Raw genomic sequence first — 56,659 nt, 5'->3', positions numbered from 1 at the left:
CGTTCCAGCGGCGGTGGTGCCCGGGCTCCCGGTCCGACGGGCCGATGCCGTAGCGGCGCTCCCAGGAGCGGACCGTCGTCGGCGACACGCCCAGGCGCCGCGCCACGCTCCCGGTGGGCATCCCCGCGTCGGGCACGGGCGGTTCGGCCATCAGGTCCTCCGGGTACGGGGTGTCCGAAGCCCCCGGAGCGTCACCGGAGGCGCACCCATTGTCGTCCGGCACGGCCTGCGGGCCGACGCTCATCCGAGGCCGGCCGCAGGACGGGCGGCGAACGACGCCCGCAGCCGGATGAGCCCGTCCCGCATGCGCGTCTTGACCGTGCCCAGCGGCACGCGGAGGATCTGCGCGATCTCACGCTGCGAGTACCCGCCGTAGTACGCCAGGACCAGCGACTCGCGCTGCACCCGGCTCAGTCCCGCGAGCGCCGTCCGTACCCGCTCCACGTCCAGCCCGCGTTCCACCAGGTCGGCGACCGACTCGCCGACGGGCGGTTCGAGCGAGGCGGCGCGCGTTTCCCGGTCCGACGCGGCCTGCACCGACCTGACCCGGTCCACGGCGCGGCGGCGGGCGATCGTGAGCACCCACGCCATCACCGTCCCCCGCTCGGCCCGGTACCCGCCGGCCCCGCGCCACACCTCCAGCAGCACCTCCTGCGCCACCTCCTCGGCGTGCGCCGGATTGCGCAGCGTCCGGAGGGCGGTGCCGTAGACCGGGCCCGCGACGGCGTCGTACAGCCGGGCGAAGGCCTCCTCGCTCCCGCCCGCCACGGCCACGACGAGCCGGCGCAACTCCTCGGGCGCCACGTCGCCGATCGGGGCGAGGGGCTGCACATCGGGTCGCTGCTGCGTGCAGAGGGTCACATGGCAACGGTGCGGCCAGGCGGGTGACCACGGCGACTCGCAGCGTCTGTGCAGCGTTTCCGGCGCGCGGCCGCGCCGCCTCCAACGGGACTGCGATGCGCCGTGGCCTCGTGCCGTCTCATGTCACCGGCCGGGAAGGGGACACTGCCCGGTGTCCGCATCGTTCGAGACCGTCCGGCGCCGGATCGTCGAAGCCGGCTCGCCGCCCTGCTGAACGCCGAGGCGGGAGCCGCCGGCGTCGGTGATCTTCGTCCAGCGGGGTACCTACCGCCTCCACGCCGGGCGGTGTCAGTCCGAACTCGACGCCTCGGTACCGGACGTGGTCGCCGGGCTCGCCGAGGTCCTCCGGACCGTGGAGCCGGAGCCGGAGCCGGAGCCGGAGCCGGAGCCGGGGACGTGGAGGTGGACGTGGGGCGTGCAGGAGACCTGAAGTCACGGGCTTCCTACATCCGGGCCCTCAGCACGTCGAACTCGCAGCCCGGCGCGGACGGGTCGAAGCCGTGCTCGACCAGCCAGCGGCTCGCGAGCAGGCTCCGCATCGACCACCACGCGCGGATCACGTCGAGGTCCACGGCGGTGCCGTAGCCCGCGAGGACGTCGCCGAGGTGCTCCTCGTGGCCGAGCGTCAGGACGGCGAGGTCGAACAGGGCGTCGCCCCGGGACGCCTCGGACCAGTCGATGATGCCGGTGACCTCGTCGCCGTCGACGAACACGTGACCGGTCTGCAGGTCGCCGTGCGTGAACACCGGGGTCCACGGCCGCAGCGCGGCCTCGGCGACCCGCCGGTTGCGGGTGACGAGGTCGGCGGGCAGCACGGCGTTCGTGACGAGCCACGCGCACTCGCGGTCGAGATCCGCCGCCAACTCGTCCACTCCCCGGCCGGACCACGGTGGCAACGGCGCGTCGTGCAGCCTCCGTACGGCGGCGCCCGCCGCGGCCCACGCCGCCGGCGACGCGGCCGACGGTTCGCCGAGCCGACCGAGCGCCCGTCCCGGCAGCGCGGCGATCGCGAGCACGGACGGCTTGTGCCACAGGACCTCCGGCGTCGGCACCGGAGCCAGGGCCATCGCCGCGGCCTCGACGTCCATGCGCGCCCGGTCGGCGTCCACCTTCAGGAACACGTCGCCGACGCGCAGCGTCGCGCGCTCGGAATGGGCGACGACGACCTCGACCTCATCCATGGCGACCAGTATCCCGGGAGGGCCGTGGATGTCACCGGGAATATCCGGGCGGCCGACTCCGGACGGCCATCGTGTCAACCGCGCCGCACCTGACCGAATGTCACGGTCGCGTCCCTGTCATGTCCTGATGACTGTGACGCCACGCGTGCCACCGAATGCGGCCGGACGACCGTCATGTGAGGTGTCCGCGCAGTCAGCACGACACCATCGGGGAGCCACCATGTCCGTCCGCAACCGCCGCCCGCTGCTCGTCCCCGCCCTCCTCGTCGTCGGGGCAGGACTCGCACTGACCGCCTGCGGGCCCGACAACGCCGACCCGGTCGCCGGCCCGACGGCCTCCGCGGCGCCGACCAAGGGCGCCGTCACGCCCCCGACGGGCGCGGCGTCGCGCCCCGCGACACACACGCCTCCCACCGGCGGCACCGGCGCCGCCGCCGACGACCCGTGCGACATCCAGCACCTCTCGATCCACGTGACGGCACGCGACGGGGCGCCCAACCAGTGGGTCATCGACGTCCGCAACACCGGCGCGAGCTCCTGCACCCTGAGCTCGTCCCCCGGGGTCGACCTGGGCAACTCCGCCGCGCGCGACCGGAGCAGGAACATCAAGCCGGCGCTCGCCAGCGGCACCTCGCGCTTCCCGGTCCCGGCCGGCAAGAACGCCTACGCCGTGATCGACCTCGACCCGAGCGGCGCCACCACCGGCACCGCCCCCGGCATCAACGAGCTCAACGTCCTGGCCGACGAGGAGGGCACCGACATGCCCCTCGCGAACACCCGGAACTTCCCGCTCCCCGACGGCGTCCGCGTCCTGAACCCCCGCATGGGCCTCTACCGGGCCAGCACGGCGGAGGCGGTGGCCTCCATGACGTCCGCGGGCAAGTAGCGCCCGGACTGCCCCGGGCGCAGTCCGACCACCGGGGTGGCCGATCCGGACGGCAGCGCGACGATCGGACGGCGGCAGACGTGTACATTGCTGCATCGGTGTGCCAGGTGAAGGCACTTCAAGCGCTGATCCGATCAGTGGTGGGGGACGGGACGGGACGTGGCCGCAGACGGCAGCCTCCGCATCGACGGCATCCGGCCCCGGCCCGGCGCACCTGACCCCTCGGACGTGCCCTTGATCGGTCGGGAGCGCGAACTGGCCGTGCTGGCGTCGTTCGTGACCGCGCCCGAGGGGCAGGCCCTGGTCCTGCGGGGCGAGGCGGGCGTGGGCAAGAGCGCCCTGGTCGATCACACGGCCGGCTTGGCCGACCGGGAACGGCACGCACTGATCCGGGTCACGGGGGTGGAGGCGGAGTCGGAGCTGCCGTTCGCCGGGCTGCACCAGTGCCTCCACACCGTGCTGGACCGCACCGCCGGTCTCGCTGCTCGGCAACGGGCGCTGCTCGACGTGGTGTTCGGGCGCGGCACCGGCGAGCCGCCGTCCGTCATGGCCCTCGGCATCGCCGTGCTCGACCTGCTGTCCCTGGCCGGCGCCGAGCGGCCGCTGACGCTGCTGATCGACGACGGGCACTGGCTGGACGACGCCAGCGCCGAGGTGTGCGGGTTCGTCGCCCGCCGGTCGGCGGCCGGCCAGGTGAAGATGCTGATCGCCCTGCGGACCGACGAGCGTTCCCGCTTCGACAACGCCCGCCTCCCGGAACTGCCGGTGGCGCCGCTGTCGGACGAGGCCGCCGAACGCCTCCTGGAGCTGCACCGTCCGCGGCTCGACGCGCGCGCCCGCCGGACCGTCCTCGACCACGCCCGGGGCAACCCGCTGGCCCTGTACGAGCTCCCGCCCGGCCCGGCTGCGCCGCACCCCGGTGGCGGCATGCCGGGCAGTACCGGTCTGCCGCTGCCGCGACGCCTCCAACTCCTCTACGCCGCACGGATCGAGCGCCTGGAGCCCGGCATCCGCGCCGAACTGCTGCGGGGTGCCCTCGACGGCACCGCCGGCCGGGAGCGCGGCGGCGACCACGGCACGCGGTACCGGATGCGCGGCGTCGAGGAGGCCGCCGCCTCCGGGCTGCTCGACGTCGACGCGGCCGGCGGCGACTTCGTCTTCCGGCACCCGCTGGTGCGCTCGGCCGTCGTCCAGCTGGCGACGCCCGCGCAGGTCCGTGCCGCGCACGCCGAACTGGCGAGGGTGCACCGGGCGGACGTCGAGCGGTACGCCGGCCACCTGGCCGCGGCGGCCGTCGATCCCGACGAGTCCGTGGCCGCGGCGCTGGAAGCGGCGGCCGGCTCCGCGACCCGGCGCGGCGGCGCGGCGGCCGCCGTCAGCTGGCTGACCCGTGCGGCCGAGCTGAGCGAGGACCCCGCGCAGCGCTCCCGGCGGCTCGGCGACGCGGCCTACACCGCCGGTCAGGCGGCGCTGCTGGACGAGGCCCAGCGGCTGCTCCACCGCTCGGAGCCGGAACCCGGCGCGGCCGAGCCGCTGGCCGCCGTGCTCGCCTCCGCCCACGCCGACTTCGTCCGGTCCGGGGCGGTCCGGCCCGCCTTCCAGCGGCTCGCGGCGGCGGTCGAGCGCCGGGCGGACGGGGCGGCGCGGACCGGTGACGAGACCCTGACCCGCGCGGCGGACGCGCTCGTGACGATGGCCCACTACGCGGGCGACCCCGCCCTGTGGCAGCGGACGGACCGCATCCTCGACGCCCTCGGCGAGCTGGTCCACCCGCTGACGGCGATGTACCACGACGCGAGCGCGGTGGCCCGCAGCGGGGTCGGCCTGCGGGCACGCCTGGAGCAGGCGTTCGCCGATCCGGCGAACCTGGCCCCCTGGGACCTGGCGCGGCTGGGGGTCTGCGCGTCCCACGTCGACGTCCTCAACCAGTACCGCACCCAGCTGCGGGGCGCGGTCGAGCGCGAGCAGGAGGCCGGCGCCGTGTCGAGCGTCATGGTCCTGCTGCGGATGCTGATGCTGGACCGGATGTACTCCGGGGAGTGGGACGAGGCGCGCCGGCTGGCGCAGCGGGCGCTGGAGCTGGCCACCGCGCACGGTCACGTCCTGCTCGCCTACCACGCCCGCGCCTGCCTCGGGCAGCTCGCTGCCCGGCAGGGGCGGCTCGACGAGGCGCGCGAGCTGCAGTCCGCCGTGGACGCCTGGGCGCGTCCGCGCGGCGTCGGTCTGCTCACCCAGATCACGGAGGCGATCGCCACCGGAGCGGCGCTCACCGAAGGCGACTTCGAAGCGGCCTACCTGTACGCCATCGGCATGACGCCGCCGGGCAGCTTCGACCGCCACGCCCACCAGATCGCCCCGCGGGCGCTGCTCGAACTGGCCGAGGCCGCACTGTAGTCGCCGCGAGCAGGCGCGCCGGCACGCACTGGCGGCGTGCGACGCGGGCCTGCCGGAGGCGTCCCCTCGACTGGCCCTCTCCGCCTACGGCGCCCTCGCGATGACCGCGGACGACCTGTCGGAGGCCGCGCGGACCTACGCGCGCGTCGAGGCGTACCCCGAGGCTCAGGACTTCCCCTTCGAACTGGCGCGGATCCGCCTGGCGCACGGCATCAGGCTGCGGCAGCTGAAGGCGCCCCGGGCGGCCCGGCAGGCCCCGTTGCTGCTGGCCGCCCAGGAGTTCGACCGGCTCGGTGCGACAGCATGGGAGAACCGGGCCCGCGCCGAGCTGAGGAACGCCGGCCTGCCCTCGGGCCCGGCGACCCCGGAACCCGCGGCCCTGACCTGGCAGGAGCGCCGGATCGCCGACCTCGCCGCGAGCGGGCTCACGAACAAGGAGATCGGCGAGCGGACCCGGCTGTCCCCGCGCACCGTCAGTTCGCACCTCTACCGGGTCTTCCCCAAACTGGGCATCACGACGAGGGCCGCGCTGCGCGACGCGCTGAGCCGGCTCTCGGAGGCCGACAGGACCGACGCGGGCGCGTGAGTGGGCGCTACCCGGCTCGCGGGTGGCATCCGGCTCCGACGGACCGTGGGACGCCGGAACCCGTCCGGCCGTCAGCTCGCCGCCGCCCGGGCACCCGCGGCGTCGCAGCGGAGCCTCCTCGACGCCGCCCGGCACCCGTTCACGACCGGCTTCCACGCGGCGAACATCGTGGCCGCGGCGCTCTGCCTGCTCGGCGCCCTCGCCGCGCCCCCCAGCCCGGCGGACCACCGACCGCTCCGTCGACGACGGCCGGCTCGCACGGCGCCGGTCCGCGCGGCGAGGCTCGCACGGCGCCGGACGCACCGGCCCGTCCGGCGCTGTCACCGCCTGCGACGAAGGCGGCTTCACCGCCCCCGTACGGGCCGGCGGACGTTCGGGTGCCTGCCGAGGTCGGCTGATCGGCAGTCACATGTGGCTGATCGTCCTATAGTTCTGTCGTTGGACCGGACTGAGGGGAGTCTGTCGATGGGGGACGTCATCACGGTGGATCTCGGCGAGGGCGCGTTCGTCCACGCCGAGGTGACGGTGCTGGACCGGGCCGAGGCCGGCGGGGACGCCGGGGTGCGGGACACCGCCGCCAGGGCGCTCGCCGAGTTGCCGCAGCGGCTGGACGCGGTGCGCGAGGTGGTGAAGAGCGTCGGGCGGTGGGCCGCGGACAGCATCGGCGGGACCGGGGCGGCCGTTCCGGACACACTGGAGGTCGAGTTCGGGCTCAAGCTCGCGGTCAAGTCCGGTGCCGTGATCGGAGTGCTGGCCGAGGCCGGCGGCGAGGCGTCGTTCACCGTGCGGATGAGCTGGGACACCGCCCGGGTCGCGGCGGCGCGGGCCGGCCGCGGGGCCGGGTTCGTACCGCAGGGCGGCGACGAGCGGTGACCGGGCCGGCCGCGCGCGGTGCCGCGGTCGGGGTGAGGGACGGGGCGGCGTTCCTGGGCAGCGGCTTCCTGGTGGCGCCCGGGCTGGTGCTGACGGCCGCGCACGTGGCGCGCCGGGCCGTGGAGGAGCCGGCCGCGGACGGGTGGTTCGGGCGGGCGCCGGTGATCCGCCCGGCTCGGCGGTTCCCGGCCGAGCCGGGGGAGGGGCGCTTCCACGCCTTTCCGGACCTCGCCCTGCTCACGCTCGCCGCGCCCTTCGAGTCGCCGTCACCGCTCGTCCTCGACACCGACGTCCCGCCCCCGGGCACGGCCGTCCTCGTCGCGGGCTTCACCCCGCACACCCCGACGCCCGGGATCCACGGGGACTCGCTGCTGCTCACCGTCGCCGGACCGGCGGCCGGGTACGTGCGGCTGACCGGCGACGAGGTCCGGGACGGCTTCAGCGGCGGCATGGTGATCCGCCTCGACTCGGGCGCCGTCTGCGGCGTGCTCAAGGGCAGCCGGGACTTCGACGGCGTGCGCGGCGGCTGGTTCACACCGCTGTCGGCGCTGGCCGAAGTGCTGTCCGCGGACGATCCGCTGCACGATCGGCTCGGGCGGCGGGTGGCGGAACGTCCGCTGCCCACCGCGCGCGACCTCCTGCCCGTCCTGCTCCGGGTCCGGGGCATGGACGACCCGGACTTCCGCCGCCTCGTCGTGCGGACGGCGGAGGAGAGCCTCGCCACCGGCCCGCTGCACGTCTCCCACCACGCGCACACCACCGACCACCTGCTGGAAGTGGTGCAGGCCTGTCTGCGGCACCGCGAACCGGCCGCGGCGCTGGCCGCCGTGACGGACGCGCTGGAGCTCCTGCGCCTCGGCGACGCCGCCGTCGACGAGCTGCGCACGCTGACGAGCGACCCGGAGGGCGGTCCGTGAGGGAAATGCTCCACCGGCTCACCAAGCTGGGCGGCCACCACCGCCAGCCGGGAGCCCCTCCGGCGCCGGCCGGGCCGGGCGGCCGGGCGCCGTGGTCGGCCAGGACGGACGCCGTGCTCCACGCGTTCCTGTGCGAGGTGCCCGACCTCGACCAGCCGGAGAGCCGCCACCTGCTCCTGGCCGACCTGCGGGACCGGCTCGGGCCGTCCGCGCCGTTCGTCGTGCCGGACGGCCCGCAGGCGCGGGACCACCTCCTGAAGCTGGTCCGCGCCTGCCGCCAGTGGCACGAGCCGTTCCACGCGCTGAGCGAACTCGCCGAGTCCCTGCGCACCTTGCGCCCCGGCACGGCCGCCGTCGGGTGGCTGGACGCCGCCGTCGACGCCGTCGTCAGGCCCGGACTGCTGGACCCGCAGGCGCAGCTCGTCCTCCTGTGGACGCTGCGCTCGCTGAACCCGCAGCCGAGGCCGGCGCGGGTACTGCAGCTCGTGGAGTCGGCGTGCGCGTCCGGCGAGACCCACCCGGTCCGGCCGCAGGACGGCCTGCCGGAGGCGGTGAGCCGCCTCAACCAGGCCCGGCTGGTCGACGGCCCCCCGCTGCTGCTGCGCTTCCTCGTCCGCCTCGCGGCGGCGTGCCCCGGGCCGGAGGCCGTCCCGCTGACCGACCTCGTCAAGCGTCACGCCCATGAACTCGGCCTGACGGAAGGAGACTTGGCAGCCCCGGTGCGCCCGGACCGGGAGGTGGCGGGCCCCGCACAGCACCACCCGCTGGTCCTGCAGATCACCCTGGACGACGTCTCGCCGGTCGGCTCCGACGCCGAGCCCGTCTACGAGTTCGAGGCCGCCCTCTACGACACCGACGAGCAGCCCTGGCGCCTGATCTCCAAACGGGCGGGCGACGAACCGCTGCCGCGCTCCGCGCTGGAGCAGCACGGCAGCCGGCACCTGACCACCTGGGGCGACCTCGCCGCCGCGGCGGCGAACGCCGACGGCCTGCGGGTGGAGTTCCTGCTGCCCTGGTCCCTGCTCGGCCACCCCGCCGAACTGTGGCCGATGGACGAGGACGGCTACCGCGTCGGCATGCACTTCCCGGTCGTGGTGCGCTCGCTGGACCGGATCAGGTCCGCGTTCTGGCACACCGCGTGGAAGAACAAGTGGCGGGCCCTGGAAGCCACGGTGGAGAGCAGCGGCCCCGGCACCGTCGCCGACCTGCCCGGCTGGATCGTCCACCCGGACGGCACCGCCCCGATCGACGCCGAGCTGACCGGGCGCGCCCTGCACCTCGGCGGCACCAAGGGCGACGTCCGGCGCTGGCTGGACAGCCGGCCGCAGACCGCGATCATCGCGCTGTCCTTCCCGTACGCGTACCACCCGAAGCGGCGGGGGGTCGGACACCAGGCCGTCAAGGACGCCGTGCGCGAGGGCATCCCGGTCATGATCTGGCGGCGCGACGACACCGGCAGCCCGGCCGAGATCAACGTGCTGTTGGGCGAGCTGGCCGCCACCCAACTGCCCGCCCTGGCCGCCCACGTCCAGCGCCGCCGCCGCGCGGCCAGGGAGGACGACGGGAGCGACCTCGGCCACCACCTCACGCTGCTCTGGGACGAGCCCGGGCACGCCGCCTGGCTCGCCCCGGCCCCGTTCCGGGCCCCCGTCCCCTCGACCACCCCGTCGCCGGAAGGACCCCACGCATGACCACCGCCCCGGACGACACCGGCGGCCCGGACTGGTGGATCTACCGCTCCACCGGCTCCCCGCACGACGGCATCCGCGACCTCCCCGACGCCCCGCCCTGGCGCTCCTTCCGCCGCGAGGACGACGACACGGACCTGCCCGCGCCGCCCGAGATGGCCGAGACCGTGGCGGCCCGCAAGCTCGGCCGCGCCCACCAGGCCGCCGCCTACCAGGCCGACGAGAAGGAGATCCACCTCGTCAACATGGCCCTGCACCTGCGCCGACCGCTGCTCGTCACCGGCCCGCCCGGAGTCGGCAAGTCCACGCTCGCCCACAGCGTCGCGCACGAGCTGCGGCTCGGCCCCGTGCTGCACTGGCCCATCACCAGCCGCTCCACCCTCCAGGAGGGCCAGTACCACTACGACGCGATCGGCCGTCTCCAGGACACCGGACTGCGCCCCGCCGACGCCGACGGCCGCTCCCGGCCCGCCCCCGGCATCGGACCCTACCTGCGGCTCGGCCCGCTCGGCACCGCGCTGCTGCCCTGGGACCGGCCGCGCGTCCTGCTCGTCGACGAGATCGACAAGGCCGACCTCGACCTGCCGAACGACCTGCTCACCGTCTTCGAGGAGGGCGAGTTCGTCATTCCCGAACTCAGCCGCCTCGACGACGAGGAGGCCCGCGTCATGACCGCCGACGACGAGGGCTGGGCCCCGCTGCACCGCGGCCGGGTCCGCTGCACGGAGTTCCCTCTGGTCGTCCTCACCAGCAACGAGGAACGCGAGTTCCCGCCCGCCTTCCTCCGCCGCTGTCTGCGCCTGGAGATCCCCCGCCCGGGCCCCGACAAGCTGGCCCGCATGGTCGCCGCGCACCTCACCGGCCCGACCGCCGCCCCCGCCGCGGTGCGCGAGCAACTGATCGCCCGCTTCCTCGCCAAGCAGCACGAGGAGGGCGCCGACCTCGCCAACGACCAGCTGCTCAACGCCCTCCTGATGGCCTCCCGCGGCCTGTGGGACGACGAGACCGGACGGCGGCTGGTCGACCGCGACCTCCTGCGCTCGCTAGAGGAGCGCTGACCCCACCGTGCCCGCCACCCGCGTCCCCCCGGAGCTCCTCCGCCAGCTCGGGCGCCTCCTGACCGCCGACGGCGCCGAGCCGGCGGGCAGCACCGACCCGCGCGACCTGGCCGACGTGCTCTGGCTCGCGCGGGCCTGCGGTCTGCGCCCGGACGCCCCGCCGACCGCGCCACCGGTCGGGCCGCGGGGCTCGGGGCCGGGCCTGGTGCTCCCGCCGCTGCCCGCCGTCGACCCGGCGGCGGACGAGCAGGCCACCGCGGCGTGGAGCGCGGCGCTGCGGGCCGCGGTGGACCGGGCCGCCGCCGAGAGCGGTACGGCGCCGCAACCCGTTCCGCAGAGTCCCCCCACTCCCCAACTCGCCGATCCCGAGCCGGTGATACCCCTCCACCTGCCGCCCGCACCCGGCCCTCCCGCCAGGGGCGCCGCACCCGCCGCGACCGTCCGCAGTCCCGCCCGGCCCGCACTCACCGGCACCCTCGCCCTCTCCCGCGCCCTGCGCCCGCTGCGCCGCACCGTCCGCTCCACCCGCGAACTGGTCCTCGACGAGGAAGCCACCGTCTCCGCCTCCGGCCAGGCCGGGCTGCTCCTCCCGGTCTGGCGCGGCGCCCCCGAACGCTGGCTCGACGTCGACCTCGTCATCGACGGCGGCCCGACCATGGCCGTCTGGTCCGCCCTCGGCGACGACCTCGGCGCACTGCTGCGCCGCCACGGCGCGTTCCACCGCGTACGTGCCTGGTCCGTTCACGACCGCGAGGGGGCGCCCGCCGTGACACCGCGCGGTGCGGCCGCGCAGGGACGGGAGTTCGGCCTGTCCGGCGACCCGCGCGGACGCCGCGTGATCCTGCTGCTCACGGACGGCGTCGGCCCGCTCTGGCACAGCGGCGCCCTGCCCGCGGCCATGCGCGGGTGGAGCCGGCACGCCCCGGTGACCGTCCTCCAGGTGCTGCCGCGCCGCCACTGGCACCGCACGGCCCTGCGACCCGTCCCGGCCCGCGCCCGCCTCCGGCCGGGGGAGCGGCCGACGGTCGTCCACGCGCCCGACGACGACGGGTGGGGCGCCCCCGGGACGGCCTGGGCCGGCGTTCTGGAACTGCGGGCGGACTGGCTCGCCCCCTGGGCGCGCATGCTGTCCGGACGGGCGTCGGACTGGACGCCTGCCCTGGCCGTGCCGCTGGACGGGCACGTGACCGGCCCCGATCCGTCGCCGCCCGCCGACGAACCGCCCGCCCACCTGCTCGCCCGCTTCCGGCGGGAGGCCTCCCCGACGGCGTACGAACTCGCCGGCTTCCTGGCGGCGGCGCCCCTGAGCCTGCCGGTCATGCGGCACGTGCAGGCGGCGATGCTCCGTGACTCCTCCGCCATGCACCTCGCCGAGATCTACCTGTCCGGACTGCTCGAACGGCGCTCCCCCGAACGGCCCGGCGAGGACCCGGAGACGGTGCTGTACGACTTCCGCCCGGGTGTGCGGGAACGGCTGCTCGGCACGCTGACGCGGAGCGAGTCAGCCCAGGTGCTGCGGGTGCTGGCCGGGGTCTCCCAGTCGGTGGCGGGCGCGTTCGGCGGCACGCTCGACTTCCGCGCCCTGGCGGCACTCGCCGACGCGGGCTCGGGCACCGGCGCCGGACTGCCGGCGGAGAGCGTCCCGTTCGCCGAGGTGGCGGTCGAGGTGCTCCGCGGCCTCGGCGGCGCCGACCGGGCACTGGCGGAACGGCTCGCGGTGAGCCTGCCGGCCGGGGCGCGAACGGCGGTGGCAGGGGCTGTGGCGGTGGAGGCCCGGGCGGAGCCGACACCGAAGAAGCGGGCCCGGAAGCGGGATCCGGACGCGTCGCCCATGGTGATCCCCGGGGCGGCGACGGAGTTCGCCGCGTGGTTCCCAGACCTGAACGGGGTGGACGAACCCCGCCCGGAACGGCGCTGGTGGCCGCGGCGCAGGCCGGCGGGGGAGGAGACCGCCGTGCCCCCACCCGGTGCGACCCGGCCGGCCTGGAACAACCTTCCACCCGGCCTGCCCGACGTGACGGGCTGGGAGGGCCGGCTCCTCCAGGTCGAGCGCATCCTGCACCCCGCGGGTCCGGCGGCGGGCGCCCGCCGGACGGTCCGTCCGTCCGGCCGTTCGCTCTGCCTCCTGCAGGGCCCGGGCCACACCGGCAAGACCTCCGTCGCGCTCGCCTACGCGCACCTCCACCTCACCGACTACACGATGGTCTGGTGGGTGGACGGCCGCAGTCGCGACACGGTCGCGCGGTCCCTCGACAGCCTGGCCGCCGTGCACGGCGTGCCGCCGGGAAGCGACGTCACGACCGAGCGGAACCGGTGGCTGACCGAGCACCCCGGTTGGCTGATCGTCATCGACGACCTCGGCAGCGACTTCCCCGAGCGCGAGCGCTGGATGGCCGGCACGTCACCGCGCACGCTGCTGGGCGACCACTGGCCGCCCGACGGCTACGGCAGCGTCCTGATCACGTCGCGGGTGACGACCCGCGAACGCGCCGTGCTGGACGGACACGTCCTCCAGTTCCCCGCCTACCAACGGCGGTCCGAGCCGCGCTCCGCGGCCTCCACGAAGGCGTCGGAGGACGACCTCGCCGCCCTGCCCGAGGTGCTGTCCCGGGCCAGCGACACCGCGGCGCCGCCGAGTGCCGGGGGCGGCCGGGAACCGGTCCGGCCGGCACCGGAACCACCGGTCGACTACGGTCCGTTGCTGGCCGAACTCGGCGGCGAGGCACTGGACGCCCTCGCGGTCTGTGCCTTCCTGGACCTCGCGGGGATGTCCATGGAACTGGTCAACCACGGCCTGCGTGCCTCCCACCGGAGGGGAGCGTCGCTCTCGCCCGAGGCGTTGGACCAGGTGTCCGCCGCGCGGTTGCTGCGCGTCGTTCCGGACGGCCGCGGCTCGCTGTCCTTCCGCATGGCGGTCGGCCTGCAGCGCGCCGTCCGGGCGCGGATGACGTCCGACGAGCGGAAGGAGTGGGCGGCCGTCGCCCTCCGCGCCGTACTCGAAGGCTTCCCGTCCGACCCGACGCCCCGCGAACGCTGGGCCGCCTGCACGGCTACCCTCCCGCACGCCCACACGGTGCTCCAACACCCGGAACTGGCGGGCGACGTGGTGCAGCCGGCCGCCGAGCTCCTCTACCGGCTGGCGAGGTTCCGTGCGGCCCAGGGCGACTACGACGCCGCCGAGGCGTACCTGCGCCAGCGCCGGAGGCTGGTCCGCGGAGCACCGAACACGTCGGTGTACGCGGTCGTGCTGATGGCCGGCGTCCTCTACGGTGCGGGCCGGTTCGACCAGGCCCTCGAAAGCGTCGAGGAGGCGTTGGCGCTGCCCGGGGGCGGGACGGTCCGTGCTCGCCGACTGGCCGCCGCCATCCACCGGGATCTGCACCGACTGGACTCTTCCAGAAGCGAGTTGCTCGCGGCGGCCGAGGCGGTCAGGTCGGCCCGCACCCCGGCCGTGTCCGACCTCCTCATCGAGGCGGAGGTCCACCGCGAACTCGGCCTCACCGAGTTGGAGGCCGGTGAGCTGGACGTGGCCGGGACCCACCTCGAACACGCCTGGACCGGGCTGCTGCGCCTCGGCTCGGAGCCGCCGGCCGGTGCGGACGTGCTGGAGGTGGCGATCCGTCAGGACCGCGCCCGGCTCTCCCTCCTCCAGGGCCGCCCCAGCCTCTCGGCCTGCGAAGTCCTGGCCGCAGCCATCCGCAAGGCCGGGACCGGGCAGGACGTCGAGGGGCTCGACGTGATCATGGCCGCCAGTGAGACGCTGGTGGACGTCATGCGCGAGTACCTCGACCAGCTGAAGTCCCGCTGGGAGGCCAGTCCGGAGACCTACCAGCAGCTCCGCGTGCGGCAGTTGGCGCAGGTGGCGGCCGTCGCCGACGCGGTCCTGGCCTACCGCCGGGAACGCGCGGAGAAGCAGCCCCACCGCCTCGCCGTCGCGCTCGACATGTACGGCATGCTGCTGTCCGCCCTCGGGCGGCACGACGAGGCCGAGGGCGCACTGGACGAGGCGGCGGTCCTGCACCGCCGGGTCCACGGCGAGACCCGCCCCCACCCCGCCCTGGGCGAGAACCGCTGGCGCCTGGCCCAGGTACTGGCGGCGAAGGGGGACGGCGAGGAGGCCACCCGCCTGGCCGGCAGCGCCCACGCGTACCTCCGTGAGTGTCTCGGCCCCGACCACCCCCGCCTGCGCCCGATCGCGCGCTTCACCGGTGGCGGATGAGGTATTCGGAATTGACCGGGAGCAGTCATCCGGCGCGAGGGAAGAAAGGTTTCTTCGGAAAGGGGGCCACGGGAAGTTCCTGATCGAGTATCAGAACGATAACCTCGTCGGGCCGCCCGGGCCGGGAGGCGCGGGCGGCGGCGGAGCGCGAGCCGCAGCTTCTCCGCCGGTGCGTCAAAGGCGCCCGGAGCGGGGAAACCGCTCGGTGTCACCCGTCGTCCGGGGGGCGGGGAGGAGGCGGCGATGCACGGGCGTACGCTCTCGGCGCGGGAACGGCAGGCGCTCGCGGAGATCGAGGCGGGGCTGCGGGCGGCGGACACGCGGTTGGACCGTGAGCTCGGCACGATGAGGCCTCGGACGACGCGGCGGTTCACGCGCGTGGTCCGCGCGGCCGAGCGCGTGCCCGTGGCGGCGCTGATCGTGCTGGTGTCGGTGTCCTTCATCTTCCTGCGCGCGAGCCTGTACGACCATTCGGCCGTCGACCTCACGGTCTTCGGCCTCGTGTGGGTGCCGGCGCTCGTCCTGGTCCCGGCTCGTGTCGTCGCCCGCCGTCGCGGGAAACGGAGGCGGTGACGGGTCGGTGCGTCGGGGAACGACGCACTCCGGGCCCGCCGGCGACGGGTGAGGGGAGGGTCGCGGAGAGCGGGTCGTTCCGATCGCCGCGAATCCCGCGCGTGTTCGGCCGCCTCACCCGATCCGGCGAACCGGGCGGTGCGGTGCGCCGAGTCGTTCGCAGGGGGCTGGATACTCCGGGATCACGTGCGTGCCCACCGATCGTGCCGGAGGGGCCGCCGCACGCCTCCACTCCCGTCCGGAAGGACTTCCGTCCATGCACCCGATTCCCGGCCCCGGCCGCCCTGACGTCGAGCAGGCCGCCGCCACCAGGTCGACCAGCGCGACCACCGTCATGCCGCCCCGTCCCTTCGTGCCCGATCCGGACGAGGCCGGCGCCCACGGGTACACGTGGCCCGGGCTGGACGAGGAGTTCACCCGCGAGGTCGTCGCGATCGCGCGGAAGTCCGAGGGCCGCGAGCTGGCCGAGTCCCAGGTCTTCGAGATCGTGCGGGCGCAGCCGCAGGCGCAGGGGCTGCCACTGCGCCTGCGTTCGCACCTGCGTCGCGAACTGGACGCGTTCGTCGCCTCGTACCACCGGGTGATCGAGACGGTCGTGGCCGCCTGGGAGCACGACCGCGAACTGCGCGAAGTCCTGACGCTCCCGCAGGCCCTGCGCGATCACGTGTCCGCCGCCCGCGACACGCGAGTGCATCTGCTGCGGATCGACCTGCTGCCCCAACCCGACGGCACGCTGAGGGTGTTGGAGACCAACGCCAACTGCCCCGGAGGACTGCCGGGCGCCGGCCGGGGGCGCACGGCCTGGCGGCCCCTGCTCGCCCGGCACGGCATCGGTGTGCCGCCCCCGCTGCCCGCCGACGACCCGGTCTGGCCGGGGAGCTGGCTGCTGCGCGTCGCCGAGCAGCACACCGGCACCCGCCCCGAGACCGTCGCCCTGCTCTGCCCGGACGGCAGCTACCGGGCCGACACCCGGGACTACGACACCGCCCTGACCGCCCTCGGCGTCCGCGTCCTCCACGCGGACCCGCGCGACCTCGTGGCCGACGGGCGACACGGCGTCACCCTGCACGGGGAACCGGTGCGGCACGCGTTCGCCAAGGTCGGCATCCAGGACCTGCTGCGGATGGGCGACGGCGCGGCGCCGTACCTGGAGGCCGTGCGCGAGGGCGGCCTGTTCGTGCAGAACGGGCTGCGCGGACGCCTGATCGGCGACAACAAGCTGTGCCTCGCGGTGCTCTCGGACCCGCGCTTCGCGCACCTCTTCGATCCCGCCGACTACCGGCTGGTCCACCCGGCCGTCCCGTGGTCGCGCAACCTCGCGCACTGCGACGCCGCGACCCTCAGGGCCGTCGTCCGGGACCGCGAACGCTACGTCCTCAAGCGGCCGTTGGACACCCGCGGCCACGGTGTGGTGATCGGCCGGGAGACCCCCGACGGGTCGGCCTGGGAGGCGGCAGTCGGTCTCGCGGGCGCCGAGGGGTGGCTCGTCCAGGAGTACGTGACCAGCCCCCACCTCCACGGTGTCGTGGACGGGCCGGCTCCCCGCCACGACGTGGCCCTGGGCGCGGTCGACGGCCGTCTGGTCTCCGCCTTCGCCCGCGCCAGCCACGGGGAGCGCCACAACGTCGCGGGCTCCGGGCGGCCGCACCCGGTGTACCTGTGAACCGGTCGGGGCGTGGGCGGCGCCGCTGACTCCCCGCTCACGACCCGACCCCGCGCTCACGCCTCCGCGAGGCGTCTGATCCCGTCGAGGGTCGTCCGCATGCCCTGCCGCAGCATGCCCAGCCTGAGCGCCATGATCTCCTCCTCGCGCCCGGGCTCGGCGGCGATGGCCCGGCTCAGGTACGAGCTGCCCGCGCCGAGGGTGACGGAGTGCCGGAGCCGGGTGCCGTCGCCCTCCGGTTCGAGGTCGAGCCGCCAGCGGGCCACTGGCCGGTCGAAGCCGCCCTTGAGGCCGCGGACGTCCCAGCCGAACGCCCGCTCCGGCCGGTGGTCGGCGATCCGCGAGACGGTCTCCCACCGGCCGAGGAGATCGTTGCGGTTGCGGCCGACGAAGGTGGCGCCGACGGCCGGCCCGGTGGCGCCGTCGAGCCACTCGGCCTCGTACAGCTCCCCGCCGAACCTGGTGGGCACGGTGATGTCGCTGACCAGGGCCCAGACCCTCGCGGACGGCGCCGCGACGTACACGTCCAGTTCGACCGTCGGGCCGTCCACCAACCGCACCATCGTCGTCCTTCTTCCCCTGCCGCACCGTTGCGACGTCGGCCACCCTAGTGGTGCCGGGCGGCGCGGCTCTACCGATCGGTAACCGGTTTCGCGCGGACGGCGCGCCACGCCACCGTCCGCGACGGGCCTTGCGGGGGAGGCCGGCTGAGGGTCGGACGGGCCCCGGGGACGGGTTGTCAGAGAGGCCTGCCAGGATGCTCCCATGCTCGTCACCCATCCTGACCTGGGCCTTGCCCGACCCCTGCCTCCACCCGCGCTGAGCGGGGAGTTCGAGGTGCACCTCACCGTGGAGCCGGGCGCCGTCGACGCGCTCGCCGAGTGGGCCGCGGCCAACGGCCTGACGTACACGCACATCCTGCTCGCCCGCGGCGCCGCCGTGTCGCAGCCGATGCTCAACCTCCGCGCCTCCGGCACGCTCGACGAGGTCGCCGCCGCGGCCGCCCGCACGGCGCGGCGCCTGACGGACGCGGGCTTCGCCGTCCTGCGGACGAAGGTCGAGGCCGCACCCTGGGCCGACGGCGTCCCCGCGACGGACGGCGAGGCGGCGCAGCACGGGCCCGGGCGGTACTTCGAGCACCACGTCAAGCTGCTGCTCGTCCCCGGTGAGGACACCACCCGGCTGGCCGCGCTCGCCGTGCGGCACGGTGCGCACCTGTCGCGCAACGCCCGTCGGGTGCGCGCGGACGGGCTGCGGGAGCAGTTCGTCACGCAGCGCTGCCGCCTGGTGGGGCTGGCCACGGCCGGGAGGCGGCTGGCGGCGCTGCTGGGCGAGCTGGCGGTCGACGGGCGCGAGGTCGTATCGGTGGAGCGGGAGTTCGTCGCCGTGGACAGCGCCGAGGCGCTGGACAGCGGCTGGATCACCCGAACACAGTGCACCGAGGACCGGAGTGCCGGAGGACAGGCCGCCGGGCGCCGGCTCGCCCCGCGGCGCGTGGAAGGAGCAGCACGATGACCGAGGACCGCACCGCGACGTGGGAGGACCTGCCCTACGGGCCCTGGGAGGGCGTGGTGCTGCCGAAGCAGCCGCCGTCCGAGGAGGTCCGCGCCGAGCAGGACCTGCCCCGGAGCATACGGCCGATCGACGACGAGGCCGTCACCCAACAGCCCGTCTTCGACCCCGCCCTGGCCGGCTACGCCCGCGCGCTGCGCCCCAGCGAGCCCGCCTTCGCCGATCCCGGGGTGGCCGCGCGCTGGCTGGCTGCCCGGCGCGAGGCGTTGAACACGGTGCTGTCCGCGATCGCCCGCTCCGCCTGGGCCGAACACCTGGTGCTGCGGGGCAGCGTGCTGCTGCGCGCCTGGTTCGGCGAGGAGGCGCGCGAGCCGGGCGACCTGGACTTCGTGGTGCGGCCCGTGGAGTGGCAGCTGGAGGACGGGCGGACGGGCCGCATGCTCGACGAACTCGCCGCCTCAGCCGACGAGTTGTCCTCGTCCGGGGCGGGCGCGTGCGGCGTGCGCCTGCACGCGGAGCGGGCGGTCGCCGACGAGATCTGGACGTACAGCCGCGTGCCGGGCCGGCGCCTGGTCCTGCCGTGGACGGCGCCGGGCGTGCCCGAGGGCACCGTCCAGCTGGACTTCGTCTTCACCGAGCACCTGCCGGCCGAGCCACGGCCCGTCGAACTCCCCGGCGTCGACGGCCCGCTGGTCGCCGCCACGCCGGAGCTCTCGCTGGCCTGGAAGATCCTCTGGCTGATCTCGGACAACCACCCGCAGGGCAAGGACCTCCACGACGCGGTCCTGCTCGCCCGCACGGCCCGGGTCCCGTACGAGCTGCTGCGCGACGTCTTCCTGCGCTCGGAGGAGAGCTGGGCGTGGTGGCCGGTGCTCCCGGACGGGATCGCCGAGCTCCACGTCGACTGGGACGAGTTCGCGAAGGACCACCCCGCCTTCACCGAAGCGGTCGAGGCGTACCCGGCCGAACTGCTCGCCTCCCTCGCGCCCACCTTCGCCGGACGCGGCGAGTACGCGCTGCGTGCCCTGTGGATGGCCCCCGTGGTGGACGGCCTGCGGGGGCTCATGGCCCGCGAGGGCCTCGACGCGGTCCTCCAGCACCTGAGCGAACGCCGCACCCGCCCGGAAAACCTCCTGATGGTGGCCGGCGAGTTGCTGGACGGCGACCTGGAGCGCGCCCACCAGGCGGTGATCACCCACCTGGACAACCCGACGGACCCGCGCCTCACGAAGCTCCAGGCGACCTGCACCCGCCTGGCCGCCGACCGAGCGGCCCCCACCACCCCGTAACCCCTCCACCTCCCAGGGCCGGCCGCTGGCTCTCCGCGCCCCGCCAAGGCGGGGCCGGCGGCACCGGTTGTCGACAGGCCCGACCCGGTTGCGCCGAGACCGCGGTCGGCGCCGACGTCCACGCGATGGCCGTCCGGCTCGTCCGGGAGGAGGTGTGCGCGCCGCTGACCGGCGAGTCGGCGGCGGGGATGCGTGGGCCTGGTGGCCGGCTCGGTGCACTGGGTCGTCAGGATGTTGACGCGTTGTATACCGTCTCCTGCGAGTGTTCGGACGCCCTGTCATACCTGAGCAAGGAGCGTCATCCGTGTTTCGAACGACCATGGTCCGCACGGCTGTTGCCGGCGTGGCCGTTTCACTGTCGGTACTGGGAGCCCTCGCCGTGGGCACGGGGGATCCCGTACGGCGGACCCCGCCGGTGTCGGCCTGCGACGGGTCCGCCGGCGTGCACTGCGAGGCGGGACACGTCACGTGGAACGGGACCGGTCTCCTTCCTACGCCTCAGCCGATGCCCTGACGGTTCCGTCACCGGTTGCCAGCGCGGCGAGGAGCGGCTTCGCGTCGGCCGTCGCCTGAGGGCCCAGCCGGCTGAGCAGGAGGCGCGCGGTCGCCTGGTGATGCCGGGCTGCGCCGTGGTCCCCGCGGGCGGTCAGTGCGTGGGCCAGGACCAGGTGGGCGAGGGCCCGTTCGCGCTGTCGCCCACCTTCGTCCGCGAGGTCCAGGGCCCGCTGCGCCTGGTGGACGGCCTCGTCGGCCTGTCCGAGCAGGCGCAGGACGTCGGCCAGGCGGCTCCGGGCGGCCGACTCGCGGTCGAGGTCGCCGGTGAGGCTCGCGCCGTCGATGCAGGAACGCAGGTGTGCGGCAGCGTCGTCGAGTCGCGCCGACTCCTGGTAGGCGAGGCCGAGGACGTAGTGCACGTAGGCGGTCATCGCGGGGTCGGCCGCCGCGCCCGGTGTCGCGAGGATGCCGCGGCAGGCCGATGCCGCCCCGGCGGCGTCACCGTTGCGGATCCGGGAGAGGGCCGCGTTCGCGCTGCTCGCCACCTCGCCGGAGCGGTGGCCGAGCTGTCGGGCGATGGCCGCCGCCTCGTCGAAGGCCGTGATCGCCTCCTCGTGGCGGCCCTCTGCCTGGGCGATGAGGCCCAGATCGTTGAGGGCCTGCCGGAGGACGGCCCGGTCGCCCGCCTCCCGGCAGGCCCGGGAGGCGAGTCGGGCCTGGGCGCCGGCCTCGCCGAGCCGGGCGCGGGCCAGCAGGATCGTGCCGAGGAGGAAGCGCGACCGCCCTTCCGCCGTGCGGGCGCGGTCGTGGTCGCCGCACGCGACCGCCGCGGCGACGAGCAGGCGGGCCGCCTCCTCGGCCCGGCCGCCCAGGGCGCCGAGGCCGAGCGGGCTGAGGGCGATCAGCAGGTCGATGGCCGCGCGCAGGGCGCTCACCGTGCGCAGGGGCACTGTCGCGACGGCGGCCGCGAGCGCCACGGCACCGGGGATCTCGGCCCGCGCCCATCGGCGGGCGTCCACCGGGTCGGTGAAGTCCCGGGCGGCGGCCGACCGCGGGCGCGGCGCGGCGAAGACGTCGGCGACCGGGTCTCCGGGCACGGCGAGCGCGAAGGCCGTGCGGGCGCAGCCGAGCAGGAGCGCCAGCAACCGCTCGTGGGCGGCGGCCCGTTCGTGCTCGCCGGTCCGCAGCGAGGTCCGGCGGGCGAAGGCGCGCACGAGGTCGTGGTAGCGGTAGCGCCCGGCGCCGATCGACTCCAGCAGGGCCTGGTCGACCAGTGCCTCCGCGAGGCGCTCCGCCTGGTCCTCCGTCAGGCCGAGGACTGCGGCTGCCGCGGCCAGGCCGATGTCGGGCTCCACCCAGGCGAGCATCCTGAATGCCGTTGCCAGGGGCGGCGGAAGCAGCCGGTAGCCGAGCGCGAACACCTGCTCGATCTCGACGTCTCCCGTGCGGAGCGCGCCGATCCCGTCGTCGGCCAGGTGCCGCACGAGGTCGGCGATCGGCTGCTCCGGGTCGGCGGCGAGCCGGGCCGCCGCGATCCGCACGGCCAGGGGGAGCCGGCCGCAGGCCTCGACGAGCATCGCGGCCTGGACGCTCTGCGCGGTCCGGCGCGCCCTGCCGATGACCGCATCGAGGAGCCCGAGCGCCTCGCGCTCGCTGAACACGTCCAGCGCGATGTGCAGCACCGACGGCACGCTGTTGAGCACCGCGCGGCTGGTGACGACGACTGCGCAGTCCGGCGATCCGGGCAGGAGGGGCTGGATCTGCGCGTCGTCGCGCGCGTTGTCGAGGAGGATGAGCAGCTGCCGTCCGGCGGTGGTGGTCCGGAAGAGGGCGGACCTGCCCGCGAGGTCCTTCGGGACGGCGGCCTCCCTGACGCCCAGCGCGGTGAGGAAGTCCGCGAGGATGTCCGACGCGTTCGCGGGCACCAGGTCGGCGCCGCGCAGGTCCGCGTACAGGAGGCCGTCCGGGAAGTCGGGGCTTACGGTGTGGGCGGCCCGTACGGCGAGGGCCGTCTTTCCGACGCCGCCCATGCCGGTGACGGTCACCAGCCGCAGGCCGGGGCCGGTCCGTTCGGTCAGCGCCTGTCCGATCCGGGTGATGTGCTCCTGCCGCCCGGTGAACTGGGCCGGGGGTGTTGGTAGTTGGTCCAGCTGAACCGGACGGCTGTGTGCGGGGGCGGTTCTCGCTCCGGCGGAGGAGCCCGCATCGAGGACGTGGCACAAGGCCGAGAGCTCCGGTCCCGGTTCGAGTTCCAGGTGTTCCATGAGCCGTGATCGGAGCGCGTCGTAGACCGTGCGCGCCTCGGACATCCGGCCCTGCCGTTGCAGCGCGCGGATGAGCAGCCCGTGCAGGCGCTCGCGGAACGGGTGGTCGGCGGCCAGCGCCTCCAGCTCCGGCAGGTAGCCGGAGGGGAGGTCGAGCGCCACGTCGAGGGCGAGCCGCTCCTCGCGCAGGGCGAGGCGCAACTGCGACAGCCGTTCGCGCTCGCGGTGCATGAGCGGCCCGGGCAGGCCGGCGAGCGGCTCGCCGCGCCACTGGGCCAGCGCCTCGGCCAGGATGTCCTGGGCATCCGCGGGCCGTTCGGCGGAGCACTTCGCGGCCTGCTCCCGGAGGCGCCAGACCCGCCACAGGTCCACGCGGTCCGGTGCGACCGCGAGGCGGTACCCGCGCGCCTGGGACAGCAACACCCTCGGCGAGTCGCGGACGGGCTCCAGCAGGTTCCGCAACCGCCACACGTAGGTCCGCAGGGTGACGTCGGGCGCGCCGGACGGCCGTTCGCCCCACAGCCCGGCGACCAACTCCTCCACAGGGACGACCGCGTTCGGCCGCAGCAGCAGGGCGGCCAGCACGGACCGCTGCCGCGGGCCGCCCAGCGCCACGTCCGCACCGGCGCGCCGCACGCGAAGGTCGCCGAGCAGCGCGAAGCTCAGCCGATCCGGATCACTACCTGGCCGCAAGGCGGTTCCCCACAATCTGACGCAGCGTCGGATGCTGCCCCGGAGCCCATCCTCGCTGGCGCGGCGCGTGGTTCGCAACGGAAGGACCGGTGCGCAGGCGCCGGGCTCCGCTTGCGGGTTCCCGGGGATTCCCCGGGAACCCGTGTCGGGTCAGTACCGCTTGACGGCGGTGATCCAGGCCTGGTTGGCCTGGGCGACGCCGGCGTAGCCGCCCTGCCACTGACGGGCGGGGGCGCCGTTGTCGGTGCGCCAGTCGGCGATCTTCAGGCACTTGCCGGAGTCGACGTTGACCAGCGTGCTGGTCGTGGGGTTGCCGAAGCTGCCGCCGATGGCGGACGCGGGGGTGGCCGGCGCGGCGGCGGCCAGCGCGAGGGCGGCGCCGGTGGCGCCTGCGGCCGTACGGGCGCGGGGGAGGGCGTTGCGAATGGTCAAGACGGACCGGTCCCTTGCACGAGGAGCAGGAGCAGGGGAGACGAGCGGACGCGCGTGCCCCCGATCCGCGTCGGCCCGGCCCGGTGCGACACCGGTGTTCCGTCCCTCTCCTGCGGTTCGGACGCGTGTCCGAACCGCCGACGCGCGTGAGTCGTACGCGAGTGCGAGTGGATGCCGGATCAAGAATTGATCGAGGATGAGCAAGTCCGGTCGTGCTCCACCGAGTGCGTGGGAAGCGTCCTCGCGTCCTGCTGAACAGGCTCTTCCGGTCGGGTCGGTCGGGCCGGGCGGGCGTCAGGTCTTCGGGGGCTGGGGCTGGGCGTGGGCGATCGGGACGGGCCTGCCGGTGACGGCATCGGTCAATGGCCGTGTGCCGAGAGGTTGGTGAAGTACGGTTTTGACCTGCGCGTATCCGCCGTCCTCGCATCCGACGTCCGGGCCCGAGGCGTCCCGGCGGCTCAACAGCAGCGTGACGTGGTCCGCCGTCTCCCGTGCCACGAGGTCGGGCTCGTAGTCGCAGCCGCCCCAGCCGACATCCAAGGTGATCGTTCGGTCGTCCGCCAGGACGGTCGGGTTCCACGCACTGACGTCGCTGCCGGCATTGATCCGGCCGAGGACCGAGGCGTCGCGTCTCGTGTACGGAAGCTGATGGTGGGAGAACTGGTCCCACCACGTGTAGTAGGCCCCCGCTCCGAGCCCGATCAGCCCCACCACGGCCAGCCAGCGCTTGCGTGTCGTCAGTTCCACGTCCGCCCCTCCCCTTGTCGTCGATCATGGTAGTCCGGACCGGGGGGCGAGAGCCGTCCGGCCGTACGTACTCGCTGAGCGGTGGGCGGTACGCACCTGCCGCCGGGACGTCGTGCTGCTCGGAGAGGACATGCCGCCCGGTCGGCCTTCGGGATGTCCGGCCAGGCTCGCGGCGCCTTCGCCCGTACGGCCGTACCCGACCGACCCCTTCGGTCCGGTGCCGGTGGTCGCCGGGGTGTCGTTGTTACTCTCCGGAGACCTGCCACGCGGGGGAGCCGGTCACCGACCAGAAGCGAGGGAACGTGGACATGGCGAGCGTCGGCTCCGATTTGGGTTCGGCGGCCCCTGCCGTGCGGCCGGTCAGTGTGTGGCGGCAACGCAACTTCCAGGTCCTGTGGTCGGCGCACACCGTCAGCGAGTTCGGAACGCGGATCACGTTCTTCGTCATTCCCGTGCTCGCGCTGACGACCCTCTCCGCGTCGACCGGCCAGCTCGGGCTCGTCTCGGCGATGGAGACCCTGCCGTTCCTCCTGGTCGGCCTGCCGGCGGGCGCGCTGCTCGACCGGTGGGACCGCCGGCGCGTGATGGTCGTGGCGGACGTCGGCCGGGCCGTGGCGATCGTCGTGCTGCCCGTCGGACACCTCGCGGGGGTGCTGAATGTACCGCTGCTCTGTGCGGTGGGCTTCGCCATCGGCCTGTGCACGGTGTTCTTCGACATCGCCGACCAGGCCTTCCTACCGACGGTCGTGGCGCGGGAACAGACCCCGGACGGCAACAGCAGGCTCGAATTCTCCCGCTCGACGGCGGAGTTGGCGGGGCCCAGCATCGGTGGTCTGCTGCTGCAGGTGGTCACCGCGCCGCTGGTCCTCGTGGTCAACTCCGTGAGTTACCTGGTGTCCGCGCTGCTGCTCTGCCTCATCCGGGCTCCCCGGCCGCGGGCGCCGCAGCCCGGGTCCAGGGCCACGATGCGCAGCCAGATCGCCGAGGGGCTGCGGTTCGTCTTCCGTCACCGGACCCTGCGGTCCCTGGCGCTGGCGACGGGCATCAGCAACCTCGTCGGGCTGGGCGGCGCGTTGGGGGCGGTCCTGACCGCGTACGCCCTGCGTGACCTCGGGCTGTCGCCGGGGGAACTCGGGCTGGCCCTGAGCGTGGGCAACTGCGGTGCGCTGCTGGGGGCCGCGCTCAGCAGCCGGCTCATCAGGCTCGTGGGGCTGGGTCCGGTCCTGGTCGTGGCCAAGTCGATGTCGGGGATCGCCGTGCTGGTCCTCGCGACGGCGGCACCGGCCCGCGCGGTGCTCACCCTGAGTGTCGCGACCGGCATCATGGCGTGCGGCATCACCGTGTACAACATCGGCCAGGTGAGCCTCCGCCAGGCCATCACGCCCACCGGCCTGCAGGGCCGGATGAACGCGTCCGTCCGGTTCGCCATCTGGGGCACCCGCCCGGTCGGGGCCCTGGCGGGCGGTTACCTCGGATCCGTCCTCGGCACGCGCCTGACGCTGTGGACGATCGCCGTGATCGGCCTGCTCTCCTGCCTGCCCCTGGTCGCGACGGAGGACGTCCGGACGCTGCGGGCCTTCCCGTCCCTGTTGCTCGACTGACCGGAGCCGCGGCCGGCGGCCAGGGTCGCTGTCAGGTGGCGTGCGCGAGGGAGTGCGCGAGGACGTGCGCGAGAAGGGCCTTTGCCGCCGCCCGTGCCGGCCGAGCACGTAGGCGTCTCCTCCGGCTACGTCGACGAGGCCGCGCCGGTCGGCCGGGTCACGACCGAACGGGCGGGGCTCGAAGCGGTCGCGTCCTCCCACGGCTGGGCGAGGTCCCCAGGCTGTCTTCCGGTGGGGACGACCGCCCAGGCGGCCTCGATCATCCGGAAGACCTCGTCCACCGCGGCCTCCGGGTCGGCGGCCTCGCGGGCCAGCGAGAAGGCGCCGGTCACGAACCTCGCGACCGCCCGGCAGGCCGTCCTGGCTCGACCTGGGCGGCTCCGGCGTGATCCGCGAACTCGTCGAACTGACCGGGGACCCGCGGAGGGTGGTCTCCATCGCCGACCTCGCCGCACCCGGGCTCGGCGTCCGGTTCTCCGGCGTGGCCGGGAGCGTGCCCGACGCGCTCGCCGAGGCCGTCGACCTCATCTCGCGGGGACGGCTCCACATCCCGGTCGACAAGGCGTACGCCCTCGCCGAGGCCGCCGCCGCGCACGCGGACAGCCGGGCCGGGCACACGCGTGGGCGCCGGGTCCTGGTCGTCCGGGGCGGTTGACCCGCCGCGTCGGGTCCCGTCGATCGAGTTGCTTGACTTCAAGTCGACTTCACGTACGAGACTGCACGACATGCCGAAGAACACCGCAGTCATCACCGACCTGACCGACCCTCAGCACACCGATACCGTCCCGCTGGCCGACACCGTGCTCGACGAGGTCGCCGGTCGACTGGCCGGCGGAGCAGTGGTGGTGGGCATCGGGGAGGCCACGCGCTTCTCCCGCGAGACCTTCGGGGTGCGGGACCAGCTGTTCCGCCGGCTCGTCCGGGACCACGGCTTCCGCGGGCTGGCCGTCCAGGACGACGCGGGCGCTGCCGCAGCCCTCGACGCGTACGTGAGCGGAGGCGAGGGCTCGGCCGCGTCCGCGCTGGCCGGTGCCTGGCGTCCGTGGCGCACCGCCGAGATGGTCGCCGCCCTGGAGTGGATCCGGGCGTTCAACCGGGATCACGCGGACGACCCGGTCCGGATCTTCGGCGTGAAGCCGGTCCAGGCGGGGCCCGCCGACTACGACGCCGTCCTGGAGCACGTGCGGGTGGCGGCGCCGGAGCGGCTCGCGGAGGTGGCGGCCCACCTGGATCCCATCCGCACCGTCCACGAGGCCGAGGAGCACGTGCAGCGGGCACGCGGAGTCCACCCCGGACGGGCGTTCGCCGAACACGCCCGCGACGCGCTTGAGTTGGTCGAGTCCACTCCCGGCGCGGACGACGCGGCCGCGAGGATGCAGCTGATCGTGGAGTACCACGAGCGCAGCGTCGCCGGGCGTGGCACCTACGCGGGCGAGGCCGAGGTGTGGGCAGAGGCCATCGCCGAGGCCCAGGGCCGGAGCGGTGTGCGCACCGTCTACTGGGACGGCATCGCGCACACGTCGGCGGCCGGGGCCGTGGTGGGCCTGGCGGCCGAGCGCGGTGCGCAGGCCAGCGCCGGCAGCCTGCTGCGCGAGCGCTACGGCCGGCAGTACGTCTCCGTGGCGATCGGCTTCCACCACGGGAACCTCGGCGTCGCCGTCGTCCCGGACCCGGCCGCGGACTTCGTCGACGCGAGGCTCGGGGAGACGGACCTGCCCGCGCGCTGGCTGGATCTGCGCGACGAGGACGTGCGCGGGCAGTGGGACGGACCTGCCAAGGCCCGCGTCGTCAGCGGTGTCTACACCCCGGAGCGCGACGCCGTCGAACACCTCGCCGTCGATTCCCTGGCCGGGGCCTTCGACGTCCTCATCCACATCCGCGAGGTCTCCCCGGTGCACTGGCTGCCGTGAGCCCGGCCGTACACTCCGCCGGATCCGCTGGGGCCTCGTCCGACGACCTCATGCCGCAATTCCCGCTGGGCGGGTGTTCGCCTACCCCGGGGCCAGGATCCCGGCCACGGCGTCGATCACGGCGGGGTCGGCGAGGAAGTCGTTGTGCTTGAGACGCGACGTCTCGGTGTTGGTGGCGCCGTTCAGCGGGGTGCTCGGGTGGGGGAGGATCTGCTCGTCGCTGGGGGACCAGAAGGTCCGGTAGTGGACGGGCTCGGGCGTCTCGTCGTCCCGGTGCAGGTTGGTGACGACGTACGAGCCGGGCGTCATGTCGCGGCAGCCCTGGTCCCGCGCGGCGCAGAGCCAGGCGAGGCCGGTGCCGTGGTTGGGGCCGGCCTGGGAGATCAGGTTCGCCACCGTGCGTGCGCCGTCGCCGAACGTGACGTACCAGCGGCTCGGCAGGCCACCAGGGCGTCACAGCTCCCGGCGCATCAGGACGCACATCGTGTCGTGGCGGCGGACCGAACCGTCGGGCGCTTCCTCGTCCCAGGCGTCGGGCTCGCGGCCGTAGGCGACGTAGCCCAGGCGTTCGTACAGGGCGCGGGCCCGGGGGTTGTCCTCCTCTACGCCGAGCTCGGCCCGGCGGAGGCCGCGGTCCCGGATGCGCTGCTCGGCGGCGCGGATCAGGAGGGTGCCCAGGCCGCGGGACTGGAGGGCGGGGAGCACCGCGAGCTGCCAGATCGTGCCGGCGCCCGCAGCGGCACGGTAGTCGACGCCGCCGATGGCCACTGGCATGTCCACGGGTGTGCAGACGGCCAGGTAGTCCACTTCGCCCGCCGTCGCGCGCAGCAACTCCCGTTCCACGCTGCGGAGATGGAGGGGCGACCCGGACCACGTGCACACGGGCAGGTCCTGCGGGCGGAGGTCCCGCACGCTCACGGGCACGGCGATGGTCGACGCGTCGGCGGGCAGGTCACGGGGGAGCGGTTGGTGAGGACCCATGCGAGGAACCGTACTCCCGTCGCTCCGCCGTCCGCAGGCCGGTTTCCCCTGGACTCAAGCCCACTTGAAGGGAGAGGGTGGTCCGCGCGAGTGACGGAACGAGCGCCGAGAGCCCCGACATCACGGCCAACGCCGACGTGGTCGCAGCCCGGGCGGCCGGCGACGGCGCGCCGCGCCGGGTCTTGCGGGCCGACCACACGGCCACCGATCTGGACACCGACCTCGACGCCGAAGCCGGCACAGCCTACGTCGCCTTCCGCGACGGCTAGATCGTCGCCCTGGGCCCGCACGACGAGACCCTCCACTGGCGACACCGGCTGGCCGCCGCCGGTGTCCCCACCGTCCCGACCGTGCTCATATTGCCGCCCGTGCGTCGCGGTGCCTGAATGGACGGGAAAGCGTCGTTCCGCAGGTGAACGGGTGAGGAGCCGTCGCATGCCAAGGGCCAGGGTCAACGGCGTCGAGCTCTACTACCAGCTGACGGGGGACGGTGACCCCCTCGTCCTGGTCCACGGCTCGTGGGGCGACCACTTCACCTGGATGCCCGTGCTGCCGGCCCTCGCCGAGCGGTTCCGGGTGCTGGTCTACGACCGGCGGGGGCACAGCCGGAGCGAGCGGCCCCCGGGGCAGGGCTCCCGGGCGGAGGACGAGGACGACCTCGCGGCGCTGGTCGAGGAGCTCGGCCTCGCGCCGGCCCACGTCGCGGGGAACTCCTTCGGTGCGTCGACGGCGCTGGGCCTGGCCGCGCGGCGCCCCACGCTGTTCCGGAGCCTCATCGCCCACGAGCCGCCGCTGACGGGGATCGTGACGGCTGGCGCGGAACGTGGACCGGCGTCGCGGGACACGCGGATGCAGGACGCGCAGGTGAAGATCGACTCGGTCCTCGCGCACCTGCGCGCCGGTGAGACCTTCGAGGGCGCCCACCAGTTCGTGGAAGAGGTCGCCCTCGGCCCGGGGACGTGGGACGGGTTCCCGGAGCAGGTCCGGGAGACGTTCCTGACGAACGCCCCGACGTTCCTCGACGAGCAGGACGACCCGGGGTGGTCGTCGCTCGACCTCGGCCGGCTGTCCGGCTACCGGGGCCCGGCCCTGTTGACCACGGGGACGGTGAGCCCGCCCTGGTTCCCGGCCGTCATCGCCCGGATCGCCGAGGCGCTGCCCCAGGCGCAGGTCAGGTCGCTGGACGGGGCCGGGCACATCCCGCACGTCACCCACCCCGCGGAGTACGTGCAGAACCTGACCGGCTTCATCGAGGCCCACGCCTGAGGGCGCCGACGCGCACCGCGCGCCCCATGGGGCGATCGTGGCCGGACACGCTCAGGGGGCGCACCACTAGGGCGTTCAGGGGCGCGCCCCGGCTGCCGGCGACCTCGGGGCCGGCCCGGCCGTAGGTGAACGGCCCGACGGCCTGGGTGAGTTGTGGTCCGCCGCCGCCGCGGTCCGGGAATCGAGCCGCCGTGGCGCTCGTCGCCGTGCCGCCGGTTCCGCTCCTCGTGGGTGGTCGAACCGGCACCCGGCGGCTCCCAGGTCAGGGCGTCCCGCACGTGCGTCCCGACCTGGCACGTGCCGTCCCGGCCGATCGGTGTTGGGGAGCCTCGCGAACGGGCAACGGTGTGGTGGGGCGGCACGTGCTCGGAGGTGGCGGCGATGGACGGGCAGGGGCTCTCCCACCGGGAGTTGCGGATCCTGGCGGAGATCGAGAACGAGCTGCGGGCGGACGGGCCGCGCCCTGCGCACGATGCGGCGCTCGGGCCGGGCCGGCTGCTCGTCCGCGCGCTGCGGGCGGTCGCGCGCGTGCCGGCCTCCGTGCTTTCGGTGCTGCTGGCGCTGTCGGCGGGCCTGGCCCTGGTGAGCGCGGACGCGAACTCACCCGACGTGCTGGCCGCCTTCTCCCTGGTGTGGGTGCCGACGTCCGTCCTGTCGGCGGCGCGGCTCATCGCGTGGCGGCGGGGCACCCGCGCGCGGCGGCCCGGTCGCTGACCGGTCCCTGAGCTCGCCCGCCACGGCCCAGGCGACCGACACCACCGGCACCGCGACCACCGCGCCCAGTACGCCCGCCAGGACGGCGCCGCCGATGACCGACAGGGCCACCACAACCGGGTGGATCTGCACCGACCAGCTCAGCACGAGCGGGTGCAGCAGATGGCCCTCGATCTGACCGATGACGACGATCAGCGCGAGCACGAGCAGCGCGACCACCGGACCGCGCGCCGCCAGGGCCACCAGCGCGGCGACGGCCAGCGCGATCGGCGAGCCGATCAGCGGCACGAGCGCCGCGACGAACTCCAGGACCATCAGCGGCAGCACCAGCGGCACCCGCAGGACGGCGAGCGCGATGCCCACCAGAACGGCGTTGACGGCCGCCACGATCAGCACGCCACGGGTGTACCCGGCGAAGGTGCGCCAGGCCGCGCGCCCGGCCCGCTCCCACACCGGCGCTGCCCGGGCGGGTAGCTGGTGCTGCGCCCAGGACCACATCCGGTCGCCGGAGTGCAGGAAGAACACCGAGCAGAACACCGCGAGCGCGAGCCCGGTGACGAACTCGACGACCCGGCTCGCCCCGCTGATCGCGGTGTTGAGGAGGGACGAGCGGTGGGCGGTGACGAACTCGCCGATCTTCGCCCGGAGATCGGTGACGGTGCCGGGCCGGAGGTGGAAGGGCGCGCCGGTCAGCCAGTGGTCGATCCGGCCGAGGCCGCCGCGCAGTTCGGCGCCGAGCCGGCTCCACTCGTCGGCGACGGTCGTGCCGACGAACGTGAGGACCCCGCCCATGACCGCGACGGCGCACACGAAGGCGAGCAGCACGGCCAGGGAACGCGGTAGCACCCGGGCGATGAGGTCGACGAGCGGCCGCAGGACGGACGTGATGACCAGCGCCACGAACACCGCGACCACGGGCAGTTGGAGCTGGCCGAGGACGGTCACGGCGAGGTAGGCCGTGACGCCCAGCAGGACCAGCCGCCACGCGTACCCGGCTGCGGTCCGCAGCCCGTGCGGGACGCCGTCCCCGGAGGCCGACGGTCGGGCCCGGGGCGGCGCCACCCGGGGCCGGCGACTGCCGAGCGGCGTGGGACGCCGGGCCGGTCCGCCACCGTTCATTCCCACGGACCGCCTCCCTGACGTCGGTCGGGCTCCGTCCGGTCCTCCCGGGTACCCGGACGGGCGCACCGGAAACGGCCACGCCCGGCGCCGTGGCGGCCCCAGGTGTACCGCCCGGACTGTGCTCGCGTCGCGCGGGCAACGCCGACGCCCGCCGGATCACCGCGCCGGACCACCCGTTCGCCGCAGTCCGGGCGCCGGCGCCGGTCTCCAGGAGTGGAACGCGTCCACGGAGGACCGGAGGGCCTCAGCCCTGGAAGGTCCATTCGTTCAGCACGTCGAGGTTGCGGAACACCGGCGGTCCGTCGCACAGCGTCGCGAGCTGGGCGGCGAGCTCCGTCGTCTCCGGGCGGTTGGAGTTCTCCATCGCCTGTTCGTACGAGGGGAACTCGACGATGTTCAGGTAGACGTTCTCCTGGTCGCGGTCACGGGTCTGCAAGGCCCGGGTCGCCACGCGATTGCCCGCGTTCTTCTCGACCCAGCTGTCGAGCAGGGCGTTGAACTCGTCTCCGCGGGTCGTCTTGTACTCGATGATCTGGATGAAGCTCACGTCAGGGCTCCTCGTCTCAGCGGAAGGGAGGGATGGCTGTCCGCCACGTCCAGCGTCGCCCTGGCATCCGGGCCCTGCAAGGCAGGCGGCCTTTGAGGGGGCGCCGCACACCCGCGTCGGTGGGCAGGACAGGATGGGCGCATGACCGAGACGCACACGTGGAGCTACGACGGGACCGAGCTGGCCTGGCTGCAGGCCGGCCTGGAGCAGACCGGGCGGAGCGAGGGGCACGTCGTGGGCGAGCTCGTGCCGGGCGGGTTCGACGCGTACCTGCGGGTGTTCCACCGGTTCGAGGCCTCGGACGGGTCGGGCCGCACCCGGTCCTGGCGGGAGCGGGCCGGGGACGCGGGGCGGCCGTTCCACGCCGAGATGAGCCACTGGCCGCTGGTGCAGGACGAGAGCGGCCCCGACGCCGACGTCCGGTGGCTGGCGGACTCGGGCCAGCCGGATGTCGTCACCCGCAGAGCGCTGGCGCGTTGCCTCGCCCGGGTGACGGGGGACCAGCCCGTGCTCTTCGCCTACGACCTCGCCGCTGCGCTGTGGGGAGAGCCGGGGCCGCTGGTCCGGCGATCGACGCTGGCCGAGCTGGACTCCTCCCGGCGGTGCGTGGCGGCCGAGGTCGGGCTCGGGGCCGGTCGCGGTGAGATCACCGGGCCCGAGTTCTGGTGGCCGGAGGACCGGAGCTGGGTGGTCACCAGCGATCACGACCTCGTGTCCACGTACGTCGGGTGCTCGGCGGAGGCGGCCGCGCTCATCCTGGCGGACCACGAGGCCGAGGCACTGCCCGTCACTCCGCGCACTCGGGTCGACTTCCACGCCGATGACGTGAACAGCGGCTGAGCCGGATCCGCCCGCCGCGTCACTGCGGGCGGATGATGACCACCGGGCACGCGGCGTGCTGCGCGCAGCGCGTGCTCACCGAGCCGAGAAGGGCCCGGGTGAAGCCGCTGTGGCCGTGGCTTCCGACGACCAGTAGTTCGGCGCCGCGCGCCGCGTCCAGGAGCACGTCGGAGGGGTCGCCCATCACCATCGTGCGCCGGACCTGTACCGGCACGTCCACGCCGAGCACCTCGTCCAGCTCCTCGTGGAACCGCCGCTCGGCGAGGTCCCGGTCGAAGGACGTGTCGACCACGGGCGCGGACCAGCCGAAGCGGCTCGGCGGTTCCCACGCGCCCACCGCGTCGACGACGCCGCCGATCAGCTCGGCGTGGCGGACCGCCCAGCGCACCGCGGCGCGCGACGGCTGCGAGCCGTCGACGCCGACCACGATGCGGGGAACGGAGTCGTTCGCGTTCATCTGTACCGTCCTGTCGGTCGTTGCCCCACCCACTACGGTGCGTGCCGCCGGACGCCGCCGCCAGTACGGCCCGGCACCCGGGTGACGGCGGTGCGGCGGCCCGGCGGGTGATCGATTCCGGATACGGGAGGGGGCCGAAGACTGCCGGGTTCTGGCAGTGTGCGGTGACCGTGCCCTTGACACGATCTTGACGGCGCCCGTACGCGAACGGCGGTGGGCGACGACGGGGGACGGAAGGGAACGGAACGGTGGGGGTTGTCGTCGTGGACGACGGGCGCCCGGTCGGTGAGCGGCGTCGTACCACGCGCGTCGTCGACCGCGCTGTGGGGGAATCGGGGGGCGCATGGACGGCGAAACGCCGTTGACGGGACGTCGGCGGAGCGACCGGGCCCGGGGGGACACCAGGCTGGCGGGCGTCCTGCCGGTCGTCGTCGGCCTGCTGACGGCCGCGGCGGCGCTGCGGTCCGCCGGCGGGCTGCTCGGCACGGCCACGGCCGGCCCGGTGCGCACCATCGGCTTCGTCGTGCTGCTCGGGATCGGCTGGGCGGTGCTGATCGGCCGGTTCGCGGTGCGGTTCCGGGAGGAGGTCCGGACCCTCATCGGGCCCACGCCGCGGACCGAGCGCCTGCGGGAGGCGGCGATGGTGTTGCTGCCGCTGGCCGCTCTCGGGGTGCCGGCGCTGATGCTGGTGCTCAACAGCCGTACGGGCGGCGACCACGGCTTCGAGCCTCGTGTGCTGCCGCTGCCGACCCCCACCACGACACCGGCGCGGCCGCCGTCGGAGCGCCTGGACGACGGGGCGCTGATGCTCCTGCCCGCGGCCCTGTTCGCGGTGCTGGGGCTGGTGGTGACCGTCGCGCTCGCGGTCGTGGTCTTCTTCCTGCTGCGTCAACGCCTGCGCCTGCGCCTGCGCCGCAGGCAGGCCCCGGTGCTGCTGCCCGCAGCACCGCCGCCGTCCCCGGAGGACGTCCTCGCCGAGGCCGTCATGTCCGCCCGCACCGCGCTGACCGGGGGCGACGCGCGGGCGGCCGTGATCGCCTGCTTCGTCGCCATGGAAGGCTCGCTCGCCGCCGCCGGCGTGTCCCGGCACGCGTCGGACAGCCCGACGGAACTGGTGGAACGCGCGCTGTCGCACCAGAGCATCGACCCCGGCCGGGCACACGCGCTCACCGCGCTGTACCGCGAGGCCAGGTACTCGACGCACCCGATGGACGACGGCCACGTGCGCCGGGCCCGGGCGGCCCTGGACGCCGTCGGCGCGGCGCTCGCCGCCGCACACTCCGCGGGCACACCCGAGCCCGTGCCCGCGGACGCGGACGCGGTAGGACCGACAGGACACCGCCGATGAGGATCCCGAGGACCCGGACACCCGAGGGCCCGGCCGACGGGTTCGCCGCGCCCGGCTCCGTCCGGCACAGCCTGATCGAGCTGACCGTGACCGCCGTCCTCGCCGAACCGCTCCTCGCCCTGGTCGGCGGCCTGCCCGGGGCCGGGGCCGGCGCGGTCCTGCTGACCGCCACCGCCCTCGTCACCGCCCGGTACGTGGCCGGCGCCGGCGCCCTGGAGACGGTCCTGCGCCGTCGGCCCCGGCTGATGGAGGCGCACGAGCCCGGCCTCGGCGACTGGCGCTGGACCGTCGACCAGGCCATCAATCCCCAGGGCGACTGCAGGCCGCTGCGCACCCGCCTCCAACGGCTCTACGCCGTACGGCTGTCGGAGGTCCACGGCCTGCGCCTGCCGGCCGATCGCGACCGGGCCGCCGAACTGGTCGGCCCCCGGCTCTGGCCCTGGGTCGACCCCGAGGCGCCGGCCCCGGCCGCGACCGTCCCGGCCCCGATCCTGCGCGCCCTCGTCGACCGGCTGGAGTCCCTGTGACGGTCCTGCCGTCCTCCCAAGGCACGTTGACGGCGCCGCACCACGTGCGGTCCTTCGAATTCCACCATCCACGAAAAGTCCTGCAGGAGAGTCATGTCCGTCCTACCCCAGGCCCCCGCCGCACCCTACGGCGCGCACACCCCGGCCGAACCGGCAGTGGACCTACCGGTGCTGACCCCGAAGGAGGCCGGCGAGCGCGCCCTCGCGGTGCTCGCGGAGATCGAACGGGCCGTCGTCGGCAAGCCGGAGGCGCTGCGCCTGGTCATGCTCGGGGCTCTGGCCGGCGGCCACGTCCTGATCGAGGACCTGCCCGGACTCGGCAAGACCCTGCTGGCGCGCTCGTTCGCGACCACCCTCGGCCTGGACTTCCGCCGGATCCAGTTCACCCCCGACCTGCTGCCCTCGGACGTCACCGGCGCCCCCTTCTACGACCGGAACACCGGCGAGATGGTGTTCCGCCCCGGCCCGCTGTTCACCCAGCTCCTGCTCGCCGACGAGATCAACCGCACCCCGCCGAAGACCCAGGCCGCGCTGCTGGAGGCGATGGCCGAGGGCCAGGTTTCCGTCGACGGCGAGACCCGCCGCCTGCCGCACCCCTTCCTGGTGATCGCCACCGCCAACCCGATCGAGTACGAGGGCACGTACGCGCTCCCGGAGGCGCAGCTCGACCGCTTCCTGCTCCGCGTGCGGATGGGCTACCTCCCCACCGGCACGGAGGCGGCGATGCTGCGCGCCCGGCTCGACCGCGCGGCGCCGGAGGCGGTGCTGGACGCGGTCGGCAGCCCGTCGGAACTGCTGGCCATGCGCGCGGCGGTGGAGCGGGTCGAGGTCGACGACGACCTGGTCGACTACGTCGTCGCGCTGGTCGACGCGACCCGCAACGACCAGCAGATCCAGGTCGGCGCCTCGCCCCGCGGCGGCCTCGCGCTGATCCAGCTGGCCCGGGCACGGGCGATGCTGGAGGGCCGCGACTACCTGACCCCGGAGGACGTCAAGGCGCTCGCCGTCCCCGCGCTCGCCCACCGCATCACCCTCGCACCGGAGTTGTGGGTGCGGCAGATCGAGGCCGACGACGTCGTGCGGCGACTGGTCGACGCCGTCCCCGCGCCGCAGACCCTGCCCCGCGCGGCCCGTTCGTGAACCGCGCACCGCATCACGGGGAGCCCGCCACCCGGTCCGCCGCCGGCGCCGGGCCGGTGGCCGGCGCCCGGCCCGTCGTCGGCGCCCGGCTCGTCGACGGCCTGCCGAGCAGCCCGCCCCCGCCGCACTGGCGCGCCGGTGAGCAGACGCTGCGCCTGCTCACCGTAGCCGTCGCCGCGGCCGTCGCCGCGCTGCTCACCGGCCACGCGTGGCTGCTCGCCCTGGCGGCCGGGCCCGCGGTCCTGCTCGCCCTCGCCGCCCCGGGGCGCACCCGGCCGACCGAGCTGTCCGCGGACAGCACCGCCGAGCCGCGCCGCTGCTTCGAGGGCGAGCCCGTCACCGTGCACGTCACCGTCCGGCACGACGGGCGGACCGGCCGCCTCGACCCCACCCTGGCGCTCGGCCCCGGCATCACGCTGGACGCCCTCAGCGTCACCGCGACCGGCGTGGACCTGGTCGTCCACGCCGACAGCTGGGGCCGCTGGCAGCTCGGCGTGATCGACGTCGACGTCCACGACGCGGGCGGCCTGACCCGGCGCACCGTGCGCACCGACCTCGGCACGGTGGACGTCTTCCCGGTGCCCAGCGCGGCCCGCCTCGCCCCGATCCCGGTCCGGCTGCCGGAGCGGATCGGCGAGCACACCACCGCGCACGAGGGCACCGGCACCGAGGTGATCGGCGTGCGCCCGCACGTGCCGGGCGAGCGGCAGCGGCGCATCCACTGGCCGTCGACGACCCGCCGCGACGCCGTCCAGATCAACCAGTTCACCGCCGAGCGTGCCGCCGACGCGGTCGTCCTGCTGGACACCCTGGCCGACTTCCGCGACGCCACCACCGGACTGCGCAGCCTCGACGAGACGCTGCGCGCCGCCACCGGACTGACCCGCTCCTACCTGCGCCGGCACGACCGGATCGGCCTCGTCGCGGTCGGCGGGACGCTGCGCTGGCTCAGCGCGGGCAGCGGGGACCGGCAGTTCTACCGCATGGTCGAGAGCGTGCTGGAGGTCCGGCAGGACCGCCCCCGGCGCGGCGCCGCCGTTCCCCGCATCCCGCTGCCGGTCCTGCCCGGCCACGCCCTCGTGTACGCGTTCACGCCGCTCGCCGACCAGCGGATCCTCGACGTGCTCGGCCAGGTGCGCGAACGCGGCAACCCGCTCGTCGTGGTCGAGGTCCCGGCCGGCGAACCGGCCGCGCGCCCGGACGACGAGACCGACGCCCTCGCCCTGCGCCTGTGGCACGCCGAACGCGAGGCGATGCGCTCGACGCTGCGCGGGCGCGGCATCCCGGTGGCCCGCCACACGCCGGGCGAGCCCCTCGACCTGGCACTCGCGCCGCTGCTGCGTCGCACGATCACGGGAGCGACCCGATGACCTCGACGACTCCGGCACCGCCCGTGGACGCGACGGAGGCGACACCCCCGCCCGGTGCCGTCCGGTGGTCCCCGCGGCTCGAACGGGCCGTCCTGCGGGGCACCGGCGCCGCCCTGGCCCTCGCCGCCGTCGGCCTCCCCGGCAGCGGTGGCGCGACCGACCGGTTCGGGCCCGCGGCGGCGGTCGTCGCCACCGGCCTCGCACTCTGGGCCGCGCCGCCGCCGGACGACCCGCCGAGCCGGACGGCGACCTGGCCCGCGCGCCTCGCCGCGTCCCGTACGACCCTCCTCGGCGCCGGGTCGGTGGTGCTCGCCGCGCTGTGCGAGCCACGGGTGTGGCAGGCGCTCGCCGTGACCGTCCTCCTCACGGCCTACCTACTGCTCCTCGATGCGTTCGGCCCGTGGCGCCGGACCGTCCGCCCGGCCGCGGCCCGTGCCGCCGTCGCGGCGTCGCTGCTGGTGCTGCCGGTGGCCTTCGCGCCGACCGGGGCGGGGGAGTGGTCGCGCCCGATCGCGCTGCTGGGCGTGGCGGCCGCAGCCTGGGGTGTGGGTCTCGGGCTGCGCCCGTCCGCGTCCGGGGCCGCCGCGTCCGGGGCCGCCGAGGACGGGAACCCCGAGGCGGCCGCCCGGGGGTGAGCCCGGTGCGCGCCGCCCGCCGGTGCCACGGCACCGGGTCAGTGCTCGGCCAGTTCGATGGCCCGCTCGGCGAGCCACAGGTCGTGGACGGCCGTGGGGAAGCGGACCAGCGAGCGCTGCAGCAACACCTCGGCCCGGGCCAGGCGTTTGCGGACGGCCGAGGGCGAGACGGACAGCGCCTCGGCCGTCGGCACGAGGCGGGCGTCCATGTGCAGCCAGGTGGCGAGCGTCTTTGCCACGGCCGTCGGGGCGTCGGGTCCGTGGAGCGGCCGCAGCTGCCGCTCGGCCCAGGCCTCGACGCGGGGCAGGGCGAGGAGGTCGTCGAGGGCGGGTGTCGGCCGGGCGTCCGCCGGGGCGTCGTCGGGGCCGTGGGGAGCGGCCGGGGCCGCGTGCAGGGCGAGGGCCAGGGCGGACCGGTTGGCGAGCCGGGCCAGGTCCAGCTGGAGCAGCTCCTGGACGGACGCCAGGCGGGCGGCCAGGGTGTTGCGGTGGATCCTCAGGTGGGCCGCAGCTCCGGAGGAGAACCGCAGCCAGGAGGCGGCGGTGGCCAACAGCTCGGCGCCGTCCGGGTCCTGGAGGCGCCTGGGCCGGTGGAGCCTGAGGGGCGACAGGAAGGAATCGGCCCACACCGCCGCGGCCGTCCCGATGGTGAGCGGGAGGTCCTGGGCGGAGGCGAACGTCGCGAGCCGGTCGGCGCGGTGGCGCGCGGCGGCCAGCGCGTGGAACGCCTGCGCGTAGCCCGTGACGGTCTCCCGCAGGGGCACGGCGTTGCTGACCCCGATCCGGCAGGCGTGGGCCGCTGCGGGCCGGGCGGTGGCCCAGGCCGGGAGGGAGGGCGCCGCGGGTGCGAGGACGATCATGTGATCGCTGTGGACGGGGCACGGCACGGCCCACACGCCGCCGCCCGACTCGGCGAGCCGGTGCGCCACCTCGTCGCGCGCGCCGCGCCGACCCTCGACGACGTACACCTGCACCACCTCGGGCAGCGCGGGTTGCAGGGCGCCGGAGATCTGGCGCGCCGTCGCGGTCTGACCGTTCATCAGCAGCTGGAGGACCGCCTCCCGGACCCGGTCGTCCGCCGCGCGCAGCCGGCGCTGACGGCGGCGGACGTCCTCCGCCTGCCACGCGAGGCCGAGCACGGACGCGGCGTCCGCGACGAGGGCCGGCAGCCCGGGCGGGGCCGGGCGCGGCGCCACCACGGCGAGGAGGGGCGTCTCCCCGGTGTCGTCGAGGGTCAGCACGAGGCCCGTGAGGCCGCCCTCGTCGACGGCGACGGACCGCAGCCTGCGGCCGGCGATCTCGCGCGCCCCGCGCAGGCAGAGGCTGTGCGCGGAGCTCCCCGGTGGCGGCGCGGCCGGACTGGCCGGGGTGCCCGACCTGTCCAGCAGGAAGGCGACCGTTCCGGTGCGGTGGGCCAGCCGGCGGAGCACCTGCGCCGTCCCGCCCTTGCGGGCGGCGCGGTACATCGCGAGGATGTCGTCCGCCCGCTCGGCCTGTCGAGACCCGGTCGAAACCCGAGTGTTGTCGACCTTCATGCCATTCCCCCCGGAACGTTCGGTACGTCACTCCGCAGAATACACGCGGCGGTAATTCGGAGGACGGAGGGAACACTGTGCACTTCGGCACCGTACGAAGCCTTCAAGTGTGCAGAAAGGCACTGTTGCCTTCTTGCCCGCAGCCGTAGATTCCTTGCCGAGGCCGGGCGAGGCGAGGAGCCGAAGATCGGCCGCACGGGGGAGGCTCGATTCCCTTTGGCCGGAATGTCACGGCGTGAGCGACGGGCGGACAATGACGCCCGATTGGTTATCCCGTTTCCGCCCGAAGGGTGCCTGCGTGGGCCGACCGCGCCTTCATTCGCGAAAGGACGAGAGATGACCACGACGACCTACACGCCGCATACCGCCACCGCCACCGCACCGCCCGACGAGCAGGACGCCTCCGGCCCCGACACCGGCTGGAACTAGCGGCCGCCGCCGTCGAGGCGGCGGCCGGTTCGACCCCGGGGGAGGGGGCCTGTCCTCCGAGCGGTCGGGCCTGCGCCTGGGGTCGGCCGTCCGGGAAGGGCTGTCGGGGCGGCTCGACGACGTGGATGCCGATGCCGTCGGGCTGCACGGCTGCCTCGTGCGGGATCCGGATGCTCCGGATCCCGCGGTGGTGGAGGCCGCGCTCAGGGCCAGGGCCGCCGCCATGGGACCGCCGCGTACCTACGTCCTGGGGCCGGACGGGAGCCGGGTCAGGCAGGAGGCTCCGTCGTTCGGACGGAACGGCGCCGGGCCGGTGGTGGCCGGCCACGGCGCCGCGTCCCGAGTGCCGCCCCGGTCAGTCCCGCTGCCGGCGGACGGCCTTCAGCTCCCGGGTGACGGCCCAGGCGTCGGCCACCGGTCCGAGGTGGCCGAGCTTGTCGGGGTTGATCACCACGCGGACGGCCTGGACCTGCCCGTCGAGCACGTCCAGCGTCATGGCGTGGAGCACCCGGCCGTCCCGGTCGCGGACGACCGCCCCGGGCTGCCCGTTGACCTCCTGCGGCGCGCACGTCGCGTCGATCCGTTGCAGCAGCGGGAAGAACGCCGCCAGCACGCGGGCCACGTTGTCCGCCCCGACGACGGCGTTGGCCAGCTGCGGCGCCTTGCCGCCGCCGTCCCCGACCAACTGGACGTCGGCGGCGAGCAGGGCGCGCAGCGCGCCCACGTCGCCGTCCGTCAGCGCCTCGAAGAACCGCGTCGCGAGTTCCTGCCGCTCCTGGCGGTCCGCCGCGAACCGGGGGCGCCCCGCCGCCATGTGCCGCCGTGCCCGCACCACCAGCTGCCGGCAGGCCGCCTCCGAACGCCCCACCGCCGCCGCGATGTCGTCGAACCCGAAGGCGAACACCTCCCGCAGCACGAACACCGCCCGTTCCAGCGGGCTGAGGCGCTCCAGGAGCAGCAGCGCCGCCATCGACACGGAGTCCGCCAACTCGGCCGCCCGCACCGGGTCCTGGTAGGGATCTCTGAGCAGCGGCTCGGGGAACCACGGCCCGACGTACGTCTCGCGCCGCATCCGCGCGGACCGCAGGACGTCGATGGAGATCCGGGTGACGGCGGCCGACAGGTAGGCCTTGGCGGAGACGGGCTGCGCCGTGGCGGCGTCGAAGCGCAGCCACGTCTCCTGCACGGCGTCCTCGGCCTCGCTCACGCTGCCGAGGATCCGGTAGGCGATCGAGAAGAGCAGCGGCCGCAGCTCCTCGAAGTCCTCGACCCTGCTCATGTCGGTCTCCCCTCGTCCGTCGCCTCAGTGGAACTGTCCGGGCTCGTAGCTCCCGGCCGGCTGCTGCGTGATGACGTTGAGCCGGTTGACCATGTTCATGAACGAGACGAGGAGCACCAGCGCGGCGATCTGGTCCTCGTCGTAGTGCTCGGCGGCGCGGGCCCACACGTCGTCGCCCACCCCGCCGGCCGCGTCCGCGACCCGGGTGCCCGCCTCGGCGAGGGCCAGGGCGGCGCGCTCGGCCTCGGTGTACACGGTGGCCTCGCGCCACGCCGCCACCAGGTTGAGCCGCACCGCGCTCTCCCCGGCCGCGGCGGCGTCCTTGGTGTGCATGTCGACGCAGACCGCGCAGCCGTTGATCTGGCTGATCCGCAGGGCGACGAGCTCCTGGGTGGCGGGCGGCAGCGGCGACTCCTTGATGCTCCTGCCCGCCGCCATGATGTGCTTGAAGCTCTTGCCGACGGTCGCGTTGGCGAAGTAGTCGAGTCGGGCGTCCATGGGGTGTTCCTCCGTGATCGTGAGTGATCGTGCGCGGTCGCACCCTGAGACGGGACAGCCCGCCGCGTTGTGACACGGCGGACTGTGATCCGCGTCTCGGACTCCGCCCCGGCCCGGGATCACGGGCGTCGCGCGACGAAGACGAGCTCCCTGCCCGGCCGGTCGGGCGCGTCGCGGACGTCCCGCAGCTCGTAGCCGAGTGCGGCCAGGTCCCGTTCGACCTCGTGCCGCTCGTGGAAGCGCAGCGTGGAGTCCGAGGTCAGCACCCGTCCGTCCGAGGCGAACGCGTACGTCCACCGAAACGTCACCAACGGCCCCTCGACGCACAGGAGTTCCACCCAGGTCTCGACGGCGCCGACGCCCGGGACCTCGGTCGTCCCGAACGAGGACTCGCGGTTCCACTCCTCCCAGGCGCGCCGGGCCGGGTCGCGGGTCTCGAAGACCAGGTGCCCGCCGGGCCGCAGCGCCTCGTACGCTCCCCGCAGGGTCCGCCGCCAGGCCTCCGGGTCGGTGATGGCCTGGGCGACGTTCGCCGTCATCGTCACGAGGTCGACCCGCAGCGGCGGCAGGGCCGTCGCGTCGCCCCGGATCCAGCGCACCCGCTCGGCGCCCGGCTTCGCCCGTGCCACGTCGAGGGACGCCCCGGCGGGCTCGACGCCGACGACCTCGATCCCCCGGTCGGCCAGCAGGAGGGGGAACACCCCCGTCCCGCAGCCGATGTCCAGGACCCGGCGGGCCCCGAGTTCGTCCGCGATCCGGACGTAGGCGTCGAGATCGGTGCGGTCGGGGTCGAGCGGGTCGTAGATCGCGGCCAGCCGGGGATGGGCGAAGGATTCGTCCGTCATACCGCACGTCCTCTCAGGCCGGGACGGCCGCAATGGAGCCGGCCGCGGCCGGCTGCGCCGGCCGTTCGGTCGGCAGGTCACGGTGCGTGCGCACCGGGGAGAACCAGAGGATCAGCGCCGACAGCGGCACACCGGCGGTCAGCAGCCACATGGTGGGTCGCACGCCCAGCCAGGTGCCGAGCAGGCCGCCGAGCAGCGCGCCCACCGGGATCGTGCCGTAGTTGAGCATCGCGGCGCTCGCGGAGAGCCGCCCGAGGAGCTCCGGGGGGCAGTACCGCTGCTGGAAGGTCGACTTGATGATGTTTCCGGCGACGACACCGGCCGAGGCGCCGAACCCGCCGAGGACGAACAGCGCCAGGCCGGCGCCGGGCGTGGTGAGCGGGACGAGGAGGGTGAGGGTCGGCAGCACCAGCTCGAAGAAGAGCATCGCCCGGGCCGTGCCCATCCGGGCGGCGACCCGGCGGGCCACCGTGGCGCCCACGATGCCTCCGGTCGACGCGGCCGCGACCAGCGCGCCGACCGGAGGCATCGGGCAGTCCCACGTCCCGGACCAGGAAGACCACCTGGATCGACTGGTAGCCCGTCAGCGTCAGGTTCGCGGCGGCTCCGAACAGCGTGAACGTGCGGAACCAGACGTCCTCGGACACCAGGCGCAGCCCCTCACCGATCTCCTGGCGCAGCGCGCGCTTCGCCCGTGTCGTCCTGACGGGTTCGCGGTGTCGGATCCGGCCGGTGCACACCAGCGAGAGCAGGAAGGTGACGCTGTTGGCGAGCACGCCGTTGACGGGCCCGGTGAGCTGGGCGATCAGCCCGCCCGCGCCGAGGCCCGTGATGCTCGCGGCGGACGCGCTGCCGTGGAGCTTGGCGTTGCCCTCGGCCTGGTCGGCGGGGGAGAGGAGCTTGGGCAGGTAGGCGGTGTACGCGGTCTGGAAGAACACCGTGGCCACGCCGGTGGCGAGGGCCACGGCGATGAGCTGGGCCATCGTCAGGATGCCGGCGCGGGCCGCCAGGGGGACGGTCGCGAAGAGGACCAGCGAGACGGCGGAGGCGGCCAGCATGATCGGGCGGCTGCGCATCCGGTCGACCCACGCCCCGACGGGCAGGCCGATCAGCAGCCAGGGCAGCCAGCCGGCCGCGCTCAGGATGCCGACCTCCAGGGTGGAGGCGTGCAGGGCGGTGACCGCGATGAGCGGCATGGCCAGGCCGGTGACGGCGGAGCCGAACTTGTTGGCGGTCTCGCCGGTCCATAACAGCCGGAAGTCGTGGTGGCGGCGCAGCAGGCCGGTGGTGGGGCGCTCGGTCGTGACGGCGGCGGCGCTCATGACGGGTCGGACTCCTCGCGGGGCAGGGACTGGATCTGGAGGATCACCGGACGGGCCGCCGGGTCGGGTTCGGCGTCCGGGGCGGGGGTGTGACGGTCGATCACGGCCATCAGTTCGTCGTTGAGGGCGCGCAGCTGGGCGGGCGTGAGGCGCAGGTTCGACCAGCCGGAGACGGTGCCGACGCCGCGCCATTCCTCCGGCAGCTCGGCGGCCATGGCGTCGGCGACGCGCCGGAACTGCTCGCGGAGCATCTCGCCCAGGTAGACGTCGAGGGCGCCCTTGGTGGCGGGGTCGCGGTCGAAGTCGGTGGTGTTGAGGACGTTGCGGCTGCGCACGGCCCGCCACCAGCGTTCGCGCCGGGTGCCGCGCTCCGTCTCCTCCTCGATGAAGCCGTGTTCGGCGAGGTGGCGCAGGTGCCAGCTGACGGTGCCCGTGTTCTCGCCGAGCCGCTCGGCGAGGCGGGCGGCGGTGGCGGGGCCGTCGGTGCGCAGCTCGTCGAGGAGGCGCATCCGCAGGGGGTGGGCGAGGCCGCGCAGGCTCGTGGCGTCGATCCGGCGGCGGGGCTGGTCGGTCATGGGGATCACTCTAAGGTGCAGAGAACTCTCTGCATAGGTCAATCTGCAGAGAATCCTCTGCAACGGTCGGGCCCGGGCGTCGAGTTAGAGGCTCTCACTTTTCTTCTTGACTCTTGCTCCCGCTGGGAGTTATAACTTCTAACGAAAGAAACAAGCTCTACGAAAGGGGGCGGTCAGCATGGAGACCGACCGCATGGTCCAGGTCGTTCTGCCGGGCATCGTGGCGCCGGAGGGACTGGAGATCCGGGAAGGCCGGGTGCCGGAGGCAGGTCGTGCACAGATCGTGGTGGCGGTGGAGGCGAGCGGCGTCTCGTTCGCCGAGCAGCAGATGCGCCGGGGGCGGTACTACGACCAGCCGCCCTTCCCGTTCGTCCCCGGCTACGACCTCGTGGGCCGCGTCCTGGCCACCGGCGAGGACGTCGACCCGGGCCTCACCGGCCGGCGGGTGGCCGCCCTGGTGAAGACCGGCGGCTGGTCCAGCCACGTCGTGCTCGACGCGGCCGACGCCGTCGAGGTCCCCGAGGGGCTCGCCGCCGACGAGGCGGAGACGGTCGTCGTGAACGGCATCACCGCCTGGCAGATGCTGCACCGGCAGGCGCGGGTGCGGGCCGGGCAGACGATCCTCGTGCACGGCGCGAGCGGCGGCGTCGGCTCCGTCCTCGTCCAACTCGCCCTGGCGGCGGGTGTGGCGGTGATCGGCACGGCCTCCGCCCGGCACCACGACGCCCTGCGGGAACGCGGCGTCATCCCGGTCGACTACCGCTCCGGCGACGTCCCGGCCCGCGTCCGGGAACTCGCGCCCGGCGGCGTCGACGCCGTCTTCGACCACGTCGGCGGCCGCAGCGTGATCGACTCCTGGCACCTCCTGGCCGCCGGCGGCACCCTCGTCGCCTACGGCAGCGCCTCCACCCGCGACGACACCGGCTCCAAGCAGTGGCCCGTCCTGAAGATCCTCGCCCGCACCTGGCTCTGGAACACCCTGCCCAACGGACGCCGCGCCCACTTCTACAACATCTGGGCCGGCCGCGCCCTCGCCAAGGACCGCTTCCGGGCCCGCCTGCGCACCGACCTCACCCAGGTGCTCACCGCCCTGCGCGACGGCGAGGTCTCCGCCCCGATCGCCGCCCGCCTCCCGCTCACCAGGGCCGCGGAGGCGCTGCGCCTCGCGGAGTCCGGCACCGTCACCGGCAAGATCGTGCTGACGCCGTGACAGCCCTCAAGGTCAGGCTGGGCAGTGGGTTCTTACACGCCTTTGCCACCGCTCTGCCGAGCGGCTGACCGGCGACGTGCACTGTCGTCCCCACAACGACCGCAGGACGTACGGGAGGCCGGAGAGCCATGACGACCAGCACCAGCACGACGAACACCCCCGCGGCCCGGGGCCGCCGCCTGGCCCTGGCCGCCGCCGCGCTGGCCGTCGTGGCCACGGCGGTCCCGCTCGGCGCGACCGCCGACGCCGCGACCGCCGACGCCGCGACCACCGTCTCCGGCAAGCCCGCCTGGTGCCCCACCGTCCCCGACCACGGCGTCGACTGCGACACCATGCGCCGCCCCCTCGTCGACGGCGCGCCCCGCCTCGGCAGCATCGACGTCGGCTACGCCGTCGTCCGCCACACCCGCCCCGGCCCGGCCAAGGGCACCATCGCCGTCAACCCCGGCGGCCCCGGCGAGACGCTCATCGACCGGGCCGGTGTCGTCGCCGCCGGCCTCGAAGGCGCCCTCGACGACTACGACCTGCTCCTCCTCGACCCGCGCGGCACCGGCAAGTCCGGCCGCCTGCCCTGCAAGGTCACAGAAGCCGACTACCGCTTCGCCCCGCGCGCCGAGCAGCACGAGGCCCTCGCCCGCTGCGCCGGGGAACTCGGCCCGCGCGCCCGCGGCTACACCAGCGCCGCCACCGCCGACGACATCGACGCCGCCCGCGCCCGCCTCGGCGCCCCCAAGCTCGTCCTGTACGGCCTGTCGTACGGCACCTACCTGATGCCCGTCCTCGCCGACCGCCACCCCGACCGCGTCGAGTCCATGGTCCTGTCCGGGGCCTACCCGGTCGACTTCGACCCGCTGGTCCGCGCGACCGCCCAGCACGTCTCCGAGGCCCTGCGCCGGATCTGCGAGCGCAGCGGCGCCTGCGACCCCGCCACCGCCGTCCGCGACCTCGCCACCGTCGCCGCCAAGCTGCGCACCCGGCCCCTCGGCGTGAGCGGGACGCTCGGCGGCGCCCCGCGCACCATCGCCTTCACCGAGGACAAACTCGCCAATCTGGTGTACGAGCCCGCCAGCCGCGGCATCGGCTCCCACCCCACCGAGCGCTCCCTGCTCGGCGACCTGCCCGCCGCCCTGCACGCCTCCGCCAACGGGGACGACGGCCCGCTGGCCGCGCTGGTGCGCGCCGAGATGGAGCACACCGGGACCGAGGACCAGGCCTCGTTCCTCGCCGTCACGTGCAACGACTACGTCCGTGCCTGGGACCACGACGCCCCGCCGGCGCAGCGCCGCCGGCAGTACCAGCGCGCCCTCTCCACCGCGAACCCGGCCGACTTCGGCGCCTTCAGCGCCAGGGGCTGGACCGAGGGCCAGAGCGACGGCGGCGACAACTGCCTGACCTGGCCGCGCAAGAACACCACCCAGCCGCAGGACGTCGACCTCGACCTGCCCGACGTCCCCGTCCTCGTGCTCTCCGGTGACCTCGACACCAACACCCCGGAGGCCAACTCCCGGCGCGCGGCGGCCCGGTTCCGCCGCAGCACGTTCGTGTCGGTGCCGAACGCCGGCCACGTGCCGGAGTTGGAGTCGACGGGCTGCACGCTGGCGATCGCCACCCACTTCATCCGCACCGGCGAGCCCGGCGACACGTCCTGCCTCGCCGCGATCCCGCCGATCGCCGTCGCACCGGTCACCCGCTGAGGGCACCATCGCATGACGGCATGACGGCATAGCCGTACGACCGCCATGGCCGTACGACCGCATGACCGACCGGGCCGCGCCACGTGCGCGGCCCGGTCAGCTCGCGCGGACCAGCTCGGCCCGCAGGCGCCCGGTCTGCTGCTCGTACGCGGTCCGCGCCTGCTCCAGCAGCCGCGCCCACGAGACCACCGTCGGGCGCCGCCGCAGCAGCGCCCGCCGCTCGCGGTCCGTCATGCCGCCCCAGACGCCGTGCTCGATCCGCTCGTCCAGTGCGTACGCCAGGCACTCGGTGCGCACCGGGCACCCGGAGCACACCGCCTTCGCCCGGTTCTGCGCCGCGCCGTCGACGAACAGCTCGTCCGGATCCGCCGTACGGCAGATCCCGCGCTTGGCCCAGTCCGTGTCCTCCACGCCGATCCCCTCCCCAGGGCTCGTAATACCACCCGGCCCTGACAGTTGATCACGGACCGGGTCGTCGACACTACGCACCGCCTCAGCCCCCACGGAAGCGGCACCTCACCCGATCGGGTGAATCTACCGGACTGGTGAATTTCCGGGCCGGGCGCCCCTCGCACCGCGGAGCCCGTCCGGACGGTCCACCGGGCCCGGTCGGCCGCGCCCGATCGTGTGAGACGGGTGCCGCCCGGCGCGGTGGCTCGTTGGTGGGGTGTGGCTGACGAGACGGGGTACGGGTGGGGGCGGACGCCGGTGGTGTGGGCACTGGCGGTGCGGGAGGTGGAGGACGGGCCGCCGCTCGCGGAGGTCGTGGTGGAGGTCGGGCCCGGGCTGCACGCGGACCTGCTGGCCAACGCCGTCGAGAGCGGGTTCGTGCTGGCCGCCGGTGAGCCGCCGGCCACGAGCGCGGTCGTCGAGGTCGGTGGCGGGCGGCTGGAGCGGCTGGTGCTGGTGGGCGGGCGCGAGGTGTGGGAGCCGGACGAGGTGGTCGCGGCGTCGTCCACCTGGCTGGCGGCGGCCGTGGGCCGGGGCGGGGCCGTCGTGGTCCTGGTGCCGCCCGGCACGTGGCCGCCGGGGCTGATGGAACTGGATCCCGAGGTTCGGCTGGAGGTGTTCACCCGGCGCCTGGAACAGGCGCGCACCGGGGGCCGGGTCCTGCACGGGACGGCGTCGCTGAAGCAGCTGCCTCCGGGGTGAACTCCCGTGCAGCCTAGGGCGTTTCGCCCTCGCCCTCGCCCTCGGTGTCGATGTGCGGCAGGATCCGGTCCAGGAAGCGCGGGGTCCACCAGGCCGCCGGGCCGAGCAGCGTCATGACGGCGGGGACGAGCAGCAGCCGGACGATCGTGGCGTCCACGAGGACGCTGACGGCCAGTCCCAGGCCCATCATCTTGATCACGATGTTGTCGCTCACGATGAACGCCGCGAAGACGCTCACCATGATCAACGCCGCACAGGTGATCACCCGGGCGGTGATCTCCAGCGCGTGGGCGACGGCGTCCTGGCTTCGGCCGGTGCGCAGCCAGGCCTCGTGGACGCGCGAGAGCAGGAAGATCTCATAGTCCATGCTCAGGCCGAAGACGATCGCGAACATCATCATCGGCACGTAGCTCTCGATCGGGACCTTGCCCGAGACGCCGAGCGCGGGCCCGCCCCAGCCCCACTGGAAGACCGCGACCACGACCCCGTAGGAGGCCGCGATCGAGAGCAGGTTGAGCACGGCGGCCTTGACGGCGACGAGCAGGCCGCGGAAGACGGCGAGGATGACCAGGAAGGCGAGACCGACGACCACGGCGATGATCAGGAACAGCCGGCTCGACACGATGTCCAGGAAGTCGACCTGGGCCGCGGTGCTGCCGGTGACGTAGGTCTTCGCGCCGGTGCCGCTCACCGCGTCCGGCAGGGCGGTGTCGGAGAGGTGGTTGACGAGGTCGGTGGTGGCGCGGTCCTGCGGAGCGGTCGCCGGGATGACGGTGGCGAACAGCACGGCGCCGTCCGGGCTGGTCTGCAGCGGGGTGGTGCTGGCGGCGCCTGGCAGGCCGGTGAGGGCCTGCTGCACGGCGCTCTGGACGGTCGGCCGGGCCTCGGCGGGCACGGCGCTCTGATCGACGACGGCGGTGAGCGGACCGTTCGAACCGGGGCCGAAGGCCTGGGACATGAGGTCGAAGGCACGCCGGTCGGTGAAGTCGGGGGAGTCGGCGCCGTCGTCGATGTGCCCGAGCTGGATGGAGAACAACGGGATCGACAGCACCGCCAGCACCACCACCCCGGCGACCAGGTACCGCCAGGGGCGCGCCTCGACCCGCCGCGCGTAGCGGTGCCAGGCCCCGCCCTCGCCACCGCCGTCCCCTGCGTCACCGCCGGCCTCGGCGACCGGGCGGCGGACGGTGAAGCGGTCCATCCGGTGGCCGATCACCCCCATCAGTGCGGGCAGCAGGGTGAGCGCGCCGAGCACCGCCGACACGACGGTGACGGCCGCGGCGGCCCCGAGCTTGGCGATGAACGAGATGCCCGACACCGAGAGCCCGGACAGCGCGATGATCACGGTGCAGCCGGAGACCAGCACCGCCCGGCCGCTGGTCGCCACCGCCTGCCCGGCAGAGGCGATCGGGTTCACCCCGTCCATCAGGTTCTGCCGGTGACGGGTGAGCAGGAACAGCGCGTAGTCGATGCCGACGCCGATCCCGATCATCGTGGCCAGCGTCGGGGCGACTGCCGCGAACGTGGACAGCGCGGCGATCAGCCCCAGCACCCCGAGGCCGACCACCGCCGCGAACAGGGCCGTCAGCAACGGCAGCCCGGCCGCGACGGCGCTGCCGAACCCGATCAGCAGCACGACGACCGCGACCGCGAAGCCGATCACCTCGCTCGTGCGGTCGTCCGGCGCCGGCCGTGCCAGCTCGCCCAGCGGACCGCCGTACTCCACCTGTACCCCGGCCTGCCGCAGCGGCTGGACGGCGGCGTCCACGCCCGTCAGGTACTCGGTGCCGAGCAGGGCCGGGGTGGTGTCGAAGCGGACGGTGATGTACCCCGTCTGCCCGTCGGCGGCCAGCGGCCCCCCGGGCGGGGCGGGCTGCCCGGGCGGCGGCAGCGGGCTCTGCACCGAGAGCACGTGCGGCAGCTGCTGGAGCGAGGTGACGGCCTGGGCGATCTGCGGCTGGAACCCGGTCAGCTGGGCGGGGTCGTGCAGCACCACCTGGGAGCTGGTGCCGGCGGCGGCCGGCTCGTGGGCCGCGAGGAGGTCCCGGCCCTCCTGCGCCTGCGTGCCGGGGAGCGAGAAGTCGTCCGAGTAGGCGCCGCCGACCGTCCTGTTGGCGGCCTGGATGCCGACCAGGGCGACGATCCACAGCACGATGACGATTACCGGGTGGCGCGCGCACCACTCGCCGAGGCGGCGCAGACCCGCGCGCTTGGTGGGCTGTGCGGTGGTCGAGGGGGCGCGGCGCGCGGACGACGACATGGGCGGCTCCCGGGTCCTCTGCTCGGTGGTGCGGCCGAACCGGCGCAGGGTTCCCGGGCGGGCCGGCCGGGGCACCGGTACCGGCGGGTAGTCGCCCCGACGGCTTCGGCGGCTCCGGCACCCGGCCCACCCGGGTGGCGCGCTCGCGGTCCGCGACCTCCCGTCCGCCCTGCGGGCGTCAGGGCTGCGCGGGACCGCCCAGCTTCGGGGCCGGGACGGGCGCCGCGGCACCGATCAGGACGACCATCTCGTGACCGCCGGGGTTGGTCTGGATCGGGACGGTCCGCCAGTTGTTGGCCAGCCAGACGTTGCCCGAGGGGTCGATCTGGACGCCCGTGTTGCGCTCCAGCCCGTCGCTCGTGTAGCCGGTGCCGGCCGGGGAGATGGGCTGGCCGGTGCGGTACCCGGGTGGGCAGGCGGCGAGGTTGACGCCGCACAGCCGGGCGACGCGGTGGCCGCCGAAGTTGGCGACCCACACCGTGTCGTCGCCGTCGACGGCGACGCCCCAGGGCAGGAACAGGCCGCCGTTGGTGAACGGTTCGGGCGCCGGGGTGCCGTCGGGCCCGATGAACGTCACCGAGGTGCCCGGGCGCGGGCCCGCCTCGGTCGCCACCGCGTTCGCGAGGTCGTCCACGGAGCTGTTCCCGCAGGGCACCGGCAGGATGCCGCTGTTGCTCACCCAGGCGTTGCCCCGGCTGTCGGTGGCGACGCCCAGCGGCCGGCGCAGGCCGCCGCCGGAGACCGTCGGCCCCGGGGTGCCGTCGGGGCCGACGACCTGGACGGTGTCACTGCCGTTCCCGCCGACCCAGAGCCGCCCGGCCGGGTCGACGGCGGTGCCGAACGGCTTCTGGACGCCGGGCGTGGCGACCTCCCGGGCGCGGGTCGCGTCGCCGTCGGGGATCCGGGCCACGCTGTCGCTGCCGCAGTTGGCCACCCAGACCGTGCCGGAACGGTCGGCGGACATGCCCTGCGGCTGGGCGATCCCGGCGCCGCGCCAGCCCTCCGGCGGGGACAACGGGGTGCCGTCGGGGGCGAACTGGGAGACGCTGCGTTCGAGCCCGGTCGGGTCGATCGGGCAACCGCGGCCCTGGAAGCCGAAGTTGCCGACCCAGGCGCTGCCCTTCGAGTCGACGGTCACGCCGAACCCGGCGCCGTACAGGCCGCCCCCCTGGTAGGGCGCGCCGGGGGCGTCCCGGCCGGTGGGGGTGAACTTGAGGACGCTGCGGCCGCCGCAGGTCGGGACGAGCCGGTCGGCCATGTAGACGTAGTTGTTGGTGATCCACGCGTTGCCGTCGGCGTCGAAGGCGAGGTTGCCCGGGCCGTCGACCTCGTGGCCGTTGCCGTCGTAGCGCAGGGCCACGGTCCAGGCGTCGGGGGCGGCGGGGAGCGCCGGCTCGTAGCGCGGGGTGGTCGCCGCGAGGTCGAAGAGGGCGGCGGCGTTGTTGCCGGGGTCGTGCGCGATGTCGACGGCGGCCTGCAGGGTGTTGCGCGGCCGCTCGTGGCCGGGGCGGCGGGCCAGGTCGAGCAGCCGGTCGCAGGCGTCGCCGGTGACGCAGGAGGCGAGCAGGTCGGCCAGGGTGTTGAACTCCGCCATGGTCGAGGTCTGGGAGCCGTTCGGCGGGGCGGCGAGCGGCGCGGCGACCTCGCCGGTGCCCGTGTCGGCCAGGTTGTGCGCGATGGCGGCCGCGTTCTGCAGCCCGGGGTAGGTGCCGGTGACGCCGCCCGGGCCGGTGAAGCGCGCGAGCGCGTAGGCCGCGGCGACGGTGGTCCGCTCGTTGACGACGAGCTCGGGTGGAGCGGCGGCCCCGCTGAGCACCGCGGCGAGTGCCACCGCGGAGCGCCCGGTGCCGCGCCGCTCCCGTCCGAAGTCGGCGAGCACGTACAGCACGGCGCGCGGGTCCTCCGGGCGGCGGTAGTCGAGCGTGAACCGCCCGTCGGCCGCACTCCGCGCCCTGCCCAGCACCCGCGGCCGGCCGCCCTCGCCGTCCCCGGCCTGGTACAGCGTCACCTCGGCCCCGCCCAGCGGCCCGTCACCGCCGCGCACCACCCCGCACTGCTCGGTGGGCTCCCATCCCGTCGCGACCGCGTGGGACGGCCCGGCGGCGAGCTGGGCGAGGAGGGCGGCGGCGATCAGGGCACCGCGACGTCTGCGCATGGGGGCTCCATTCGGTGGAGGGGGATCATCGGAGGGGGACGGGCCGCCCGCCGCCCTCCTACCTGCCACATCCCGGCCCGCCCGCACGCGACCGACCGCCGGACACGGCGGAAATTGCCCGGGACGGGCGAGACCCGCCCGCCGAGGCGACCCAGTGTGACCGGCATCACGTGCCGGGGTGCGAACTTCCGCGCCCACCGTGCATCCAGTCCTCCGTGTCAGGCATCCACCGTCACGACGTCAGCGAGGTTCTCTCCCATGGGTTATCTGCGCGGATTCGTCCCCTGGATCGCCTCCGGGGCCGTCTCGTCCCTCGACTGGCGCCGGGGCGTGCTCGGCGGGCCCGCGTCGGGGCTGCTGCTCCAGCTGCAGGACCGGCGGTGCGGGTCGGGCTCGACGCGCTGGTCCTGGAGGTCAGCGCCGTCGTCTACTCCGCGGCCGTGGGCGCACCGGCCCTCGCCGCGCCCTACTCGGGGCCGTCGAAGATGACCGGTGTCCTCTCGTTCGCCTGGCTGGCCGTCACCGCCTGCGGCTCCCTGGCGCTGCGCCGCCCGTTCACGCTCGGCATCGCGCGGCGGCGAACACCCCTCGGGACGTCGTCAACGCCACCCGCGCCGCCGACCCGTGCCCGCCGAAGCCGGCGTGGCTCATGGTCCGCCGCGACCGGCGGGTCCAGCGGCTCCAGGTGGTCTTCCCCGGGCGGTCGGCGGGCGGTTGAGGAGTCGGCGGGTGGGCGGCGGCCGTTTCAGGGGGCGATGGTGGCGTGCATCTCCCACACCAGGATCTCGGCGGGTTCGGTGGCGGTGACCCGGTGGCCGCCGGTCGCGGTGAAGCGCACGGCGTCACCCGCGGAGAGCGGGCCGGCGCCTTCGAGGACGACGTCTCCGCGGCCGACGAACAGGTGCAGGAAGGGGGCGTCGGGCAGTTCGACGTCCTGCCCGGGGCGCAGTCGGGCGACGTGCAGGGCGGCGTAGCGGTTCTTGATGCGGATGGCGGACGCGCCGTCGTGCTTGGCCATCCCGGAGGCGACCGGGAGCAGGTCACCGGACAGCAGCTCGTCGTCGATCTCGAGCTGCTCGTAGCCCGGTGTGATGCCGCTCTCGTCGGGGACCACCCACATCTGGACGAAGTGGACGGGGTCGGTGTGGACACCGGTGCCGCCCAGGCGCCAGGAGTCGTTCTTCTCGGAATGCAGGATGCCGGTGCCGGCGCTCATGCGCTGGGCGAGCCCGGGGTAGATCACGCCGGAGTGGCCGGTGGAGTCCTGGTGGACCAGGGAGCCCTGCATCACCCACGTGACGATCTCCATGTCGCGGTGCGGGTGGGTCTCGAAGCCGCTGCCGGCCTTGACGGTGTCGTCGTTGTTGACGAGCAGCACCCCGTGGTGGGTGTTGGCCGGGTCGAAGTGTCCACCGAACGAGAAGGAGTGCTTGGAGTCCAGCCAGTCGATCTCGGTCGAGGGGCGCTCGTCGGAGCGGCGGACGTCGATGCGGGGGAGATTGGCGGCGGTGCTCATCTCGTGGTCCTTTCGGCTGGTCGCGGGGCGGCCCTCGGATGTCCGGTGGTGCCTTCGTCACGCCCAACATAGTTCATTGTTCAACTATTCCGTCGGGTGGTGGCGCGAGGCGAAGGCGCTCGTGGCCACGGATGGCGCGCTCGGCGGCGCGTTCGCTCGACAGGGTGAACCATGGTCGGCGTTCGCAGGTCCACCCGCGTCTCGCGCGGGCGCGTTCCGCCTGGTCAGCGCTTGCGCGACGGCGGATCGGCGGCAGCACCGGGGCCGCCCGGTCCGGGTCGCCGCGTGGATAGCGTGGGGCCGGAAGATCACCGTACGAAGTCGGAAGGAAACACAGTGTCGGAATCGAAGCGCCGCATCTTCTCCATGCTGGACGCGGACGGCGACGGAGTCGTTTCCCGGGCGGAGTACTTCGCGAGGGTCGACCGGGTGGCCGCCGCGACGGGGCGCGACGCCGGGGACCCGCTCGTCGTCGCGGCGAGAGCCGCGCACGAGGAGGTGTGGTGGCACATGGACGCCAACCGCGATCTGCGGGTCACCTTCGACGAGTACAGCGCCTGGGCGGGCCACGACACGTTCGAGGAGTCCTGCCGTCCCGCACTGCGATCGCTGTTCGACCTCGCCGACGCGGACGGCGACGGGCGGCTGGACCGGGACGAGTTCGCCCGCCTGCGCGCGGCGATGGGCAACGCGGAACTCGCCATCGACTCGGCGTTCGACGCCCTCGACACCGACCGCGACGGCGCCGTCGACCGCGAGGACTACCTGGTGGGGATCAGGGACTTCCTCACGACGGGCGTCTCGGCCATGGCCGACGTGTACGGCGCCGGCCGACCGGCCTCCGAGACGCTCCCGACGCGCTGAGGCTCGGGGAGGGCGGATCCATGAAGCTGACCGGAACCGTGACGTGCGTGGACCCCGGCGGCTCGCCGGTGGCCACCGGGACCGTCGACCAGACCGTCACCATGCCAGGGACCGAACGCACCGGCGACGAGAGCCGCGACACCTCGACGACGCGCGTCACGTGGGCCGACGGCACCGTCTCCACGTTCGGGTTCGACCAGATCGACGTCGTCAAGGCCGCCGGAACCGCGTCCCTGGTCACCACCGGCAGCGTCACCGGTGACAGCGCGCGGTTCGCCCGGGATGCGCTCAAGGCGGTCGGCACCGGCGTCGGTGTCGGCTGCGGCACCGTGATCGGAGAGACCGCGCTGGACTGCACCCTCGTCATCCGCCTCACCCGCTGACGGGCCGTCCGGCGGCGAGCACGGCCGATGAGACCGGCCGGACCCGAGTCGGGGGGGGGCGGGGGGGCGGGGGGGGGGGCGGGCCCCGGGGGGGGGGGGGGGGCGCGGGGGGGCCCGGGCGGGGCCGCGGGGCGCGGCGGCGGGGGGGCCGGG

50 protein-coding genes and 3 pseudogenes (1 of these 53 cut by a window edge) are annotated in these 56,659 nt (G+C 74.8%); 30 read left to right on the top strand and 23 right to left on the bottom strand.

Annotated features, from left to right (window positions below; genetic code table 11):
- Window positions 1-151 carry the beginning of a MerR family transcriptional regulator gene (locus tag AB0C76_RS19855; protein WP_359966734.1) on the bottom strand. 803 nt of this gene lie to the left of the window's left edge, so 151 of the gene's 954 nt are visible here — the first part of the coding sequence; the start codon lies at window positions 149-151; its stop codon lies off the left edge, out of view.
- Window positions 152-240: 89 nt separating this feature from the next.
- Entirely contained in the window at window positions 241-804 is a 564-nt protein-coding gene (locus AB0C76_RS19850) for a sigma-70 family RNA polymerase sigma factor (protein ID WP_359966893.1), read from the bottom strand.
- A gap of 298 nt (window positions 805-1,102) precedes the next feature.
- Here AB0C76_RS19850 and AB0C76_RS19845 point away from each other — a divergent pair, with 298 nt between their 5' ends.
- Window positions 1,103-1,291 carry a hypothetical protein gene (locus tag AB0C76_RS19845; protein WP_359966731.1) on the top strand — a complete coding sequence of 63 codons (189 nt, stop codon included), beginning with the start codon at window positions 1,103-1,105 and terminating at the stop codon, window positions 1,289-1,291.
- A gap of 13 nt (window positions 1,292-1,304) precedes the next feature.
- On the opposite strand, the gene AB0C76_RS19840 is transcribed toward AB0C76_RS19845, so the two are convergent.
- Entirely contained in the window at window positions 1,305-2,042 is a 738-nt protein-coding gene (locus AB0C76_RS19840; protein WP_359966728.1) for an aminoglycoside phosphotransferase family protein, read from the bottom strand.
- A 220-nt stretch (window positions 2,043-2,262) separates the two neighbouring features.
- Between AB0C76_RS19840 and AB0C76_RS19835 the strand changes: the two genes are divergently transcribed.
- The 10 genes from AB0C76_RS19835 to AB0C76_RS19790 all read left to right on the top strand — a co-directional run bounded on the left by AB0C76_RS19835 (window position 2,263) and on the right by AB0C76_RS19790 (window position 16,899).
- A complete protein-coding gene (locus AB0C76_RS19835; protein WP_359966725.1) occupies window positions 2,263-2,928 on the top strand; it encodes a DUF4232 domain-containing protein in 666 nt (221 codons plus the stop codon).
- A gap of 228 nt (window positions 2,929-3,156) precedes the next feature.
- Complete coding sequence (locus AB0C76_RS19830; RefSeq protein WP_359966723.1) at window positions 3,157-5,322, top strand: ATP-binding protein; 2,166 nt, start codon at window positions 3,157-3,159, stop codon at window positions 5,320-5,322.
- Between the two features lie 100 nt (window positions 5,323-5,422).
- Window positions 5,423-5,908 carry a helix-turn-helix transcriptional regulator gene (locus AB0C76_RS19825; RefSeq protein ID WP_359966720.1) on the top strand — a complete coding sequence of 162 codons (486 nt, stop codon included), beginning with the start codon at window positions 5,423-5,425 and terminating at the stop codon, window positions 5,906-5,908.
- Window positions 5,909-6,373: 465 nt separating this feature from the next.
- Complete coding sequence (locus AB0C76_RS19820; protein ID WP_359966717.1) at window positions 6,374-6,781, top strand: CU044_2847 family protein; 408 nt, start codon at window positions 6,374-6,376, stop codon at window positions 6,779-6,781.
- A 32-nt stretch (window positions 6,782-6,813) separates the two neighbouring features.
- The gene (locus tag AB0C76_RS19815) at window positions 6,814-7,698 is read left to right on the top strand and encodes a trypsin-like peptidase domain-containing protein (protein WP_359966714.1); all 885 of its coding nucleotides are present in this window, start codon (window positions 6,814-6,816) and stop codon (window positions 7,696-7,698) included.
- 5 nt (window positions 7,699-7,703) lie between these two features.
- The gene (locus AB0C76_RS19810) at window positions 7,704-9,389 is read left to right on the top strand and encodes a hypothetical protein (protein WP_359966890.1); all 1,686 of its coding nucleotides are present in this window, start codon (window positions 7,704-7,706) and stop codon (window positions 9,387-9,389) included.
- Window positions 9,386-10,444 carry a MoxR family ATPase gene (locus tag AB0C76_RS19805; RefSeq protein ID WP_359966711.1) on the top strand — a complete coding sequence of 353 codons (1,059 nt, stop codon included), beginning with the start codon at window positions 9,386-9,388 and terminating at the stop codon, window positions 10,442-10,444. Before AB0C76_RS19810 ends, AB0C76_RS19805 begins: the two co-directional genes overlap by 4 nt.
- A 7-nt stretch (window positions 10,445-10,451) precedes the next feature.
- Window positions 10,452-14,663 (top strand): SAV_2336 N-terminal domain-related protein, encoded by a 4,212-nt coding sequence (locus AB0C76_RS19800; protein ID WP_359966708.1) that lies wholly within the window; start codon window positions 10,452-10,454, stop codon window positions 14,661-14,663.
- A 243-nt stretch (window positions 14,664-14,906) separates the two neighbouring features.
- The gene (locus tag AB0C76_RS19795) at window positions 14,907-15,236 is read left to right on the top strand and encodes a DUF3040 domain-containing protein (protein WP_359966706.1); all 330 of its coding nucleotides are present in this window, start codon (window positions 14,907-14,909) and stop codon (window positions 15,234-15,236) included.
- A gap of 256 nt (window positions 15,237-15,492) precedes the next feature.
- A complete protein-coding gene (locus AB0C76_RS19790) occupies window positions 15,493-16,899 on the top strand; it encodes a hypothetical protein (protein WP_359966703.1) in 1,407 nt (468 codons plus the stop codon).
- Window positions 16,900-16,955: 56 nt separating this feature from the next.
- Here AB0C76_RS19790 and AB0C76_RS19785 read toward each other — a convergent pair whose 3' ends face one another.
- Entirely contained in the window at window positions 16,956-17,462 is a 507-nt protein-coding gene (locus AB0C76_RS19785; RefSeq protein ID WP_359966700.1) for an SRPBCC family protein, read from the bottom strand.
- Window positions 17,463-17,664: 202 nt separating this feature from the next.
- Between AB0C76_RS19785 and AB0C76_RS19780 the strand changes: the two genes are divergently transcribed.
- Both AB0C76_RS19780 and AB0C76_RS19775 read left to right on the top strand, forming a co-directional pair.
- Window positions 17,665-18,414 (top strand): hypothetical protein, encoded by a 750-nt coding sequence (locus AB0C76_RS19780; protein ID WP_359966697.1) that lies wholly within the window; start codon window positions 17,665-17,667, stop codon window positions 18,412-18,414.
- The gene (locus tag AB0C76_RS19775) at window positions 18,411-19,700 is read left to right on the top strand and encodes a nucleotidyl transferase AbiEii/AbiGii toxin family protein (protein WP_359966694.1); all 1,290 of its coding nucleotides are present in this window, start codon (window positions 18,411-18,413) and stop codon (window positions 19,698-19,700) included. Before AB0C76_RS19780 ends, AB0C76_RS19775 begins: the two co-directional genes overlap by 4 nt.
- A 491-nt stretch (window positions 19,701-20,191) precedes the next feature.
- Here AB0C76_RS19775 and AB0C76_RS19770 read toward each other — a convergent pair whose 3' ends face one another.
- The 3 genes from AB0C76_RS19770 to AB0C76_RS19760 all read right to left on the bottom strand — a co-directional run bounded on the left by AB0C76_RS19770 (window position 20,192) and on the right by AB0C76_RS19760 (window position 24,331).
- Window positions 20,192-23,152, bottom strand: coding sequence for a BTAD domain-containing putative transcriptional regulator (locus tag AB0C76_RS19770; RefSeq protein WP_359966691.1), 2,961 nt, complete (start codon window positions 23,150-23,152; stop codon window positions 20,192-20,194).
- Window positions 23,153-23,302: 150 nt separating this feature from the next.
- The gene (locus AB0C76_RS19765; protein WP_359966688.1) at window positions 23,303-23,584 is read right to left on the bottom strand and encodes a hypothetical protein; all 282 of its coding nucleotides are present in this window, start codon (window positions 23,582-23,584) and stop codon (window positions 23,303-23,305) included.
- Between the two features lie 294 nt (window positions 23,585-23,878).
- Window positions 23,879-24,331 (bottom strand): hypothetical protein, encoded by a 453-nt coding sequence (locus AB0C76_RS19760; protein ID WP_359966685.1) that lies wholly within the window; start codon window positions 24,329-24,331, stop codon window positions 23,879-23,881.
- Between the two features lie 308 nt (window positions 24,332-24,639).
- Between AB0C76_RS19760 and AB0C76_RS19755 the strand changes: the two genes are divergently transcribed.
- Window positions 24,640-25,932, top strand: a complete 1,293-nt coding sequence (locus AB0C76_RS19755) for an MFS transporter (RefSeq protein WP_359966682.1) — start codon at window positions 24,640-24,642, stop codon at window positions 25,930-25,932.
- Window positions 25,933-26,057: 125 nt separating this feature from the next.
- On the opposite strand, the pseudogene AB0C76_RS19750 reads toward AB0C76_RS19755, so the two are convergent.
- Window positions 26,058-26,291, bottom strand: a pseudogene (locus AB0C76_RS19750) (TetR/AcrR family transcriptional regulator); the annotation flags it as partial.
- 5 nt (window positions 26,292-26,296) lie between these two features.
- Between AB0C76_RS19750 and AB0C76_RS19745 the strand changes: the two are divergent.
- Window positions 26,297-26,587, top strand: a pseudogene (locus AB0C76_RS19745) (zinc-binding dehydrogenase); the annotation flags it as partial.
- Between the two features lie 70 nt (window positions 26,588-26,657).
- On the top strand, window positions 26,658-27,842 hold the full coding sequence (locus AB0C76_RS19740) for an erythromycin esterase family protein (RefSeq protein WP_359966679.1): 1,185 nt from the start codon (window positions 26,658-26,660) through the stop codon (window positions 27,840-27,842).
- An 81-nt stretch (window positions 27,843-27,923) separates the two neighbouring features.
- On the opposite strand, the gene AB0C76_RS19735 is transcribed toward AB0C76_RS19740, so the two are convergent.
- Window positions 27,924-28,238, bottom strand: a complete 315-nt coding sequence (locus AB0C76_RS19735) for a hypothetical protein (protein ID WP_359966676.1) — start codon at window positions 28,236-28,238, stop codon at window positions 27,924-27,926.
- 57 nt (window positions 28,239-28,295) lie between these two features.
- A complete protein-coding gene (locus AB0C76_RS19730; RefSeq protein ID WP_359966673.1) occupies window positions 28,296-28,823 on the bottom strand; it encodes a GNAT family N-acetyltransferase in 528 nt (175 codons plus the stop codon).
- 77 nt (window positions 28,824-28,900) lie between these two features.
- On the opposite strand from AB0C76_RS19730, the gene AB0C76_RS19725 reads away from it, so the two are divergent.
- The 3 genes from AB0C76_RS19725 (at window position 28,901) to AB0C76_RS19715 (ending at window position 30,803) form a co-directional block, all read left to right on the top strand.
- A complete protein-coding gene (locus tag AB0C76_RS19725; RefSeq protein WP_359966671.1) occupies window positions 28,901-29,092 on the top strand; it encodes a hypothetical protein in 192 nt (63 codons plus the stop codon).
- Between the two features lie 166 nt (window positions 29,093-29,258).
- On the top strand, window positions 29,259-30,089 hold the full coding sequence (locus AB0C76_RS19720; RefSeq protein WP_359966668.1) for an alpha/beta hydrolase: 831 nt from the start codon (window positions 29,259-29,261) through the stop codon (window positions 30,087-30,089).
- Window positions 30,090-30,470: 381 nt separating this feature from the next.
- Window positions 30,471-30,803 (top strand): hypothetical protein, encoded by a 333-nt coding sequence (locus AB0C76_RS19715; RefSeq protein ID WP_359966665.1) that lies wholly within the window; start codon window positions 30,471-30,473, stop codon window positions 30,801-30,803.
- On the opposite strand, the gene AB0C76_RS19710 is transcribed toward AB0C76_RS19715, so the two are convergent.
- Together AB0C76_RS19710 and AB0C76_RS19705 are read right to left on the bottom strand one after the other, a co-directional pair.
- Window positions 30,690-31,922 (bottom strand): AI-2E family transporter, encoded by a 1,233-nt coding sequence (locus tag AB0C76_RS19710; RefSeq protein ID WP_359966887.1) that lies wholly within the window; start codon window positions 31,920-31,922, stop codon window positions 30,690-30,692. The two genes, AB0C76_RS19715 and AB0C76_RS19710, sit on opposite strands and share 114 nt — an antisense overlap.
- A gap of 247 nt (window positions 31,923-32,169) precedes the next feature.
- Window positions 32,170-32,472 (bottom strand): hypothetical protein, encoded by a 303-nt coding sequence (locus AB0C76_RS19705; RefSeq protein WP_359966662.1) that lies wholly within the window; start codon window positions 32,470-32,472, stop codon window positions 32,170-32,172.
- Window positions 32,473-32,613: 141 nt separating this feature from the next.
- Between AB0C76_RS19705 and AB0C76_RS19700 the strand changes: the two genes are divergently transcribed.
- Window positions 32,614-33,312 (top strand): hypothetical protein, encoded by a 699-nt coding sequence (locus tag AB0C76_RS19700; RefSeq protein WP_359966659.1) that lies wholly within the window; start codon window positions 32,614-32,616, stop codon window positions 33,310-33,312.
- Between the two features lie 19 nt (window positions 33,313-33,331).
- Here the strand turns inward: AB0C76_RS19700 and AB0C76_RS19695 are convergent, their stop codons facing one another.
- Window positions 33,332-33,769, bottom strand: coding sequence for a universal stress protein (locus tag AB0C76_RS19695; RefSeq protein ID WP_359966656.1), 438 nt, complete (start codon window positions 33,767-33,769; stop codon window positions 33,332-33,334).
- 343 nt (window positions 33,770-34,112) lie between these two features.
- On the opposite strand from AB0C76_RS19695, the gene AB0C76_RS19690 reads away from it, so the two are divergent.
- From AB0C76_RS19690 to AB0C76_RS19670, 5 genes are all read left to right on the top strand, one after another.
- On the top strand, window positions 34,113-35,117 hold the full coding sequence (locus AB0C76_RS19690) for a DUF4129 domain-containing protein (RefSeq protein ID WP_359966653.1): 1,005 nt from the start codon (window positions 34,113-34,115) through the stop codon (window positions 35,115-35,117).
- A complete protein-coding gene (locus AB0C76_RS19685) occupies window positions 35,114-35,644 on the top strand; it encodes a hypothetical protein (RefSeq protein ID WP_359966650.1) in 531 nt (176 codons plus the stop codon). The genes AB0C76_RS19690 and AB0C76_RS19685 overlap by 4 nt, the downstream gene beginning before the upstream one ends.
- A gap of 93 nt (window positions 35,645-35,737) precedes the next feature.
- Window positions 35,738-36,784, top strand: a complete 1,047-nt coding sequence (locus tag AB0C76_RS19680) for a MoxR family ATPase (protein ID WP_359966647.1) — start codon at window positions 35,738-35,740, stop codon at window positions 36,782-36,784.
- Window positions 36,781-38,154 carry a DUF58 domain-containing protein gene (locus tag AB0C76_RS19675; RefSeq protein ID WP_359966644.1) on the top strand — a complete coding sequence of 458 codons (1,374 nt, stop codon included), beginning with the start codon at window positions 36,781-36,783 and terminating at the stop codon, window positions 38,152-38,154. Before AB0C76_RS19680 ends, AB0C76_RS19675 begins: the two co-directional genes overlap by 4 nt.
- Window positions 38,151-38,789, top strand: coding sequence for a hypothetical protein (locus tag AB0C76_RS19670; protein WP_359966641.1), 639 nt, complete (start codon window positions 38,151-38,153; stop codon window positions 38,787-38,789). The genes AB0C76_RS19675 and AB0C76_RS19670 overlap by 4 nt, the downstream gene beginning before the upstream one ends.
- A gap of 38 nt (window positions 38,790-38,827) precedes the next feature.
- Here the strand turns inward: AB0C76_RS19670 and AB0C76_RS19665 are convergent, their stop codons facing one another.
- The 6 genes and pseudogenes from AB0C76_RS19665 to AB0C76_RS19640 form a co-directional block, all read right to left on the bottom strand.
- A complete protein-coding gene (locus AB0C76_RS19665) occupies window positions 38,828-40,324 on the bottom strand; it encodes a helix-turn-helix domain-containing protein (RefSeq protein ID WP_359966638.1) in 1,497 nt (498 codons plus the stop codon).
- A gap of 784 nt (window positions 40,325-41,108) precedes the next feature.
- Window positions 41,109-42,032, bottom strand: a complete 924-nt coding sequence (locus AB0C76_RS19660; protein ID WP_359966635.1) for an RNA polymerase sigma-70 factor — start codon at window positions 42,030-42,032, stop codon at window positions 41,109-41,111.
- Window positions 42,033-42,056: 24 nt separating this feature from the next.
- Complete coding sequence (locus tag AB0C76_RS19655; RefSeq protein ID WP_359966632.1) at window positions 42,057-42,530, bottom strand: carboxymuconolactone decarboxylase family protein; 474 nt, start codon at window positions 42,528-42,530, stop codon at window positions 42,057-42,059.
- 119 nt (window positions 42,531-42,649) lie between these two features.
- Entirely contained in the window at window positions 42,650-43,375 is a 726-nt protein-coding gene (locus AB0C76_RS19650) for a class I SAM-dependent methyltransferase (RefSeq protein WP_359966629.1), read from the bottom strand.
- A 13-nt stretch (window positions 43,376-43,388) separates the two neighbouring features.
- Window positions 43,389-44,697: pseudogene (locus AB0C76_RS19645) on the bottom strand (MFS transporter).
- On the bottom strand, window positions 44,694-45,272 hold the full coding sequence (locus AB0C76_RS19640) for a helix-turn-helix domain-containing protein (RefSeq protein WP_359966626.1): 579 nt from the start codon (window positions 45,270-45,272) through the stop codon (window positions 44,694-44,696). The pseudogene AB0C76_RS19645 and the gene AB0C76_RS19640 overlap by 4 nt, the downstream one beginning before the upstream one ends.
- Window positions 45,273-45,450: 178 nt before the next feature.
- Here AB0C76_RS19640 and AB0C76_RS19635 point away from each other — a divergent pair, with 178 nt between their 5' ends.
- Complete coding sequence (locus tag AB0C76_RS19635) at window positions 45,451-46,482, top strand: medium chain dehydrogenase/reductase family protein (protein WP_359966623.1); 1,032 nt, start codon at window positions 45,451-45,453, stop codon at window positions 46,480-46,482.
- Window positions 46,483-46,610: 128 nt separating this feature from the next.
- Window positions 46,611-48,176, top strand: a complete 1,566-nt coding sequence (locus AB0C76_RS19630; RefSeq protein WP_359966620.1) for an alpha/beta fold hydrolase — start codon at window positions 46,611-46,613, stop codon at window positions 48,174-48,176.
- A gap of 96 nt (window positions 48,177-48,272) precedes the next feature.
- On the opposite strand, the gene AB0C76_RS19625 is transcribed toward AB0C76_RS19630, so the two are convergent.
- Window positions 48,273-48,587, bottom strand: a complete 315-nt coding sequence (locus tag AB0C76_RS19625; protein WP_359966617.1) for a WhiB family transcriptional regulator — start codon at window positions 48,585-48,587, stop codon at window positions 48,273-48,275.
- Between the two features lie 258 nt (window positions 48,588-48,845).
- On the opposite strand from AB0C76_RS19625, the gene AB0C76_RS19620 reads away from it, so the two are divergent.
- Window positions 48,846-49,328, top strand: a complete 483-nt coding sequence (locus tag AB0C76_RS19620; protein ID WP_359966614.1) for a hypothetical protein — start codon at window positions 48,846-48,848, stop codon at window positions 49,326-49,328.
- A 13-nt stretch (window positions 49,329-49,341) separates the two neighbouring features.
- Here the strand turns inward: AB0C76_RS19620 and AB0C76_RS19615 are convergent, their stop codons facing one another.
- The 3 genes from AB0C76_RS19615 to AB0C76_RS19605 form a co-directional block, all read right to left on the bottom strand.
- Window positions 49,342-51,588, bottom strand: a complete 2,247-nt coding sequence (locus AB0C76_RS19615) for an MMPL family transporter (protein ID WP_359966611.1) — start codon at window positions 51,586-51,588, stop codon at window positions 49,342-49,344.
- Between the two features lie 178 nt (window positions 51,589-51,766).
- Window positions 51,767-53,743, bottom strand: coding sequence for an NHL repeat-containing protein (locus AB0C76_RS19610; protein WP_359966608.1), 1,977 nt, complete (start codon window positions 53,741-53,743; stop codon window positions 51,767-51,769).
- 745 nt (window positions 53,744-54,488) lie between these two features.
- A complete protein-coding gene (locus AB0C76_RS19605; protein WP_359966605.1) occupies window positions 54,489-55,259 on the bottom strand; it encodes a pirin family protein in 771 nt (256 codons plus the stop codon).
- 336 nt (window positions 55,260-55,595) lie between these two features.
- Here AB0C76_RS19605 and AB0C76_RS19600 point away from each other — a divergent pair, with 336 nt between their 5' ends.
- Together AB0C76_RS19600 and AB0C76_RS19595 are read left to right on the top strand one after the other, a co-directional pair.
- Window positions 55,596-56,123, top strand: coding sequence for an EF-hand domain-containing protein (locus AB0C76_RS19600; RefSeq protein ID WP_359966602.1), 528 nt, complete (start codon window positions 55,596-55,598; stop codon window positions 56,121-56,123).
- 20 nt (window positions 56,124-56,143) lie between these two features.
- Complete coding sequence (locus AB0C76_RS19595) at window positions 56,144-56,506, top strand: hypothetical protein (RefSeq protein WP_359966600.1); 363 nt, start codon at window positions 56,144-56,146, stop codon at window positions 56,504-56,506.
- Window positions 56,507-56,659 lie beyond the last annotated feature (153 nt).

Source organism: Kitasatospora sp. NPDC048722 (assembly GCF_040650235.1).
Taxonomy (GTDB): Bacteria; Actinomycetota; Actinomycetes; order Streptomycetales; family Streptomycetaceae; genus Kitasatospora.
Note: the sequence above shows the minus strand (reverse complement) of the source record. Positions and strands in the feature narration are given on the sequence as shown.

Coding starts and splice junctions, on each gene's coding strand:
- AB0C76_RS19690 (WP_359966653.1), top strand. CDS start 34,113: ATGGACGGCGAAACGCCGTTGACGGGACGTCGGCGGAGCGACCGGGCC.
- AB0C76_RS19825 (WP_359966720.1), top strand. CDS start 5,423: ATGACCGCGGACGACCTGTCGGAGGCCGCGCGGACCTACGCGCGCGTC.
- AB0C76_RS19795 (WP_359966706.1), top strand. CDS start 14,907: ATGCACGGGCGTACGCTCTCGGCGCGGGAACGGCAGGCGCTCGCGGAG.
- AB0C76_RS19650 (WP_359966629.1), bottom strand. CDS start 43,375: ATGACGGACGAATCCTTCGCCCATCCCCGGCTGGCCGCGATCTACGAC.
- AB0C76_RS19615 (WP_359966611.1), bottom strand. CDS start 51,588: ATGTCGTCGTCCGCGCGCCGCGCCCCCTCGACCACCGCACAGCCCACC.
- AB0C76_RS19740 (WP_359966679.1), top strand. CDS start 26,658: ATGCCGAAGAACACCGCAGTCATCACCGACCTGACCGACCCTCAGCAC.
- AB0C76_RS19635 (WP_359966623.1), top strand. CDS start 45,451: ATGGAGACCGACCGCATGGTCCAGGTCGTTCTGCCGGGCATCGTGGCG.
- AB0C76_RS19680 (WP_359966647.1), top strand. CDS start 35,738: ATGTCCGTCCTACCCCAGGCCCCCGCCGCACCCTACGGCGCGCACACC.
- AB0C76_RS19605 (WP_359966605.1), bottom strand. CDS start 55,259: ATGAGCACCGCCGCCAATCTCCCCCGCATCGACGTCCGCCGCTCCGAC.
- AB0C76_RS19715 (WP_359966665.1), top strand. CDS start 30,471: ATGGACGGGCAGGGGCTCTCCCACCGGGAGTTGCGGATCCTGGCGGAG.
- AB0C76_RS19630 (WP_359966620.1), top strand. CDS start 46,611: ATGACGACCAGCACCAGCACGACGAACACCCCCGCGGCCCGGGGCCGC.
- AB0C76_RS19805 (WP_359966711.1), top strand. CDS start 9,386: ATGACCACCGCCCCGGACGACACCGGCGGCCCGGACTGGTGGATCTAC.
- AB0C76_RS19785 (WP_359966700.1), bottom strand. CDS start 17,462: ATGGTGCGGTTGGTGGACGGCCCGACGGTCGAACTGGACGTGTACGTC.
- AB0C76_RS19710 (WP_359966887.1), bottom strand. CDS start 31,922: ATGAACGGTGGCGGACCGGCCCGGCGTCCCACGCCGCTCGGCAGTCGC.
- AB0C76_RS19640 (WP_359966626.1), bottom strand. CDS start 45,272: ATGACCGACCAGCCCCGCCGCCGGATCGACGCCACGAGCCTGCGCGGC.
- AB0C76_RS19665 (WP_359966638.1), bottom strand. CDS start 40,324: ATGAAGGTCGACAACACTCGGGTTTCGACCGGGTCTCGACAGGCCGAG.
- AB0C76_RS19755 (WP_359966682.1), top strand. CDS start 24,640: ATGGCGAGCGTCGGCTCCGATTTGGGTTCGGCGGCCCCTGCCGTGCGG.
- AB0C76_RS19670 (WP_359966641.1), top strand. CDS start 38,151: ATGACCTCGACGACTCCGGCACCGCCCGTGGACGCGACGGAGGCGACA.
- AB0C76_RS19820 (WP_359966717.1), top strand. CDS start 6,374: ATGGGGGACGTCATCACGGTGGATCTCGGCGAGGGCGCGTTCGTCCAC.
- AB0C76_RS19695 (WP_359966656.1), bottom strand. CDS start 33,769: ATGAACGCGAACGACTCCGTTCCCCGCATCGTGGTCGGCGTCGACGGC.
- AB0C76_RS19730 (WP_359966673.1), bottom strand. CDS start 28,823: ATGGGTCCTCACCAACCGCTCCCCCGTGACCTGCCCGCCGACGCGTCG.
- AB0C76_RS19655 (WP_359966632.1), bottom strand. CDS start 42,530: ATGGACGCCCGACTCGACTACTTCGCCAACGCGACCGTCGGCAAGAGC.
- AB0C76_RS19610 (WP_359966608.1), bottom strand. CDS start 53,743: ATGCGCAGACGTCGCGGTGCCCTGATCGCCGCCGCCCTCCTCGCCCAG.
- AB0C76_RS19840 (WP_359966728.1), bottom strand. CDS start 2,042: ATGGATGAGGTCGAGGTCGTCGTCGCCCATTCCGAGCGCGCGACGCTG.
- AB0C76_RS19700 (WP_359966659.1), top strand. CDS start 32,614: ATGACCGAGACGCACACGTGGAGCTACGACGGGACCGAGCTGGCCTGG.
- AB0C76_RS19720 (WP_359966668.1), top strand. CDS start 29,259: ATGCCAAGGGCCAGGGTCAACGGCGTCGAGCTCTACTACCAGCTGACG.
- AB0C76_RS19660 (WP_359966635.1), bottom strand. CDS start 42,032: ATGAGCAGGGTCGAGGACTTCGAGGAGCTGCGGCCGCTGCTCTTCTCG.
- AB0C76_RS19775 (WP_359966694.1), top strand. CDS start 18,411: ATGACCGAGGACCGCACCGCGACGTGGGAGGACCTGCCCTACGGGCCC.
- AB0C76_RS19810 (WP_359966890.1), top strand. CDS start 7,704: ATGCTCCACCGGCTCACCAAGCTGGGCGGCCACCACCGCCAGCCGGGA.
- AB0C76_RS19595 (WP_359966600.1), top strand. CDS start 56,144: ATGAAGCTGACCGGAACCGTGACGTGCGTGGACCCCGGCGGCTCGCCG.
- AB0C76_RS19790 (WP_359966703.1), top strand. CDS start 15,493: ATGCACCCGATTCCCGGCCCCGGCCGCCCTGACGTCGAGCAGGCCGCC.
- AB0C76_RS19685 (WP_359966650.1), top strand. CDS start 35,114: ATGAGGATCCCGAGGACCCGGACACCCGAGGGCCCGGCCGACGGGTTC.
- AB0C76_RS19835 (WP_359966725.1), top strand. CDS start 2,263: ATGTCCGTCCGCAACCGCCGCCCGCTGCTCGTCCCCGCCCTCCTCGTC.
- AB0C76_RS19780 (WP_359966697.1), top strand. CDS start 17,665: ATGCTCGTCACCCATCCTGACCTGGGCCTTGCCCGACCCCTGCCTCCA.